This is a genomic window from Aeromonas lacus (assembly GCF_000764665.1).
In the GTDB taxonomy this organism is placed as follows: domain Bacteria; phylum Pseudomonadota; class Gammaproteobacteria; order Enterobacterales; family Aeromonadaceae; genus Aeromonas; species Aeromonas lacus.
Window position 1 is genome coordinate 1 of record NZ_JRGM01000013.1, and the last position, 56,865, is coordinate 56,865.

At 61.1% G+C, this 56,865-nt stretch carries 53 protein-coding genes (1 of these 53 only partly in view); 33 read left to right on the plus strand and 20 right to left on the minus strand.

Annotated features, from left to right (window positions below; genetic code table 11):
* The first annotated feature begins 146 nt into the window (after positions 1-146).
* The 7 genes from LG31_RS0101555 (at position 147) to LG31_RS0101585 (ending at position 9,014) form a co-directional block, all read left to right on the plus strand.
* On the plus strand, positions 147-653 hold the full coding sequence (locus LG31_RS0101555; RefSeq protein WP_033112756.1) for an NUDIX domain-containing protein: 507 nt from the start codon (positions 147-149) through the stop codon (positions 651-653).
* Between the two features lie 132 nt (positions 654-785).
* Positions 786-2,948 (plus strand): AsmA family protein, encoded by a 2,163-nt coding sequence (locus LG31_RS0101560; protein WP_033112757.1) that lies wholly within the window; start codon positions 786-788, stop codon positions 2,946-2,948.
* A 145-nt stretch (positions 2,949-3,093) separates the two neighbouring features.
* Positions 3,094-4,476, plus strand: coding sequence for an ATP-binding protein (locus LG31_RS0101565; protein WP_033112758.1), 1,383 nt, complete (start codon positions 3,094-3,096; stop codon positions 4,474-4,476).
* Positions 4,473-5,120 (plus strand): response regulator transcription factor, encoded by a 648-nt coding sequence (locus tag LG31_RS0101570; protein ID WP_033112759.1) that lies wholly within the window; start codon positions 4,473-4,475, stop codon positions 5,118-5,120. The genes LG31_RS0101565 and LG31_RS0101570 overlap by 4 nt, the downstream gene beginning before the upstream one ends.
* A 65-nt stretch (positions 5,121-5,185) precedes the next feature.
* Positions 5,186-5,950: a DUF2861 family protein gene (locus LG31_RS0101575; protein ID WP_238567459.1), complete on the plus strand. Its 765-nt coding sequence runs from the start codon at positions 5,186-5,188 to the stop codon at positions 5,948-5,950.
* Positions 5,951-6,186: 236 nt separating this feature from the next.
* Positions 6,187-8,388: a glycoside hydrolase gene (locus LG31_RS0101580; RefSeq protein WP_033112761.1), complete on the plus strand. Its 2,202-nt coding sequence runs from the start codon at positions 6,187-6,189 to the stop codon at positions 8,386-8,388.
* Between the two features lie 95 nt (positions 8,389-8,483).
* On the plus strand, positions 8,484-9,014 hold the full coding sequence (locus LG31_RS0101585) for a GNAT family N-acetyltransferase (protein ID WP_033112762.1): 531 nt from the start codon (positions 8,484-8,486) through the stop codon (positions 9,012-9,014).
* 76 nt (positions 9,015-9,090) lie between these two features.
* Here LG31_RS0101585 and glnE read toward each other — a convergent pair whose 3' ends face one another.
* The 3 genes from glnE to LG31_RS0101600 all read right to left on the minus strand — a co-directional run bounded on the left by glnE (position 9,091) and on the right by LG31_RS0101600 (position 13,871).
* Entirely contained in the window at positions 9,091-11,964 is a 2,874-nt protein-coding gene (gene glnE / locus LG31_RS0101590) for a bifunctional [glutamate--ammonia ligase]-adenylyl-L-tyrosine phosphorylase/[glutamate--ammonia-ligase] adenylyltransferase (RefSeq protein WP_033112763.1), read from the minus strand.
* 130 nt (positions 11,965-12,094) lie between these two features.
* A complete protein-coding gene (locus LG31_RS0101595; RefSeq protein WP_033112764.1) occupies positions 12,095-12,541 on the minus strand; it encodes a GNAT family N-acetyltransferase in 447 nt (148 codons plus the stop codon).
* A gap of 79 nt (positions 12,542-12,620) precedes the next feature.
* On the minus strand, positions 12,621-13,871 hold the full coding sequence (locus LG31_RS0101600; protein ID WP_033112765.1) for a methyl-accepting chemotaxis protein: 1,251 nt from the start codon (positions 13,869-13,871) through the stop codon (positions 12,621-12,623).
* Between the two features lie 32 nt (positions 13,872-13,903).
* Here LG31_RS0101600 and LG31_RS0101605 point away from each other — a divergent pair, with 32 nt between their 5' ends.
* From LG31_RS0101605 to LG31_RS0101660, 11 genes are all read left to right on the plus strand, one after another.
* Positions 13,904-14,722, plus strand: a complete 819-nt coding sequence (locus LG31_RS0101605; RefSeq protein ID WP_033112766.1) for a potassium channel family protein — start codon at positions 13,904-13,906, stop codon at positions 14,720-14,722.
* 152 nt (positions 14,723-14,874) lie between these two features.
* Complete coding sequence (locus LG31_RS0101610; RefSeq protein WP_033112767.1) at positions 14,875-15,480, plus strand: TIGR04211 family SH3 domain-containing protein; 606 nt, start codon at positions 14,875-14,877, stop codon at positions 15,478-15,480.
* Positions 15,481-15,813: 333 nt separating this feature from the next.
* On the plus strand, positions 15,814-18,978 hold the full coding sequence (gene putA, locus LG31_RS0101615) for a bifunctional proline dehydrogenase/L-glutamate gamma-semialdehyde dehydrogenase PutA (protein ID WP_033112768.1): 3,165 nt from the start codon (positions 15,814-15,816) through the stop codon (positions 18,976-18,978).
* 245 nt (positions 18,979-19,223) lie between these two features.
* A complete protein-coding gene (gene nudC / locus LG31_RS0101625; RefSeq protein WP_033112770.1) occupies positions 19,224-20,003 on the plus strand; it encodes an NAD(+) diphosphatase in 780 nt (259 codons plus the stop codon).
* Positions 20,004-20,172: 169 nt separating this feature from the next.
* Positions 20,173-21,240 (plus strand): uroporphyrinogen decarboxylase, encoded by a 1,068-nt coding sequence (gene hemE / locus LG31_RS0101630; protein ID WP_033112771.1) that lies wholly within the window; start codon positions 20,173-20,175, stop codon positions 21,238-21,240.
* Positions 21,241-21,351: 111 nt separating this feature from the next.
* Positions 21,352-22,281, plus strand: a complete 930-nt coding sequence (locus LG31_RS0101635) for an ROK family protein (protein WP_033112772.1) — start codon at positions 21,352-21,354, stop codon at positions 22,279-22,281.
* Between the two features lie 82 nt (positions 22,282-22,363).
* Positions 22,364-23,374, plus strand: a complete 1,011-nt coding sequence (epd, locus tag LG31_RS0101640; RefSeq protein ID WP_033112773.1) for an erythrose-4-phosphate dehydrogenase — start codon at positions 22,364-22,366, stop codon at positions 23,372-23,374.
* Positions 23,375-23,435: 61 nt separating this feature from the next.
* Positions 23,436-24,599, plus strand: a complete 1,164-nt coding sequence (locus LG31_RS0101645; RefSeq protein ID WP_033112774.1) for a phosphoglycerate kinase — start codon at positions 23,436-23,438, stop codon at positions 24,597-24,599.
* Between the two features lie 115 nt (positions 24,600-24,714).
* Positions 24,715-25,794, plus strand: coding sequence for a class II fructose-bisphosphate aldolase (fbaA, locus tag LG31_RS0101650; RefSeq protein WP_033112775.1), 1,080 nt, complete (start codon positions 24,715-24,717; stop codon positions 25,792-25,794).
* 158 nt (positions 25,795-25,952) lie between these two features.
* Positions 25,953-27,257 (plus strand): NAD(P)/FAD-dependent oxidoreductase, encoded by a 1,305-nt coding sequence (locus tag LG31_RS0101655; protein WP_033112776.1) that lies wholly within the window; start codon positions 25,953-25,955, stop codon positions 27,255-27,257.
* Positions 27,258-27,646: 389 nt separating this feature from the next.
* Entirely contained in the window at positions 27,647-28,042 is a 396-nt protein-coding gene (locus LG31_RS0101660; protein WP_238567460.1) for a hypothetical protein, read from the plus strand.
* A 62-nt stretch (positions 28,043-28,104) separates the two neighbouring features.
* On the opposite strand, the gene LG31_RS0101665 is transcribed toward LG31_RS0101660, so the two are convergent.
* The 4 genes from LG31_RS0101665 to cutA all read right to left on the minus strand — a co-directional run bounded on the left by LG31_RS0101665 (position 28,105) and on the right by cutA (position 31,177).
* Positions 28,105-28,518, minus strand: a complete 414-nt coding sequence (locus tag LG31_RS0101665; protein ID WP_033112778.1) for a hypothetical protein — start codon at positions 28,516-28,518, stop codon at positions 28,105-28,107.
* A 79-nt stretch (positions 28,519-28,597) separates the two neighbouring features.
* On the minus strand, positions 28,598-29,089 hold the full coding sequence (locus LG31_RS0101670; RefSeq protein ID WP_033112779.1) for a GNAT family N-acetyltransferase: 492 nt from the start codon (positions 29,087-29,089) through the stop codon (positions 28,598-28,600).
* On the minus strand, positions 29,079-30,863 hold the full coding sequence (locus tag LG31_RS0101675; protein WP_033112780.1) for a protein-disulfide reductase DsbD: 1,785 nt from the start codon (positions 30,861-30,863) through the stop codon (positions 29,079-29,081). Before LG31_RS0101675 ends, LG31_RS0101670 begins: the two co-directional genes overlap by 11 nt.
* Entirely contained in the window at positions 30,860-31,177 is a 318-nt protein-coding gene (gene cutA, locus LG31_RS0101680) for a divalent-cation tolerance protein CutA (RefSeq protein WP_033112781.1), read from the minus strand. The genes LG31_RS0101675 and cutA overlap by 4 nt, the downstream gene beginning before the upstream one ends.
* Before the next feature lie 218 nt (positions 31,178-31,395).
* On the opposite strand from cutA, the gene LG31_RS0101685 reads away from it, so the two are divergent.
* The gene (locus LG31_RS0101685) at positions 31,396-31,746 is read left to right on the plus strand and encodes a hypothetical protein (RefSeq protein WP_033112782.1); all 351 of its coding nucleotides are present in this window, start codon (positions 31,396-31,398) and stop codon (positions 31,744-31,746) included.
* A gap of 106 nt (positions 31,747-31,852) precedes the next feature.
* Here LG31_RS0101685 and LG31_RS0101690 read toward each other — a convergent pair whose 3' ends face one another.
* Positions 31,853-32,302: a PACE efflux transporter gene (locus LG31_RS0101690; RefSeq protein ID WP_033112783.1), complete on the minus strand. Its 450-nt coding sequence runs from the start codon at positions 32,300-32,302 to the stop codon at positions 31,853-31,855.
* 135 nt (positions 32,303-32,437) lie between these two features.
* Here LG31_RS0101690 and LG31_RS0101695 point away from each other — a divergent pair, with 135 nt between their 5' ends.
* Positions 32,438-33,319 carry a LysR family transcriptional regulator gene (locus LG31_RS0101695; RefSeq protein ID WP_033112784.1) on the plus strand — a complete coding sequence of 294 codons (882 nt, stop codon included), beginning with the start codon at positions 32,438-32,440 and terminating at the stop codon, positions 33,317-33,319.
* A gap of 6 nt (positions 33,320-33,325) precedes the next feature.
* Here LG31_RS0101695 and ygfZ read toward each other — a convergent pair whose 3' ends face one another.
* Positions 33,326-34,234 (minus strand): tRNA-modifying protein YgfZ, encoded by a 909-nt coding sequence (ygfZ, locus tag LG31_RS0101700; protein ID WP_033112785.1) that lies wholly within the window; start codon positions 34,232-34,234, stop codon positions 33,326-33,328.
* 111 nt (positions 34,235-34,345) lie between these two features.
* Here ygfZ and LG31_RS0101705 point away from each other — a divergent pair, with 111 nt between their 5' ends.
* A complete protein-coding gene (locus tag LG31_RS0101705) occupies positions 34,346-34,615 on the plus strand; it encodes an FAD assembly factor SdhE (RefSeq protein WP_033112786.1) in 270 nt (89 codons plus the stop codon).
* A 19-nt stretch (positions 34,616-34,634) separates the two neighbouring features.
* Complete coding sequence (locus LG31_RS0101710; RefSeq protein WP_033112814.1) at positions 34,635-35,012, plus strand: protein YgfX; 378 nt, start codon at positions 34,635-34,637, stop codon at positions 35,010-35,012.
* Between the two features lie 123 nt (positions 35,013-35,135).
* Here the strand turns inward: LG31_RS0101710 and nadB are convergent, their stop codons facing one another.
* Positions 35,136-36,743, minus strand: coding sequence for an L-aspartate oxidase (gene nadB / locus LG31_RS0101715; protein WP_033112787.1), 1,608 nt, complete (start codon positions 36,741-36,743; stop codon positions 35,136-35,138).
* 182 nt (positions 36,744-36,925) lie between these two features.
* Here nadB and rpoE point away from each other — a divergent pair, with 182 nt between their 5' ends.
* The 10 genes from rpoE to pdxJ all read left to right on the plus strand — a co-directional run bounded on the left by rpoE (position 36,926) and on the right by pdxJ (position 45,793).
* Positions 36,926-37,507 carry an RNA polymerase sigma factor RpoE gene (gene rpoE / locus LG31_RS0101720; protein ID WP_033112788.1) on the plus strand — a complete coding sequence of 194 codons (582 nt, stop codon included), beginning with the start codon at positions 36,926-36,928 and terminating at the stop codon, positions 37,505-37,507.
* A gap of 22 nt (positions 37,508-37,529) precedes the next feature.
* Positions 37,530-38,132 carry an RseA family anti-sigma factor gene (locus LG31_RS0101725; RefSeq protein WP_033112789.1) on the plus strand — a complete coding sequence of 201 codons (603 nt, stop codon included), beginning with the start codon at positions 37,530-37,532 and terminating at the stop codon, positions 38,130-38,132.
* A gap of 21 nt (positions 38,133-38,153) precedes the next feature.
* Complete coding sequence (locus LG31_RS0101730) at positions 38,154-39,134, plus strand: MucB/RseB C-terminal domain-containing protein (protein ID WP_033112790.1); 981 nt, start codon at positions 38,154-38,156, stop codon at positions 39,132-39,134.
* A 100-nt stretch (positions 39,135-39,234) separates the two neighbouring features.
* Positions 39,235-39,696, plus strand: a complete 462-nt coding sequence (locus LG31_RS0101735) for a SoxR reducing system RseC family protein (protein ID WP_033112791.1) — start codon at positions 39,235-39,237, stop codon at positions 39,694-39,696.
* A gap of 117 nt (positions 39,697-39,813) precedes the next feature.
* Entirely contained in the window at positions 39,814-41,607 is a 1,794-nt protein-coding gene (gene lepA, locus LG31_RS0101740) for a translation elongation factor 4 (RefSeq protein ID WP_033112792.1), read from the plus strand.
* Between the two features lie 3 nt (positions 41,608-41,610).
* Positions 41,611-42,534, plus strand: coding sequence for a signal peptidase I (gene lepB, locus LG31_RS0101745; RefSeq protein ID WP_033112793.1), 924 nt, complete (start codon positions 41,611-41,613; stop codon positions 42,532-42,534).
* Positions 42,535-43,206 carry a ribonuclease III gene (gene rnc, locus LG31_RS0101750; RefSeq protein WP_033112794.1) on the plus strand — a complete coding sequence of 224 codons (672 nt, stop codon included), beginning with the start codon at positions 42,535-42,537 and terminating at the stop codon, positions 43,204-43,206.
* Positions 43,203-44,102 (plus strand): GTPase Era, encoded by a 900-nt coding sequence (gene era / locus LG31_RS0101755; protein WP_033112795.1) that lies wholly within the window; start codon positions 43,203-43,205, stop codon positions 44,100-44,102. The genes rnc and era overlap by 4 nt, the downstream gene beginning before the upstream one ends.
* Positions 44,103-44,260: 158 nt before the next feature.
* Complete coding sequence (gene recO / locus LG31_RS0101760; RefSeq protein WP_033112796.1) at positions 44,261-44,965, plus strand: DNA repair protein RecO; 705 nt, start codon at positions 44,261-44,263, stop codon at positions 44,963-44,965.
* A gap of 90 nt (positions 44,966-45,055) precedes the next feature.
* Entirely contained in the window at positions 45,056-45,793 is a 738-nt protein-coding gene (gene pdxJ / locus LG31_RS0101765; protein WP_033112797.1) for a pyridoxine 5'-phosphate synthase, read from the plus strand.
* Positions 45,794-45,886: 93 nt separating this feature from the next.
* On the opposite strand, the gene LG31_RS0101770 is transcribed toward pdxJ, so the two are convergent.
* From LG31_RS0101770 to kbaZ, 10 genes are all read right to left on the minus strand, one after another.
* The gene (locus LG31_RS0101770; RefSeq protein WP_084059511.1) at positions 45,887-47,131 is read right to left on the minus strand and encodes a MalY/PatB family protein; all 1,245 of its coding nucleotides are present in this window, start codon (positions 47,129-47,131) and stop codon (positions 45,887-45,889) included.
* Positions 47,118-48,587 carry a maltose/glucose-specific PTS transporter subunit IIBC gene (gene malX, locus LG31_RS0101775; protein WP_238567461.1) on the minus strand — a complete coding sequence of 490 codons (1,470 nt, stop codon included), beginning with the start codon at positions 48,585-48,587 and terminating at the stop codon, positions 47,118-47,120. Before malX ends, LG31_RS0101770 begins: the two co-directional genes overlap by 14 nt.
* Positions 48,588-48,691: 104 nt before the next feature.
* Positions 48,692-49,546 carry a tagatose bisphosphate family class II aldolase gene (locus LG31_RS0101780; protein ID WP_033112799.1) on the minus strand — a complete coding sequence of 285 codons (855 nt, stop codon included), beginning with the start codon at positions 49,544-49,546 and terminating at the stop codon, positions 48,692-48,694.
* Positions 49,537-50,736, minus strand: a complete 1,200-nt coding sequence (gene nagA / locus LG31_RS0101785) for an N-acetylglucosamine-6-phosphate deacetylase (protein WP_033112800.1) — start codon at positions 50,734-50,736, stop codon at positions 49,537-49,539. Before nagA ends, LG31_RS0101780 begins: the two co-directional genes overlap by 10 nt.
* Positions 50,736-51,176 (minus strand): PTS galactosamine/N-acetylgalactosamine transporter subunit IIA, encoded by a 441-nt coding sequence (gene agaF, locus LG31_RS0101790; protein ID WP_033112801.1) that lies wholly within the window; start codon positions 51,174-51,176, stop codon positions 50,736-50,738. Before agaF ends, nagA begins: the two co-directional genes overlap by 1 nt.
* Positions 51,177-51,224: 48 nt before the next feature.
* Positions 51,225-52,103, minus strand: a complete 879-nt coding sequence (gene agaE / locus LG31_RS0101795) for a PTS N-acetylgalactosamine transporter subunit IID (protein ID WP_033112802.1) — start codon at positions 52,101-52,103, stop codon at positions 51,225-51,227.
* On the minus strand, positions 52,093-52,866 hold the full coding sequence (gene agaW, locus LG31_RS0101800; protein ID WP_005354369.1) for a PTS N-acetylgalactosamine transporter subunit IIC: 774 nt from the start codon (positions 52,864-52,866) through the stop codon (positions 52,093-52,095). Before agaW ends, agaE begins: the two co-directional genes overlap by 11 nt.
* A gap of 15 nt (positions 52,867-52,881) precedes the next feature.
* Complete coding sequence (gene agaV / locus LG31_RS0101805; protein WP_033112803.1) at positions 52,882-53,355, minus strand: PTS N-acetylgalactosamine transporter subunit IIB; 474 nt, start codon at positions 53,353-53,355, stop codon at positions 52,882-52,884.
* On the minus strand, positions 53,355-54,524 hold the full coding sequence (locus LG31_RS0101810; protein ID WP_033112804.1) for an SIS domain-containing protein: 1,170 nt from the start codon (positions 54,522-54,524) through the stop codon (positions 53,355-53,357). The genes agaV and LG31_RS0101810 overlap by 1 nt, the downstream gene beginning before the upstream one ends.
* Positions 54,525-54,536: 12 nt before the next feature.
* Complete coding sequence (gene kbaZ / locus LG31_RS0101815; RefSeq protein ID WP_033112805.1) at positions 54,537-55,850, minus strand: tagatose-bisphosphate aldolase subunit KbaZ; 1,314 nt, start codon at positions 55,848-55,850, stop codon at positions 54,537-54,539.
* Between the two features lie 274 nt (positions 55,851-56,124).
* On the opposite strand from kbaZ, the gene LG31_RS0101820 reads away from it, so the two are divergent.
* On the plus strand, positions 56,125-56,865 hold the 5' portion of the coding sequence (locus LG31_RS0101820; protein WP_033112806.1) for a DeoR family transcriptional regulator. It continues 120 nt past the right edge of the window; 741 of the gene's 861 nt are visible here — the first part of the coding sequence; it begins with the start codon at positions 56,125-56,127; its stop codon lies beyond the right edge, outside the window.

The following is a 56,865-nucleotide window of genomic DNA, read 5'->3' on the forward strand; positions in this document are numbered from 1 at the left end:
TTTATTGCCTGAAAATCAGAAAATCGCCCGATAATTGCCCTGCTTTATTCCTCTCCCTTTGAATTCCTAGTCCTCCCCGTCTGTTTTACTCATAAAAAACGGTCTCAACAGCGTAAAATGGCGCTTTATCTCGTCGGAGATAGCCCATGTTTTGTCCAAAATGCGGCGGTCAAACCCTGCAGAGCGTCAGTCCCAAAGAGTTTCGCTGTGGCTGTGGCTTTCATTTTTTCCAGAATGTGGCGACTGCGGTAATGGTGGCGCTTTGCTGGCAGGATGAGGTGCTGGTTGCGGTGCGTGCCTGCAATCCGGGCAAGGGGTTGCTGGATCTGCCGGGCGGATTTGTCGATCCCGGCGAGTCTCTGGAGGGGGCGCTGGTGCGCGAGTTGCAGGAGGAGCTGGGACTCGATGTCAGCGCTCATCCTTGCACCTATCTTGGCTCATTCCCCAATATCTATCCCTACGATGGCATCACCTATCACACCTGTGACACCTTTTTCGCCATCAGGCTGAGTGAAAAACCGGTCATCCAGCCGGCTGACTATGTGGCCGCCTGTCAGTGGCTGAAGATCAGCGATATCCCCTTGTCCCGCTTTGCTTTCGAATCGACGCGCACCGCGATGGCGAGGCTGCAACAATCCCCTTTGCAAGCCTGATCCCTGCTGATGACGATGGGGATTGGCAGCGACCATCCCTGTCTCATCCTTGTCCGCTTTTGTCCCGCAGACGCCATTCGTCAGACGGTGAGTGGTATAGTCAGCAGTGGATCCGGATTCAAGGAGCATATTGTGAAGAAGATAGTTCTCATCTTGCTCGGCATCGCCGTGGCGGCCTTGCTGGCCATAGTGACGTTGATAAGCCTTATCGACCCCAATCAATTCAAGCCCCAACTGGCTGAACAGGTGCGCAAGAGCACTGGCCGGGAACTGGTGATGGCGGGGGAGATTGACTGGCGTTTCTGGCCGAGTCTTGGCCTCTCGCTTGAGAAGGTGGCTCTGCGCAATCCGGCCGGTTTTGCCGAGCCGGATCTGGTTCGTTTCGAACAGGGCGAGGCCTCGGTGGCCCTGTTGCCGCTGCTCTCCCATCGTCTGGAGATCGGCAAGGTGACCCTGAGTGGCGCCCATCTCTTTATCCAGACCAAGGCGGATGGCAGCTCCAATCTGAGCGGACTGATCAAAGATGCCACTGCTGATGCAAGCGAACCGGTCGTCCCCGCAACCCCTGCGCCAACCGCTGATAGCAAGCCTTGGCAGATCAGCTTGCAGGGTGTCGCGCTCTCCCAGGCCAGTGCGCTGGTACAGGATGATCGCAGTGGCACGTCGCTGCGACTGGATCGCCTCGATCTCGACATGGGGCAGCTGGCCACCGGTCAGTGGGTACCCGTGACGCTGGCCGCCAAGGGGAGTGCCGACAAGCTCGCTTTCGATGTTAAAGGGCAGACCCATATCAAGCTGGCGCAGGAGGTGATGGCCAGTGAACTGAAAGACTTGAGCCTCAGTGGCAGCCTGAGTGATCCGTCCCTGCGACTCGACAGTTTCTCCATCAAGGGAGACCGATTGGCCCTTGGTGAGTGGAGCAACCTCACGTTGGCGCTGAAAGGAGCCAAGGTAGAGGGGCAGCAAGCTTTACTGGCTGGCTCGCTGGAAGGAACGCTCAAGGGACGGCTCGATAAAGAGATGAAGCTTGCCGAGCTTTCCGATGTGCTGCTGACGGCAGCGCTGGAAGGTGATGCGCTGCCACGCCCGCAGATGAAGCTGAAACTGGCCGGGTTTGCCCGTGCCGAGCTCGACAAGCAGTTGATTACCCTGAGCAAGCTGGTGATGAGTGCCGATGAGGCGCTGCTGAGTGGTGATGGAACCGTGCAGCTTGGCGCTGTTCCCGCAATCAGCTTCGATCTCAAGGGGGAGAAGCTGGATCTCGACAAATGGCTCGCCAAATCGGTACCGACCACACCTGCGCAGGCGAAAGAGAACAAACCGGCGGCCGGTGTTGCCAATACCGCTGCAAGTGGCAATAAAGCGGTAACCGGCAAAAGCGAAGCTCTCTCCGCGGTCGAACCGGATCTGGGCGCGCTCAAAGGGGTGGATCTGGATGGTCGGTTGCAACTCGGCAGCCTGCGTCTGAAAGGGCTGGATCTTGGCGCAGTCGATCTGCAGGTGGCTCTGGCCAAGGGACTGCTGACGCTCAAACAGTTCAGCGCGACCGTGGCAGGCGGTCAGGTAAACGCGAACGGGGTACTCGACGCACGCCAGCAGCCCGCCACCTACAAGGTGCACAAGCAGGTGGCCGGAGTGAACATTCGTCCCTTGTTGCAGACTCTGGCTCAGAGTGATCTGCTGGAGGGCAAAGGCGATCTCGATGTGCAGGTGCAAGGACGTGGTCTCTCTGAGTTGGCACTGCGCAACGGGATGCAGGGTAAGGTTACCTTGAAGCTGAGCGATGGGGCCCTGCACGGCATCAACCTGCCGGAGATGATCCGCGAGGCGCGGGCCACCCTCACCGGCAAGGGGGCCGAACAGGTGAAGGAGGCGCGCAAGACCGACTTCAGCGCCCTGACCGCCAGCTTCCAGATTGCCGACGGCATCGCTCGCAGCAACGACATCCAGCTCTTTGCCCCCGCCTTGCGGGTCAAGGGCGAAGGGCAGACGGCACTGGTGCCGGAGAGCCTCGACTTCCTGTTCCTTACCTCCATCGTCGAGAGCAGCAAGGGGCAGGGAGGCAAGGATGTGGACGAGCTGAAGGAGATCACCATACCGGTACGGATCGGCGGCCACTGGCAGGCGCCCAGCTATCGGCTCGACGTGAAGGCGCTGCTCAGCAACAACAAGTTGCTGGAGGATAAGGCCCGTAAGGAGGCCGAGCGCGGACTCAAGAAGCTGCTGGGGGACAAGGCCGACAACGATGCCGTCAAAGGGGTGGCTGACCAGCTGCTCAAGGGACTGTTCAAATAGGTGACGGTTCATATGGGCTGGCGGGAGCTGCGCCAATGCCGTTAGCGGTTGACCGGATGTCAGCGCCATTTAAAAATGGCGCTGACATTTTTTATGGCGCAGTGCTCTGCTGTGTCTTCATCCGGAGTCATCTCGAGTTGAACCCATGCGCCTGATCCTGCTGCTCTGTTCCCTGATCTGCTACGGCATGGCGTATCCCGCGCTGGCTGGGCCGCTGGCGGATCGTCTGGCTGGCGAGCTGGCCAGACAGGCTCCCGAACATACGCTGCCCCTTGACGAGGTGCAGCGACTCGATCGTCGCCTGATTGCTCCCGACTCCCTTCATCCCGGCTGGCAGCGCTATCCGCTGCGCCAGTTGCAGGCGATCTATCGCTATCAGCAGGAGTGCGGGGCGGATAATGCCTTGCCCGCCGAGTGGCTGCCACTGCTGCGGGCGCTTTGCGGCCAAGGGGCTGCGCCCTCGACCAGCTGGTTTGCCGCTCACCCCGTCTATCCGCTTGGCGGCTCCAGCGCGGCTCGCTGGCAGGCTGGTCATCCGTCCGCCGGGCTCGACGATCTGCTCCATGTGCGGGAGCGGCGCGACCGGTTGGGGCTGATTGGCGAGCTTGATGATGACAACCTCGACGCCCTGCTGCGGGGCGAGCGCTGGCTGCTGCAATCCGGTCAGCTCTGGCTGCTTGCCGGTGGACAGTGGCGTCGCTATGGCGCTGGCCAGTGGCAGCCGCTGGCCGAGCGGCTCGGTGTGGTGCTGGATAGCCGGGTCGATGGATCCTGTCAGGAGCGGGTTGGCGCGCTCTGTATCAACGAGCGCCCCACGCTGCACTGGCAGTGGCTGGCGCTGGCCAGTACGCTTGGCTTCATTCTGTTGCTGGGGTGGGCCAGCTGGCAGCGCTGGCGCCTGTTGCGGGAGCGGCGCGTCGCATTGCAGATGCTGACCCACGAGCTGCGCACCCCCATCATGGCGCTCTCCGGCATCAGCGAGGAGCTGCGCCACGACTTCGATCGGCTGCCCCCTTCCGCCCAGCAGAGCGTGGGTCAGCTGCTGGGCAGTGTCGCCCGCTTGCATCAACTGGCACAGGCCAGTCGCCACTATCTGGCGGCAGAGACCCTCGAGGATGAGCGGGTGGCGGTCAGTCTGGCCGAGTGGCTCACGCTGGCTTGCGAGCGCCACGGCGCCACCTTCTGCCTTGAGCGGGAGATGACTCTGGCGCTCCCCTTCTACTGGCTCGATCTCGCCCTCGACAATTTGCTGCGCAACGCCAGCCTGCATGGCCGCGCGCCTGTTCGGATCTTTGCCAGCTGGCAGGCGGGGCGCTTGATCCTTGCGGTCAGCGATGGCGGCGAGCTGCCGGGTTACCGGCTCGCCACCCTGCTGCGCCGCGGTGCCCGTGCTGATGGCTTGGGGCTGGGGCTTGCCATCGTGCGCCATCTGTTGCGCCGTCTTGGCGGGCGCCTCGCCCTGTCCGGTCCACCGACTACCTTCACCCTGACACTGTCCTGCCAGCTCTGGAGCGACCCCGAATCATGAAGACCATCCTGCTTGTCGAAGACGAGGCGCTGCTGGCGGAGAACCTGCAACGCTATCTGACCCGCGAGGGGTATCGCTGCCTCTGGTGCGACACCCTGACTGCGGCAGAGCTGCAGTGGCTGGCGGCGGATCTGGTGCTGCTGGATCGCACTATGCCGGAGGGGGATGCCCTCGACTGGCTGCCCCAGTGGCTGGCGCGCAAGGCGTTGCCGGTGATCGTGCTGACCGCAAGGGTGGAGGTGAGCGATCGGGTGGCCGGGCTCGATGCGGGGGCGCGCGACTACCTGACCAAGCCCTTCTCCCACGACGAGCTGCTGGCACGGATCCGTGCCCAGCTGCGTCAGCTGGGGGATGGCACTCAGGCGGTGGGCGGCTTGCAGCTTCATCCTGCCCGGATGCAGGCGAGTTGGCAGGATGCGGAGGTGAGCTTCACCCCCACCGAGTTTGCCCTGCTCACCCTGCTGGTGCGGATGGCGGGGCGGGTGCTGAGCCGGGAGGAGATCCTCAATCGGGTGTGGGGCTATCAGGCGTTTCCCTCCACCCGCACTGTCGATACCCATATTCTGCAACTGCGCCAGAAGCTGCCCGGGCTGGCCATCGAGACGGTGCGCGGCATCGGCTACCGGCTGGAGGTGGCACAGTGAAGCACACAACGCTGGCTGCGCTGCGGTTGGTTCTGGGCGTTGGCCTTTTAAACGTAAGCAGCGTGATGGCAACCGAGCACCTCTTGGAAACCAAGCGCCCCGATCCGCTGCAACCGGCTACTCTGGCCTTGCTGCAGGGAGATAACCGGCACGCCTGGCAATCTTTGCAGCAGGCGTGGCCTGCGCTAAACAGCGATGCCGAGCGCCGTAGCTGGCAGGGGATGCTGGCCGCGCTAAGTGCCCAGCACTGCGGCAAGGATTTCCCGCTCACTCTGCCCGATGGGGTGAGCGAGTTGCGCCTTGAGCTGATCCAGCGCGATGCGCCGCTGCTGCGGGACTATCGGGTGCAGCTGACCGGGGAGGGGCCCATCACCGCCGCGGAGCTCATCGATCCCGCTGGCCGCAACCGGCTGGCAGGCGCCCAGTGGGAGGCGGAAGAGAACAGTGGAGTCAGGGTCGTGGGGGCCGATCTGCCGACGCCTTTATCTGCCGGTCTCTATCAGCTGCGGCTGGCGGTAGCGGGCAAGGACTGGCAGGTGGCCCTGCCGCTGCCTGCGGTGCAGGATCTGGACTGGCTCTCCCGCTCGCCGCAGGCGGTGGCCAATCTCCCCGCCAACCCTGCTTCCTGTACGCCGCTCTGGCTCGATCAGGCGGTGCTGGCCCGCCCGCAATACTCCCTGCTCTGGTGGCACCGGATTGCGCCCGATGAGCCGGTTAACTGGCCAACCGCCACTCCTGACAGCTGGCGCACCCTCTCGCTGGTGCAGACCAGCCAGCGCGGCCAGCTGGTGTTGCAACTGAGCCACAGTCAGGCAGGGCCGGTGGAGTGATACCGGGGGATTGAGTCGCTGCTGTCTGTGATGGATGACCAGCTTCGGGCACAGATTGTTTCGTTGGTGCAATAGTTATCATTTTTGCGGATGTTGTTGGTGGTGGCTATTAAACAGGAAATGGCTGAGAAGCCTCTCCGCCTCTGCTCTGTGCTTAATCCTGACATTGGCCTGACAATCGCAGGCTGCCGATCTGCTGAAATGCGATTCCCGTGTGTTATCAGGAATCACAGACCATGACTTTTCTTCCCGTGCTAACGAGCCGGATCCGCCCGCTGTTGTTGTTGGCGCCGCTGTTCTCCCTGCCTGCCGAGGCGCTGACTCTGGCCAACGAGCAGTGGCGTATCGAGCTGGATCCCGCCACTCTGGCAGCCGAAGCAATTCTGCCATCGGGCAATCACTTGGCCATCTCTTCCCCCGGCCCGCGCCAGCCGGTCACCGCCCTGCAGCAGGAGGGTGAGCGCGCCAGCTGGCTGACCCGTGCTGATGGCGAGGTACGGGCGTTGGCTCGCCTTGAGGGCAACCGCCTGATCCTCACCCTGAGCCGCGCGACCACTGGCGAGCTGGTATGGCCGCGGGTGCCGGCAGGGGCACAGGCGCTGATGCTGCCGATCCATGAGGGATTTCGCATTCCTGCTACTCACACTGCGTGGCGCAAGGCGCTGGTGGAGGAGTATCAGGGGATCAACACCACGGATAATCTGACCTTGCCGCTGGTCGGGCTGGATCATGGCGAGCAGCAGTTGGCGATCCTCTTTGCCAACCCTTTCAACAACCGGCTCACCTTTGCTCCTAAGCAAGATGGCATTGCCTTCACCGCGACCCACAGCGTCAATCGCCTTAATCAGGCTGACCCCTATGAGGTGGAGGTGTCGCTGCAGCCGGGCAACGACTGGCTGGCGGCGGCCAAGGCCTATCGCAGCTGGTTGCAGGGGCGGGGCGAGCTGGTCTCGCTTGAGAGCAAGCTGGCGGCGGTGCCGGATGGCAAACGGCTGATCGGTGCCTCTCACCTCTACCTCTGGGGCGAGCGACTGCTGGTGCCACAGGATGTGAAGAGCTGGCCCGCACTGCGCCGCCTGATCCCTGCCGACTGGCTCAAGGGTGAGAGCAAGAGTGCGCTGCAAGCGCCCGATCTGGCCCGCAACCGCTACCTGCAAAATCTGGTGCTGGCTGGGGTAGATCAGGCGCTCGCACTGCGCCATCCGGGTCAGCAACCGGCCGATTTCACCGCCCGGCGCGCGCTGGCGGCAAGGCAACTGGGGGCTGCGCTCAACGAGCCGCAGAGTTGGGGCGATGGCAGCTCAGCCAAGATGATCGCCGCTCTCAAGCAGGCTGGACTACCCAGACTCTGGCTGGGGCTGCCCCAGTGGACCGCCGGTTTTGCCGCGCCAGAGGGGATAGCGCTTGCCAAAGTGGCGGGCTATCTCATCGCCCCTTACGACTCCTACGATACCGCGCTGCCGGAGGGGAATCGCCAGCAGAGCTGGCTTACCGCCCAGATGGGGCAGGATAGCTATCTGCATTGCGGCATCATGCTGGAGAATGGACGGCGCAAGAGCGGCTTTCAAAACAGCGGCGTCTACACCAATCAGGCCTGCGTGCGTCCGGTGATGGAGCAGCGCGTAGCCTGGTTGCAGCAGGCAAGCCACTACAACAGCTGGTTCCTCGATGTGGCGGCGACCGGCATGGTGTTTGACGACTTCGACCCGGCCAAGCCGACCAGTCAGGCGCAGGATGCGCAAAACCGGATGGCCGGGATGGCGTGGATTGCCAGGAGTCAGGGGGTGCTGGTGGGCTCCGAGGAGGGCGGCGCGGTAGCCAACCGCACCGCGGCCTTTGCCCACGGCCCCCAGACCAGCGGCTTTGGCTGGCAGGATCCCGATATGCGCCGCAACAAGCGCTCTCCCTACTATCTGGGAGCCTGGTATCCCGACTATCAGCCCGCGTTCTTCTTTCGCCAGAGCCACCTAAAACCTGAGTATCAGGGGCTCTACTTCGATCCGGCGCTGCGGTTGCCGTTGTTCCAGAGCGTCTTTCACGACAGCATAGTGACCACCCACCACTGGACGATGGATAGCCTCAAATTCAGGGAGAGCCGTCAGGTCACCGAACTGTTGCAGCAGCTCTACAACGTGCCGCCGCTGCTCAACCTCAGTCTGGATAGTGCCAGCGCGCGCATTCCCTATCTCAAGGGGCTAGATGCCTTTTTCCGCCCGCTGCATGAGCGGCTCTACAACCAGCCGCTCACCGGTTTTCGCTGGCTCGATAAAAGAGGTGTGGTGCAGCAGAGCGAGTTTGCCGATGGCACTCGACTGATTGCCAACTTCGGCCCGGCCACCGAGCTGGCAGGGATCAAACTGGCCGCTCAAAGCGTGCTGGCGCTGCTGCCCGATGGCAGCCAGCAGCAGTTTGTCTCGCAACCGGATGGCGCCCGCTAATCTGGCGTTCTGGCTTTTATTTCATCAGAGGATGCTGTGGCAGAACTTTTCATGTATAGATGAACGTTCTGCAAAATAAACGAGAGGTAGTTCTGATGATTGAGAGTGAAGTGATTAGAGAGGTAAACCATCCGGCGTGGCCGCTGGTCTGGCAGATCTATGGCGAGAGTTTTCCCCGCTACGAGCAGCGCCAGTCACAGCATCAGCCACAGAAGATGCGGGATCCTCGCTATCACTGCCAAATCTTTTATCAGGACGGCCTGCTGCTCGGTTTCATCTTCTGGTGGGCGTGTGGCGAGCAGATATATATCGAACATCTGGCCATCAATCCGGCGCTGCGCGGCCGCAACTACGGCAGCCGCCTGCTGGCCGAATTTTGCGAGCGGGCAGGCAAAACCGTCATTCTCGAGATCGATCCGCCAGAGGATGAGATTGCCATTCGCCGTCTGCGCTTCTATCAGGGGCTGGGCTTTTGTCTCAACGATTATGCTCATGTCCACCCACCCTATCATCCTGACTACAAGGGTCATGAACTTCGGGTGTTGAGCTATCCGGGGCTCCTTGAGGAAGAGGCTTATCAGCGTTTCAACAGCATGCTGGTGGAGACGGTGATGGATCACGGCTGAGCAGCCGTAAGGAGATAAGAGAGGGGCCCGCCTGAAGCAATTCAGGCGGGCCCTTTTTCATTGCCGCTGGCTGGAATTACTCCCCCAGCAGGGTTTGCCAGACGGCGAGCACATGGCTGCGCTCACTCTGCAGCTGATCGTCGCTCACCTTGCGGGAGATCTCCGAGAGGTTGAGGCGATGGCCGAGGTTGCGGATCTCCAGATAGGCCTGTTTCAGCCCCTCCGCCTGCTCCAGCGTCAGCACACCCGCCATCACGCACTCGTCGAAGATGCGCACGTTATCGGACCAGCGGGTGAGGGCATCGGGCTCGCCGCAGGCGTGGGCCAGCACCAGATACTGGGCGATAAACTCGATGTCCACCATGCCGCCGGGGGACTGCTTGAGGTCGAACTCGCCGGCACCGGCTTTGAGCAGGTGATCCCGCATCTTGTGGCGCATCTCGCGCACCTCGCGGGCCAGGGTCGGCAGGTCGCGTTCCCTGGCCAGCACATCGCGGCGGATACGGGCAAACTCGGCAACGATGGCGTCATCGCCATAGATGGGGCGGGCCCGCACCAGCGCCTGATGTTCCCAGGTCCACGCCTCGTTTTGCTGATACTGCTCATAGGCCGACAGCGACGAGACCAGCAGGCCGGAGTCGCCGGAGGGGCGCAGCCGCATATCGATCTCGTAGAGGATCCCGGAAGGGGTTCGGGTGCTGAACAGGTGCAGGATCCGCTGCGCCAGACGCAGATAGAACTGGCGGCTGTCGATGGGCTTGCGCCCGTCGGTGTAGCTGTTGGGGTCGCCGCCATGCAGGAACACCAGATCGAGATCCGAGCCGTAACCGAGCTCGATACCGCCCAGCTTGCCATAGGCCACCACCGCAAAGCCGCGCTGGCCGCTGGTTGCCACCTCGGGCGGCACCCCGTAACGCTCGCTCATCTGGGCCCAGGCCTGATTGACCACCTCTTCGGTGATCGCCTCCGCCAGCCAGGTGAGGTGGTCGCTTACCTTCATCAGCGGCAGGGCGCCGGCGATGTCGGCCGCCACGATGCGCAGCAGCTGCACCTGCTTGAACTGACGCAGCGCCTCCATCTGCTGCTCCACATCCTCTTCGGGGATGCGCAGCAGGAACTGGCGCAGCTGGGGTTTGTACTGATCGAGCGGGGTGGGGTGGTAGAGGTGCTGGGGATCGAGCAGCTCGTCCAGCAAAATCGGGTAGCGGGCCAGCTGCTCGCTCACCAGATGGCTGGCGTCGCACAGCCGCACCAGCTGGCGCAGGGCACCCGGGTTCTCTGCCAGCAGTTGCAGATAGGCGCTGCGGGTGAAGATGCGGGTCAGCAGCTCACACACCCGCTCGAACAGGCGGGCGGGCTGCTCGCTGGCCACCACCAGCCGCAGCAGCTCCGGCATCAGCCAGTCCAGCGCGATGCGCCCCTGCGGGCCGACCTGACGGCGTTTGTACTCCTCCTTGAAACGCAGCAGCGCGGCGCAGAGCGGGGCGGGCTCGGCCACCCCCTGCGCGCTCAGCAGTTGCTCCAGCTCGGCGGCGTCGAGCTCGGTGCGCCACAGATCGAGCCAGAGCTGCTCCAGATGGGCGGGTGCCTCTTTCTCTTCCCCCACCACGGCGGCGAACTCCTGATGGACGGCCGCCATCTCCTCATCGAGATGAGCCATAAAGGCGTCCCAGTCAGCAAAACCCAGAGCCGCGATCAGCCGCTGGCGATCCCGCTCCTCGGTGGGCAGGGTCTGGGTCTGCTGATCGCCGATCTCCTGCAATATGTTCTCGACCCGGCGCAGGAAGCGATAGGCATCCAGCAGGCGATCGCAATGGGCAGATTCGAGGGCGCCACATTGGGCGATGGCGGCCAGCGCTTCGGGCAGGTGACGCACCCGCAGCGCCGGTTCACGGCCGCCGCGAATAAGTTGCAGCGCCTGGGCGATAAACTCCACCTCGCGAATGCCGCCAGCCCCCAGCTTGATGTTGCCCTCCAGCCCCTTGCGGCGCACCTCGGCGGCGATCATCGCCTTCATCTGGCGCAGGCCGTCGATAACGCCAAAGTCGATATAGCGGCGAAACACAAAGGGGCGCAGCATTTCGGCGAGCTCCACTGCGTGCTCGCATTGGGGCCCCAGTACCCGCGCCTTGACCATGGCGTAGCGCTCCCAGTTGCGGCCGTGGTGCTGGTAGTAATCCTCCATGGCGGCGAAGGAGATGGCCAGCGGCCCCGCATCGCCAAAGGGGCGCAGTCGCATATCGACCCGGAACACCTGACCATCCTGGGTGGGCTGGTGGAGGGCGTTGATGATGCGCTGGCCCAGCTTGATAAAGAACTGCTGGTTGGCCAGCTCGCGCCGCCCGCCGACCGTGTAGCCGTTCTCGGGGAAGGTGAAGATAAGGTCGATATCCGAGGAGAAGTTGAGCTCGCCACCGCCGAGCTTGCCCATGCCGAGGATCAGCAGCGGCTGCGGGTTACCGTTGCCGTCCATCGGGGTGCCCAGCTCGCCGCACTGTTTGGCGTAGAGCCAGTCGCGGGCCGCGCAGATGAGCGCATCCGCCAGCTTGGTGAGGTGGATAAAGCTCTCTTCTACTGTCGCGTGGCCCAGCAGCTCGCGCCAGGCGATCACCAGCATGCGGCTGCGGCGGAACTGGCGCAGGATGCGCTTGAGCGTCTCTTCATCGCTTACTTCGGCGAGCAGGGAGGTGAGGTCACTCTGATAGGCGGGCCAGCGTTCGACCCGCTCCAGATCCCCGGAGGCGAGCAGCTCGGTCAGCAACTCCGGCTGTTTGAAGAGAGAGTCGGCGACAAAATCGGAGAGGCCGAGCAGGGTCAGCAGGGTCTGGCGCACCTGCTCGGGCTGGTTGCCATAGTCGGGGGCCAGTTCAGTCAGCCGTTGCCACTGGCGCTGGGCCAGATCCTGCAGCAGGGGGGAGAAGGCGGAGAAAGAGGGAGAGTGCTGGGCCACGGTTGCCGTCCTTGTGGTTAACGAAACTGCCGGATAAAAAGCTGGCTGCCAATCTAGCACTGTCAGGCCCCCGCGTCACAGCGCAGGGGCGAGAAGCATGATCCGGCGGGAATTATCGGCAGCCAGTCATTCAGGTGCGCTGGTAGATGGCGGGATCGTAGATCTCCATCAGGCTGCCCGGGTTGGCCGGTGGGGCAAAGCCGAAACCGGCGTAGAGGCCATGGGCATCCGAGGTGGCGAGGGAGAGGCGGCGCAGCCCCTGCAACTCGGGATGGTCGACAATAGCGGCCACCAGCGCCTTGCTGTAACCGCGGCCGCGGTACTCCGGCAGCACAAACACGTCCGCCAGATAGCCGAAGGTGGCCTTGTCGGTGATAACCCGGGCGAAGGCAACCTGCTGACCATTGACATAGCCGCCAACGCAGAGGGAGTGGTTGATGGCCCGCACCACAGTGCTGTGGGGAATACCGCGACACCAGTAGGCTTCTTCAGACAAGAAGCGGTGGATAAGCGGCAGATCGAGCCGCCCCTTGTCGTCACTGATCTCGATGGGTGAGTGCGTCGTGCTCTGCTGCATGTTGGCTCCTTGCCGTGGGTCAGAAATGAGAAAGGCCCCTCGCGGGGCCTTCCAGTCTAACCGGATTGGAACGGGAAAGTCAGGCGAGCTTGAAGGACTGGATCTGGCCATCCAGCTCCTGGCTGTGCTGCTCCACCAGTACCGAGGCCTCCTGCAATTCGCGCAGCACCACCACGGAGCCTTCGGCGATCTGCTTGACCTGCTCCAGATTGCCGCGCATCTCCTCGGCCACCGAGCTCTGCTGATCGGAAGCGGCGGCGATGTGGCGGTTCATGTCGGCCACGCCCTGTACCCGCTCCACTATGGTGGCGAGCTGATCGCCCGCCTGGGTCACCTGGGCAACCCCCTTGTCGGCCTGTTGCACACTCTGGGCCATCAGCTCGCCAGCCTGACGTGCATTGCCCTGCAACTGCTCGATCATCTTCTGGATCTCGACGGTGGCGGCCTGGGCCCGGTTGGCCAGCTCGCGCACTTCGGAGGCCACCACGGCAAAACCGCGGCCCGCTTCACCGGCGCGGGCGGCCTCGATGGCGGCGTTGAGCGCCAGCAGGTTGGTCTGTTCCGAGATGCCGCGAATTGTGTCGACGACCGAGCCAATCCGCTCGACCCCGTGCTCCACCTCGTTGACCACGCTGGCGGAGCGCTGGATGTTGCCGGAGAGGGTGTCGATGGTGTTGACGGTCTCGGCGACGCAGCGGCTCCCCTCTTCCGCCAGCTGGCTGGTCTCGGCAGTGGCCCGGGAGGCCTGATCGGCGTGAGAGGCCACCTCGCGAATGGCGCCGACCATCTGGCTCATGGCGCTGGCCAGCTGCTCAATCTGGGCGAACTCTTCGCTGATCGCCTCGTTGGCCTCCTCCATGCAGAGGGTCACCTGGGAGGCGATGTCGTTGAGCTCCTTGCAGGCGGCGCGCTGGCTGCCAAACACCTCTTTGAGGTTCTCCTGCGAGTGGGAGACCGCCTTGGCGATGTCACCGAACTCGTCGCGGGAGCGGAGCAGTACCTTGTGGCTGAGGTCCCGCTTGGCGAAACGCTCCAGCAGATCGACCAGATAGTGTACCTGCTTGACCATCAGACGGGAGCCGGTCATCAGCAGGATCACGAACAGCAGACCCATGATGGTGGTCTCCATCAGGCCGCTCCAGAGCAGGCGGTCGGCAATGGCGTTGGCTTTCTCCGGATCCAGCCCCTCGGTGAGCAGGGTGGCCTCCAGATTGTTGGCATCAAACCAGAGTTTGGTCAGTAGCAAAATGGTACTGATCACCATCAGCAACACCACTTTCGGCACCAGCCGAATGTTGCTCATCCGCTTCTCCAGCAGGTTCAACTGCATCGTAAAATCTCCTTTGAAAATCGCTTTTTCCTTTGCCCTCAAGGCTATCGGCATTATCTTCTCTTTTATTAATTTGCACTGTGTTTAAAGTTGGAAAATGTATGCGGCATCACTTAACTCACTTGCGGGCGATGGATTTGCTGATGGCATTTCTGTCGATAGTCTCGGTGTTACTGGTAACGGCCCGCTGGTGGGGTCATGCGAGCATCACCCCGCAGACCCTGCAGCTCTTCTATGACCTCGACAGTCTGATCTGCTACTTCTTCCTCGCTCACTTCGCCTATGGCTGGCTCAGGGCGCCCGATCGCAAGGCATTTTTCATGGCCAACTGGATCTATCTGCCGGGCAGTCTGCCGATGGTGGAGCAGCTGCGCTGGGCCCGTCTGCTCCAGCTGTGGCGGGTCTATCAACTGTTCAAGGAGCACCCGGATCTCTGGGCCATGTTCCGCCGCGAGCGCAACGAGACCACCCTCTCCGGCATTCTGTTCCTCTTCTTCCTGTTGCTGGGGGTGGGCTCCGGCGTGATGTACTGGATCGAGTCGGGCCAGCCCGGCAGCGAGATCCAGACCCCCTACGATGCTTTCTGGTGGACGCTGGTGACCCTGTCGACCGTGGGCTACGGCGATCTGGTGCCGCGGACGGAGGAGGGGCGCTTTGTCGCCAGCCTGTTGATCCTGTTCGGGGTTGGCCTGTTTGGCGCCATCAGCGGTTTCATGGCCAGCATCTTTTTGCAGCCGGCCAAGGAGAGCGAAACCGACAAGTGGCGTCACCACTACAACAACCAGCAGGAGCAGCTGCTGCGCGAGTTGCGGGCGCTGCGTGACGAGGTGCGCGAGCTCAAGAAGAAGTAAGGTTGTCGCACGGGAGCGCAAGTTGCGAGCCAGCTCCCAGCTATCGGTTGTGGCAGAGCAGGGGAGGTGCTTTTTCTTTGCTTGTCCTTTAACCTGCTGGCGGCTTAACATTCAACCTCTTGTCCAAACCTGAAAAAGAGAATCGATCAACCATGCGCGCCCTTCTCGGGATTCTTATCTGCTTGTGTGCCCAACAGGCACTGGCCGATACCCGTTATGTTTCAGACAACATCTTTACCTTTATCCACAATGGTCCGGGGACCCAGTACCGGATCCTCGGTAGCGTCAAGGCTGGTGAACCGCTGGAGGTGAAGGCGGTGAACGGCGAGGCCGGTTTCACTCAGGTGGTGGACGGTCGCGGCCGTGATGGATGGATCAAAAGCAGCGAACTGCAGAGCCAGATCAGCCTGCGCGAGCAACTGCCGCAGGTAGAAAAAGAGCGTGACGAGCTCAAGGCCCGCCTGCAAAACCTCAACGGCGACAACGAGAAACGCTTCGCCGAGAAGGATGGTCAGATCGCTGCCCAGAGCAAGGAGATTGCCGCCCTCAAGGCCCAGCTGGTCAGCCAGGCTGAAGAGATGAACAATCTCAAAGAGCAGAACGACGCCCTGACCCAGAGCTACGATAACCAGGAGCACGACATGCAGATGGACTGGTTCATCCGTGGTGGTGCCATGGTCGGTGCCGGTATCCTGCTTGGCATCCTGTTGCCCATGCTGCCTCGCCGTCGCAGCCGTAGCGATCGCTGGATGAACTGACAGCATCTGGCTGAATGAATTGATGAGAAGGGTCGCCGTGGCGGCCCTTCTTTTTTTGGGCGCATTGAGCGAGATCCGGTATTGGGCGGGATGCATGGCTGCTTTGCGACAGGCGGGTGGTGGAAGATCGTATACAAAATGAAGTCAGATGACCCTCATGTTTATTGGCGGGCTGGCTTCAAAAGGGAATGAATAGGGTGAATTAGCGATCTTTGTTAAAGAGTGGCAACAAATTCATTTCATATAGGGGAGGATATTGTATACATTGTCGGCGTTTCGGCGGCGCGACCGCCTTTGTCGATATCAGCCTTAGGGCGTACAGGAAGACCCCATATGTTCAAAGCTACTCAAGTGCTTGCCGCTGACTATATCCCCTCCGATCTGGCCGCCCTGCGCGAAGCCATCACCCAAAACTACGTGGTGGATGAAAATGCCTATCTGGCCGAACTGTCGGCCATGCTGCCGGGGGATGGCGCCTCGCTGGAGCAGGTGACCCAGCGCGCCCGTACTCTGGTGACCAAGGTGCGCAAGGAGAGCGGCTCCGGTGACGGTATCGACGCCTTCCTGCAGGAGTACAGCCTGGATACCCAGGAGGGGATCATCCTGATGTGTCTGGCCGAGGCGCTGCTGCGCATTCCCGATGCCGAGACCGCCGACGCCCTGATCAAGGACAAGCTCTCCGGCGCCAACTGGTCTTCCCACTTCCGCAAGAGTGACTCCACCCTGGTCAACGCCTCCACCTGGGGGCTGATGCTGACCGGCAAGATCATCAAGCTCGACAAGAAGCTCGACGGCAACCCGGCCAACCTGCTGGGGCGCATGGTCAACAAGCTGGGAGAGCCGGTGGTGCGCTCCGCCATGTACGCCGCCATGAAGATCATGGGCAAGCAGTTCGTGCTGGGGCGCGACATGAAAGAGGCGCTCAAGGCGAGCCGCAAATCCCGCGAGCTGGGCTACACCCACACCTACGACATGCTGGGTGAGTCGGCGCTGACCATGCAGGATGCCGACAAGTATCTGACCGATTATCGCAACGCCATCGAGGCGGTGGGCCACGAGCGGATCAGCGACGGCGGCCCGGCCCCGTCCATCTCCATCAAGCTCTCGGCGCTCCATCCGCGCTATGACGTGGCCAACCGCGAACGGGTACTTGGCGAGATGTGCGAGCGGCTGGTGGGACTGGTGCGTCTGGCACGCGACAAGGATGTGGCCATCAGCATCGATGCCGAGGAGATGGACAGACTCGAGCTGTCGCTGGATCTGTTCGAACAGCTCTACCGCTCCGACGCCAACCGTGGCTGGGGCAAACTCGGCATGGTGGTGCAGGCCTACTCCAAACGCGCCCTGCCGGTACTCTGCTGGCTTACCGCGCTGGCCCGCGAGCAGGGTGACCTCATTCCGGTGCGACTGGTAAAAGGCGCCTACTGGGACAGCGAACTGAAATATGCCCAGCAGGCGGGTCTGCCCGGCTACCCGCTCTTTACCCGCAAGGCGGGCACCGACATCTCCTACCTAGCCTGCGCCCGCTACCTGCTGAGCGAGCCGACCCGCGGCTTTATCGCTCCCCAGTTCGCCACCCACAACGCCAATACCGTGGTCAGCATTCTGGAGATGGCGGGTGATCGCCAGTTTGAATTCCAGCGTCTGCACGGCATGGGCGAGGAGCTGCACAACGCTGTGCTGAGCGACAATCCCGGCCTGCACTGCCGCATCTACGCGCCGGTCGGCGCCCACAAGGACTTGCTGCCCTATCTGGTGCGCCGCCTGCTGGAAAACGGGGCCAACACCTCCTTCGTTCACAAGCTGGTGGATCCCAATACCCCGGTGGATTCGCTGGCCGAGCACCCGCTGCGCACCCTCAAGCGCTACTCAGGCTTTGCCAACGACCGCATTCCGCAGCCGGTGAACCTCTTCAGCGACCGCAAGAACTCCAGCGGCGTCAACATGAACATCCTTTCCATCCAGCGCCCCTTCTTCGCCCGCTTGAAAGAGCTGGAGAGCAAGCAGTGGCTGGCAGGCCCCATCGTCGATGGCGAGCCCCTCAAGCGCAGCGAGGCACGTACCGTGCTGAGCCCGCAGGATGTGAGTCTCACCGTCGGCAAGATCCACTGGGCCGACGAGCAGGCGGTGGAGCAGGCCTTGGCCTCCGCCCACGCTGCCTTCCCGCGCTGGCGTGAAACCCCGGTGAGAGAGCGTGCCGCCGCGCTGGAGAAGCTGGCGGATCTGCTGGAAGCGAACCGCGAGCAGTTCGTCTCCTTGTGTACCCGCGAGGCGGGCAAGCTGCTGCAAGATGGCATCGACGAGGTACGCGAGGCGGTCGATTTCTGCCGCTACTACGCGGTGCAGGCCCGCAGCCTGATGGGGCTGGCGACCCTGTTGCCCGGTTACACCGGCGAGCAGAACGAGCTGTTCCTGCAGGGGCGCGGCGTCTTTGTCTGCATCAGCCCGTGGAACTTCCCGCTGGCGATTTTCCTCGGCCAAATCGCTGCGGCGCTGGCCACCGGCAATACCGTCATCGCCAAACCGGCGGAGCAGACCGGCCTTATCGCCCATCTGGCGGTGACTCTGGCCCATCAGGCAGGTATTCCGGGCGACGTGCTGCAACTGCTGCCCGGTGACGGCGCCACCGTCGGCGCCAAGCTGACGGCGGATCCGCGCATCGGCGGCGTCTGCTTTACCGGCTCCACCGAGACCGCCAAGCTCATCAACATGACCCTGGCCCAGCGCGATGGCGCCATCCTGCCGCTTATCGCCGAGACCGGCGGCCAGAACGCCATGATCGTCGACTCCACCGCCCTGCCGGAGCAGGTGGTGCGCGACGTGGTGAGCGCCGCCTTCCAGAGCGCCGGTCAGCGCTGCTCGGCCCTGCGGGTGCTCTACCTGCAGGAGGAGATCGCCGAGCGGGTACTGGAGATCCTCACCGGCGCCATGCAGGAGCTGAAAGTGGGCAACCCGGCCGAGCACAACACCGACGTCGGTCCGGTGATCGATGCCGATGCCAAGGCCGGTCTCGATGCTCACCTCGCCTACATGGTGCCCCGCGCTCGCCTGATTGCGCAGGCGCCGATGCCGGCCGCGACCATGGAAGGGCACTTTGTCCAGCCGACCGCGCTGGAGATCGGCTCCATCCGCGAGCTGGCCAAGGAGCAGTTCGGCCCCATCCTGCACGTGGTGCGCTACGCCACCCGGGATCTGGACAAGGTGATCAGCGACATCAACGGCACTGGCTACGGCTTGACGCTCGGGATCCACAGCCGCAACGAATCCCACGCCGAGGAGCTGGCGAGCCGCATCAACGTGGGCAACGTCTACATCAACCGCAACCAGATCGGCGCCATGGTCGGGGTGCAGCCGTTCGGCGGCCAGGGGCTCTCCGGCACCGGCCCCAAGGCGGGCGGCCCCCACTATCTGAGTCGTTTTGTGACCGAGAAGACCCGCACCATCAACACCACGGCGGTGGGCGGCAACGCCTCCCTGCTGGCGATGGGCGATGCTTGATCGACACAGCGAGAGAACGATTGACAGCAGGCCGCCTTCGGGCGGCCTCTTTGTTGGTGTTCTCCTCTTGCTCGCCGGTTTTTGCCTGGGCGGGGCGAAGATCGGAGGCAATTTTGTTGTGGTGGCGGGGTCGTCAGCGACCTGTGCTGGCCGTAAGATGGGGCCCATTCGCGCTATTTTGCCCCTGCTGCAGCCTGCTGTGACCGTGGCGTTGTTTAATCTGACTTAACGAGAGTGTTTATCCGATGTCATTAACTGAACAAGCCCGCTGGTTTGTCGTGGCGGGTGACCATCAAATCCTGCTCGATGAGGCGGGTCAGGTGCCGAGCGGCGTGAAGGCGTGCCTGCCCGCAGCGCTGGCAGGTGCCCGTTTCGAGCGTTTTGATGAGTGGCAGGGGCTGCCCTGTTATCTGCTGGATCTGGGGGCTGAGGCCGACACGACTATGATGGCCCCTCTGCGCCAGTTGATGGTGGCGGGGGACGAAGAGAGCTTTCGTCTCGCGGGCCGCGCCTGGCAGCTCGCCACCTTCCGCCGCACCCACCGTTTCTGCGGCGAGTGCGGCGCCCCCATGACCCCGAAGGCGGGGGAGTGGGCACAGGTGTGCCAGCACGGCCACACGGTTTATCCGCGCATTTCACCCTGCATTATCGTGGCGGTGCGCAAGGGGCCGGAGATCCTCTTGGCGGCCCATCGCCGTCACTATCAGGCGGACGATCCCATGTATACCGTGCTGGCCGGCTTTGTGGAGGCGGGAGAGAACCTCGAGCAGTGCGTGGCGCGGGAGGTGTTCGAGGAGAGCGGCATCCGGGTAACCAATGTGCGCTATGTGGCGAGCCAGCCCTGGCCCTTCCCCCACAGTCTGATGATGGGTTTTACCGCCGACTACGAGAGCGGCGAGATCAGGGTGCAGGATGACGAACTGGTCGCCGCCGCTTTCTTTGCCGCCGACCGGCTGCCGCGCTTGCCACCCCATGGCACCATTGCCCGGCGGCTGATCGAGTTGTCGCTGGCTGGCGAGGGGTAACTGGCGTTCATCTTTTCGCCGATCTTTTCGGGAATGGGGCGGTCAGGCTTGCGCCCCTTCACATCTTTGCAACCGATCACCCATTTGCCACGTTTTGGGCAGTCCGCTCCGGTGGGCAAAGTGGTATTATGACCGCCATTTTATGCGTGATATGAATTCAGGAACTGGGATGAAAGAGCTGAAGAACGATCGATACCTGCGCGCTCTGCTGCGTCAGGATGTAGACATGACGCCGGTATGGATGATGCGCCAGGCTGGCCGTTATCTGCCGGAATACAAGGCGACTCGCGCCCAGGCGGGGGATTTCATGTCCCTGTGCCGCAATGCCGAGCTGGCCTGTGAAGTCACCCTGCAGCCGCTGCGCCGCTACCCGCTCGATGCAGCCATCCTCTTCTCCGACATCCTTACCGTGCCCGATGCCATGGGGCTGGGTCTCTACTTCGAGCAGGGTGAAGGCCCGCGCTTCGAGCGCCCGATCACCTCCATGGCCGACGTGCAGGTGCTGCCCATTCCGGATCCGGAAGATGAGCTTGGCTACGTGATGAATGCGGTACGCACTATTCGCCGCGAGCTGAAAGGCGAAGTGCCGCTCATCGGTTTTTCCGGCAGCCCCTGGACTCTGGCCACCTACATGGTGGAGGGGGGCAGCTCCAAGGCATTCACCAAGATCAAGCAGATGATGTACGCAGAGCCCATGACCCTGCATCTGCTGCTCGACAAGCTGGCCGACAGCGTGATTGCCTATCTCAACGCCCAGATCAAGGCGGGGGCGCAGGCGGTCATGGTGTTCGACACCTGGGGCGGCGTGCTCACCCCGCGCGATTACCGCGATTTCTCCCTGCAGTACATGCACAAGATCGTCGATGGCCTGATCCGCGAGCACGACGGTCGCCGCGTGCCGGTCACCCTGTTTACCAAGAACGGCGGTCAGTGGCTGGAGCAGATCGCCGCCACCGGTTGCGATGCACTGGGTCTGGACTGGACCACCGACATTGCCGACGCCAAGCGCCGGGTCGGCGACAAGGTGGCGCTGCAGGGCAACATGGATCCCTCCATGCTCTACGCTACCCCGGCTCGCATCCGTGAAGAGGTCGCCTCCATTCTGGCCGGTTTCGGTCACGGTAATGGTCACGTCTTCAACCTCGGTCACGGCATCCATCAGGATGTGAACCCGGAACATGCCGGCGTGTTCGTCAACGCGGTGCACGAGCTCTCCGCTCAGTACCACGGCCGCTAAGGCCGGGGCGAGAAAAGAAGAGTTTGTTTGATATCCGGGGCCGCAAGGCCCCGTTTTACATTTAAAAAGGCGCCGCGACGACGAGAGTGTGGCGCCCGTGCAGGAGGCAAGATGAGCAGCAAGTCACTGGATTGGGGTATCGATCTTGGTGGTACCAAGTGTGAATGTGTGGTGCTGGATGGTGACGAGGTGCTGCTGCGCCATCGCATCCCCACTGAGCGGGCGGGCGGTTATGACCATATGATCGGCCAGATCGCCAAGCTGGTTGCAGAGTGCGCCGAGAAGATTGGCCAGCGCCCCGCCGTTATTGGCATGGGCACGCCGGGGGCGCGGGATCCACAGACCGGCCTGATGAAGAACTGCAACACCACCGAGCTCAACGGCAAGCCGTTCAAGGAAGATCTGGAGCGCAAGCTGGGCGTGCCGGTGCTGATCGCCAACGATGCCAATTGCTTCGCGCTGGCAGAAACTCACCTCGGTGCGGTGCGCCAGCACCATCCCGATGCGAAAGTGGTGTTCGGCATCATCATGGGCACCGGGGTCGGCTCCGGCATCGTCATCAACGGCCGCATTCTCAACGGTCATCACGGTATCGCCGGAGAGTGGGGCCACAATGTGCTCTCTCCCGACGGCCCCGAGTGCTACTGCGGCAAGCACGGCTGCGTCGAGACCCTGATCAGCGGCCCGGCGCTGGAGGCCTGGTACGAGGCCAAGGCCAAACGTCGGCTGTCGCTCGCCCAGATTGTGGCAGCGACCGCCCACGATCATGTGGCCAAGCTCACTATCGACCGGTTGCACCTGCTGTTTGGTCAGGCGTTGGCCAACGTGGTCAACATTCTCGACCCGGATGTGATCGTTATCGGCGGCGGGGTGGGCAACGTGCAGAGCCTGTACAGTGTGGGACGGGAGACTATTTTGCCCTTCCTCTTTAATCCCCATTTCAGTGCCCCCATTATTGCTCCTGCCCTTGGTGACAGTGCCGGGGTATTCGGGGCCGCACTGCTGGCCCGCGGTGAATTCAAGGAGGCCCTGCTGTCGTAGCCGGGGCTCCCGGGCGGCCGGTCGGCTGCTCTTTTCTCTAGCCCATGCGCTAGCAAATCTGTGGTAAGGAACTGGCTGCCAGATGATCAAGATTGCCATCAACGGTTACGGACGGATCGGCCGCAATGTACTGCGTGCCCTCTACGAGAGCGGGCGCGACAAGACCATCAAGATCGTCGCCATCAACGAGCTGGCGGCTCCCGAAGCCATGGTGCACCTGACCCGCTTCGATACCAGCCACGGCCGTTTTCACTATCCGGTGCAGCTGGCCGGCAACAGCATGCTGGTGGGGGAGGATCTCATCTCCCTGTTTGCCGAGCGGGATCCGGCGAACTTGCCGTGGCGGGCGCTGGGGGTGGATGTGGTGCTGGATTGCACCGGGGTATTCGGCTCGCGGGCCGATGCCGAGCTGCATCTGGCGGCGGGGGCGGGCAAGGTATTGTTCTCTCATCCGGCCGAAGCAGATGTGGACGCAACCATCGTCTACGGGGTCAATCATCAGGTGCTGACAGGGCGCGAGCGGATCGTCTCCAACGCCTCCTGTACCACCAACTGCGTGGTGCCGGTGATTGAAACATTGCATCGAGAATTCGAGATAAATTGTGGTACTATTACGACAATTCATTCGGCCATGCATGATCAGCAAGTCATCGATGCCTACCACAGTGACTTGCGCCGAACCCGCGCTGCCAGTCAGTCCATCATTCCGGTGGATACCAAGCTGGCAAAGGGGCTGGAGCGTATCCTGCCCCACTTCGCCGGCAAGTTCGAGGCGATCGCGGTGCGGGTGCCGACCATCAATGTAACAGCGATGGATCTGAGTATTACTGTTCGTAAAAAAGTGACAGTTAGTGACGTAAATCAAGCCCTGCAACGGGCATCCAGAGGTACATTACACGGTATTCTGGATTACACGGAAGAACCGCTGGTCTCCGTAGACTTCAATCATGATGCGCACTCATGCATCATTGATGGTACCCAGACCCGGGTGAGCGATGCCAACCTCGTCAAGATGTTGATGTGGTGCGATAACGAATGGGGCTTCGCAAACCGGATGCTGGATACCACCCGGGCCATGATGGTTGCAGGCTGAGCCTGCCCCGGGCGAAAGGTTACTGTTTTTAACATTACCTGGAAAATATAGAGGACTGAATATGTCTGTTATCAAGATGACTGACCTGGATCTGGCGGGCAAACGCGTTCTGATCCGTGCTGACCTGAACGTGCCGGTAAAAGACGGCAAGGTCACCTCCGATGCACGTATCGTCGCTACCTTGCCGACCATCAAGCTGGCTCTGGAAAAGGGCGCCAAGCTGATGATCACCTCCCACCTGGGTCGTCCGACCGAAGGCGAGTACAACGAAGAGTTCTCTCTGCTGCCGGTTGTCAACTATCTGAAAGACGCTCTGTCCTGCCCGGTTCGCCTGGCCAAGGATTACCTGGATGGCGTAGAAGTCGCTGCCGGTGAGCTGGTTGTGCTGGAAAACTGCCGTTTCAACAAAGGCGAGAAGAAGAACACCGAAGAGCTGGCCAAAAAATACGCCGCCCTGTGTGACGTCTTTGTAATGGATGCGTTCGGTACTGCTCACCGCGCCGAAGGCTCCACCTACGGTGTGGCCCAGTTCGCTCCGGTAGCTTGTGCCGGCCCGCTGCTGGCTGGTGAACTGGAAGCTCTGGGCAAAGCCATGCTGAAGCCCGAGCGCCCGATGGTTGCCATTGTTGGCGGCTCCAAGGTCTCCACCAAGCTGACCGTTCTGGAATCCCTCTCCAAAATCGCTGACCAGCTGGTTGTCGGTGGTGGCATCGCCAACACCTTCATCGCTGCTGCCGGTCACAACGTCGGCAAGTCCCTGTGCGAGCACGACCTGATCGACACTGCCAAGAAACTGGCTGCCGAGACCAACATTCCTGTGACCACCGACGTGGTTGTTGGTGCCGAGTTCTCCGAGTCCACTCCGGCGACCATCAAGTCTGTAAGCGATGTGACCGACGGCGACATGATCTTCGACATCGGCCCTGACTCTGCCAAGGCTCTGGCTGACATCATCATGAACGCCAAGACCATCCTGTGGAACGGCCCGGTTGGCGTGTTCGAGTTCGACCAGTTCGCTGAAGGCACCAAGATCATCGCCGAAGCCATCGCTGCTTCTCCGGCCTTCTCCATCGCTGGCGGTGGCGACACCCTGGCTGCCATCGACAAGTTCGGCATCGCTGACAAAGTCTCCTACATCTCCACTGGCGGCGGCGCCTTCCTGGAGTTCGTAGAAGGCAAGGTTCTGCCGGCTGTTGAGATTCTGGAACAGCGCGCCAAAGCCTAATTGACCCGGAACGGGGGGCAAAAGCCTCCCGTTTCGTTTATCATGTGCCCGCTGTGCCGGTTCATGATGAACCCCCCATTTTTTATTAACGGCATACGAGACAGGACGATTAAACATGTCTAAGAAAATTTTCGACTTCGTAAAACCCGGCGTGATCACTGGTGATGACGTTCAGAAAGTGTTCGCCATCGCTAAAGAGAACGGCTTCGCTCTGCCGGCCGTAAACTGCGTTGGTACCGACTCCGTGAACGCCGTACTGGAAGCTGCCGCCAAGGTTAAAGCGCCGGTTATCGTTCAGTTCTCCAACGGTGGTGCCGTGTTCACCGCCGGTAAGGGTCTGAAGCTGGAAGGTCAGAAAGCTGCCATCCTGGGTGCCATCTCCGGTGCCAAGCACGTTCACGCTGTTGCCGAAGCTTACGGCGTGCCGGTAATCCTGCACACCGACCACGCTGCCAAGAAGCTGCTGCCGTGGATCGACGGTCTGCTGGAAGCGGGCGAGAAGCACTTTGCTGAAACCGGCAAGCCGCTGTTCTCCTCCCACATGCTGGATCTGTCCGAAGAGTCTCTGGAAGAGAACATCGACATCTGCTGCGAGTACCTGACCCGCATGGCCAAGATGAACATGACTCTGGAGCTGGAACTGGGTTGCACCGGTGGCGAAGAAGACGGCGTCGACAACAGCCACATGGATCAGTCCGCTCTGTACACCCAGCCGGAAGATGTTGCTTACGCTTACGAGCGTCTGTCCAAGATCAGCCCGCGTTTCACCATCGCTGCCTCCTTCGGCAACGTACACGGTGTATACAAGCCGGGTAACGTCAAACTGACCCCGTCCATCCTGGACGCTTCCCAGAAGTACGTTTCCGAGAAGTTCGGCATCCCTGCCAAGTCTCTGGACTTCGTATTCCACGGTGGTTCAGGTTCCACTCTGGAAGAGATCCGCGAGTCCATCTCCTACGGCGTAGTGAAGATGAACATCGACACCGACACCCAGTGGGCTACCTGGGAAGGTCTGCTGCACTTCTACAAGAAGAACGAAGCTTACCTGCAAGGTCAGCTGGGCAACCCGGAAGGTGCCGACAAGCCGAACAAGAAGTACTACGACCCGCGCGTATGGCTGCGTGAAGGTCAGACTTCCATGATCGCTCGTCTGGAGAAAGCATTCTCCGACCTGAACGCCATCAACGTACTGTAATTCGTTACAGCACCTTGATTGCATGAAAAGGCGCCCTTCGGGGCGCCTTTTGCATTTCTGTGATCCGTGGTAGCTGGTTTGCCGTGCCGTAGCTGGGTATTATCGAAACAAGTTTGCTTATTTTATTAAACAATTTGCAACAAGGCAGGATGCTGAACATGCAGGCAGGAAAGCACATCGGATATCAGGAGCACGCGGCCTCCTACTACGCCGCGACCCGCAACGATCCGCAGCAGTGGCCGGAACTCGAGGCCGAGCTGAAAGCGGATGTCTGCATCATCGGCGGCGGTTTTACCGGTCTCAACACCGCCATCAACCTGGCTGATGTAGGCTACAAGGTGGTGCTGTTGGAGGCCAACCGCATCGGCTGGGGCGCCTCCGGGCGTAACGGCGGCCAGCTTATTCGCGGTATCGGCCACGATACCAGCCAGTTCGCCCGCTGGATTGGTGAGGAAGGGGTACGCGAGCTCGACCTGATGGGGCTGGAGGCGGTGCAGCTGGTACGCGAGCGGGTTGAGCGTTTCAATATCGAGTGTGACCTCACCTGGGGTTACTGCGATCTGGCCACCCGTCAGCGCCATCTGGCCGGCTTCGAGGAGGATCTCGACCATCTGGCGAGTCTGGGGTATGAGCGCGAACTCAAACTGGTGCCGCGGGAAGATATCCATAGCGTGGTGGGGTCGGATCGCTATATCGGCGGCCTCATCGACATGGGCTCCGGCCATCTCCATCCCCTCAATCTGGCGCTCGGCGAGGCGCGCGCCGCAGCCAGCCTCGGGGTTTCCCTGTTTGAACACTCCAGAGTGACCCATATCGATTACGGCAAGCAGGTTGAAGTGACCACCGCCCACGGCCGGGTCACTGCCGACTATCTGGTGATCGGCTGCAACGCCTACCTCAACGACCTCAATCCGGAGCTGGGAGGGCGGGTGCTGCCGGCCGGCTCCTACATTCTCGCCACCGAGGTGCTGGATCGCCGCTTGCGCCAGCGCTTGCTGCCGCAAAACATGGCTGTGTGCGATCAGAACGTGGCGCTCGACTACTACCGCCTCTCCGCCGACGGTCGCCTGCTGTTTGGCGGGGCCTGCAACTACTCGGGAAGGGATCCCCGCGACATCAAGGCCTTCATGTTGCCCAAGATGCTGCGAGTCTTCCCCGAGCTGGCTGGCACCGCCATCGAGTTTCAGTGGGGCGGGATGATCGGGATTGGCGCCAACCGGCTGCCGCAGATTGGCCGCTTGAAGGCTCACCCCAACGTGCTCTATGCCCAGGCCTACTCGGGGCACGGCCTCAATGCCACCCATATGGCGGGCAAGCTGGTGGCCGAGGCGATCCGCGGCGAGAGCCGGGGTTTCGATCTCTTCGCCAGCGTGCCCCATATCACTTTCCCGGGGGGCCCGGCGCTGCGTTCTCCGCTGCTGGCGTTGGGGATGCTGTGGCACCGTTTCAAGGATATCTTCTGAGTCACTGGCGGGGCATTGTGCCCCGCCAGCCCTTGTTTATAGCGGCACTGCACTAGCGCACAGCCTGATAGACCAAAACATGCGTTAGCGCTAATCCCTTCCGGTTGGCGCTATCTTTTAGGTGTGAGAGTGATGCCGGGTCAGGCGAACAAGAGCGGGTTCGCTGACTGAAAAAGATGTGAAGGAGGGCCGAGATGGAGATGAATGTGGTCGCGTCAGGCGGGCCCCGCCCGCTGGTGCAACGGCAGGGATCTTCTATCGCGCAGCCATTGGAGAGGGCGACGCTGTCGTCACCAACTGGCAGTGACAGCCGGATGGTGCGCGACCTTGGCTCTGTACTCGATAATCTCGGGCTGTCGCCGAAAGGAGAAGGGGGCAGCGGAAGCCATATGTCAATCAAGGACTCGCTGGAGGCGTTCATCAATACCATGATGGGAGCCCTGCAACAGCAGCAGGAGCAACAGCTGGCGTTGCAGCAACAACAGCGGCAAGAACAGGAACAACGAAAGATTGCGCTCGCCGACAACAGCGAGAGCCCGCTGAAACGGGATCTGGCTCGTCTGCTGGAGACGCTGGATCAACAAGGCGGGAAGGACAAAGAGAGCAGCCAAGGGGGGCAGAACGACGCGACTGACCCCTTGCAGAGCCAGCTGACCAGGCTGCTGGAGAGCAGCGGTGCGGCAGATAGCGGGATCACCCTCAAGGATGTGCTGTCGGGGTTGGCCAGCAAGCTGCCGGGTGAATCCGCCGGGCGAAAAGGGTATCGGGTCGATACCCAGGTCTGAGCTGGTCGGTAACGGCAGAGCTGCCGGTTCGAGGTTGCAGAGAGTAAGGGGCGGGCAGCCCTTTATTGCGCCGGTTCAGCCAGTCGCCACCCCTGTTCGCTTTTCATCATCCACACCTCCGCCTCTTGCGGCAGTACCTGACCCGCTTCGAACTCGCCATATTTGCGCTCGAGCTCCATCAGTCCCATCTCCTGCTGGAAGGGGCCGACACGGTCATAAATCAGATCTTCGTCGTGCAGCACCTGCAGCTGATCCAGTCCCTGCTTGAAGTGGAGCTGGTAGCTCACCTTGACCAGATAGACCCCCTCCATCCGCTCCTCCTTGCCGAGGATGGTGAAGTCGCTGATATCGAACAGGTTGGCATCCGTTTCGGCCAGCAACTTGGCGGTAACCTGCTGGCGGATAACATCTTCTCCGGGCCCTGCACTACAACCAAACAGCCAGAGGGCCAGCAGGGGGATGAACCACTTTTTCATCAAAACTCCGAACAGGTGCAAAAAGAGCAAAACGGGAGGGCAGATTGTGCCACGCGAACGGGCGGTGGCAAACCTCGGCTCACGGTTCCAGTGCGCGTTCCTGCACGATGGCCTCGGCCCGATAGCCAGCCAGCTCGCGACGATAGCACTCGGTGAACCCTCTGCGCTGCCAAAAAGAGAGTGCGGGTTCATTGTTGGCAATGACTGACAGGCGAAGTCGGGTGGCTCCCCATGAGCGCGCCAGCGAGCAGGCGTGGCGATAGAGCGCCTGACCACGACCAGCACCTTGCCAGGGTTCCCCTACCAGCAACAGCCCCAGATAGGCGGTGGTCGGGTCGGGATAGCCGCGCAGCAGATCGATGACGGCGGTTAGCTCCCCCTCTTCCCAGCGACCGATGAGATGCTTGGCAGAGAGCGGCAGGCCGGGTGGGCAGGCTACAAGCTCCTCTTCTGCAGCATCCGGGGAGAGGGGCTCATCGCTCACCGCCGCCTGATAGGCAGGGGCCAGTTCAAGCAGACGCTGCAAGGCCGGCGCATCGCTTGCCTGCAGTCGCCGCAGCTCACTTGGCATTGCTGACCCTGTCGAGGTGATCGAGGAACTCCGCCGGCCCCATAAAGCCGGTGACCCGCTGGCCTGTCAGCGCCTTGCCCTCACGGTCGAAGAAGATGAGGGTCGGCAGCCCGAGTACATTGAGGGTGTTGAGCAGCTCGACATCGGCATCGTCGTTGGCCGTGACATCCGCCTGCAGCAGTACCATCTGGCCGAAACGCTCGCGCACTGCCGGGTCGCTGAAGGTCTTGTGTTCGAACTCCTTGCAGGCGACGCACCAGTCGGCATAGAGGTCGAGCAGCACCGGCTTGCCGCGGGCGGCAGCCAGCTGCACCTTGAGATCAGCCAGGGTCTTGATGCGGACAAACTGCGGGGCGCTCTGGTTGGTGCCCGTCGTGACAGCGCCGGTAGCGGGCGGTTGCAGCAGATCCTTGCCCACCACTACGGCGCTGATCATCGCCAGCAGCAGCACGAAGCCGCGCAGGCTCTTGGCCACCGAGTGGGGCTGGTGCTGGTTGTGGTGATAGAGATAGCCGCACAGCAGCAGTCCCCAGCCAAGCCAGGCCAGGGTGGTGATCTGATCGCTCCAGAGCCTTGAGAGCAGCAGGATCGGTACCGCCAGCAGGGCGAAGCCAAACAGCTGCTTGATCACATCCATCCAGGCGCCCGCCTTGGGCAGCAGCTTGCCGCCCGAGGTGCCGAGCAGCAGCAGCGGCAGCCCCATTCCGAGCGAGAGGGCATAGAGCGCCGCAGCGCCAAGCCAGAGATCGCCGCTCTGGGCCACATAGATAAGGGCTCCCGAAAGCGGGGCCGTGGTGCAGGGGGAGCAGACCAGCCCGGAGATCATCCCCATGATGGCGACCCCGGCCACCGAGCCGCCCTGCTGGCGGTTGGAGAGGCCGGAAAGCCGGGTTTGCAAGCTGCTCGGCAACTGCAGGGTGTAGAGCCCGAACATGGAGAGGGCGAGCAGCACGAACATCAGCGAGAGGCCGATCAGCACATAGGGGTGTTGCAGTGCAGCCTGGAACTTCAGCCCTGCCGAGGCAACCACCAGTCCGAGCAAGGTGTAGGTGACCGCCATCCCCTGCACATAGACCATGGAGAGCAGGAAGGCGCGGCCGGTGGAGAGGCGATGGCCGGCACCGGCAATGATGCCGGTCAGAATGGGGTACATGGGGAAGACGCAAGGGGTAAAGGCGAGCCCCAGCCCCAGAGCGAAGAAGGCGGCGACACTGAGCCAGAAGCCCTGGCTGCCGAGGGCGGCGGCCAGCTGATCCTGCTGACTGAGCGACGGGTTGGCTGCCTGCAGGTTATCCGTGCCAGACGCGGCGAGCGGGGCAACCTCGATCAGCTTGTCGGTCGGCGGGTAGCAGAGACCGTCGGTGCAGCCTTGATAGGTGAGGCGCAGGGTTGCGTGCTCCCCCACCTCTCGCAGCGGCACGGCTATGGTCACCTGTTGGTAGTAGACCCGGGTCTTGCCGAAGAAGTCATCCTCATGCTCGCTCCCCTCCGGCAGTGCCGAGTCGCTGAAGGTGAGGTTGGTTCCCTTGAAGCGCAGGCTGTGGCGATAGAGGTAGTAGTCGTCAGCGATGTTGAGGGTCAGCAGCAGCTGATCACCCCGCTGTTCGCTCTCGAGGCGAAATGCCTCATCCACCTTGAGGAACGTCGGTTTGGCGTTCGCCGCAAGGCCGAGGGAGCCGAGAATATCGGTGCCGCTGGCCCGGGCTGGCACGAGTCCGGCCGTGGCCAGTGTCAGCAGTACCAGCAGGAGGGTGAACAGGCGACTGCGCATCATGGGGTCTCCTCCTTGAGCCAGTCGAGGTAGGCGGGCAGGCCGGCGCTCACCGGCAGCGCCAGCAGCTCGGGCACCTCATAGGGGTGATGGGCCAGAATGCACGCCTGCAGTTCGGCAAAGAGCGGCTGGCGGGATTTGATGACGAGCTGGATCTCGGTCGCCCGCTCCACCTTGCCTTGCCAGCGGTAGACGGAGGTGACCCCCGGCAGCTGATTGATGCAGGCGGCCAGCTGGCGGTTAAGCAACTGTTCGCAGACAAGGTCGGCACTGGTTTGGTCGGGGCAGGTGCAGAGCACCACAATGGCATCGGTCATAACGGAGAAGTTCGCCTCGATGAATAAGCTGGCGGGACACCCTTTTGCTGCAGAAATATCCCGAAAATCAGCGGCTACTATACCCCAGAGCCGGAGCAAATAGCATCTGGCGCCATTTGTGAGCGAACGCCGAAAATTAGTGGGGGGCATGAGATAGACGCTGTCTCGGGGACAGGGCAGAATGAGCGGGATTGTTCCCTATCGACGTAAGGAAATGTATGACCCAACAGAATGAGCAGCAGAGAAACCGCATGTTGAGCCTGCTGCGCGAAGGTGAGCGCCGCATGTTGGTTCAATTGGCCGGGCTGCTGCGCACGACCGCCGATGAAATCAATGCCGAGCTGGAGAAAGAGGAGTTGATGGGAACCCTTGAGCAGCCCATCACGGTGGAGTATCTCAACGGCGTGGTGCAGCACCATCTGTTCGAGCGCAAGCACAAGGGTGACATGGCAGTGGCCCAGCAGATCCTGAGCGACTACCAGAACGAACTGGAAGCCCTGCAGGCCGCCCAGGCTCAACAGGAGAGCGAAGAGGCCGAGAACAGCGAAGCCGCCAAGGCTCAGGCCTGACCCTCTGCCGCTGACCGCCCGGTCAGCGCGTCCCGACCTCCTCTCCGGCACCATCATTACGTTTCATGATGGTGCCCTGTTTTTACCTTTTGTTGCCGGTCTCTCTTCAACCCAGCGCATTCTGCTGCAGGTGCGGCATCGATTCGCCCGGGATCGGGAATACCTTGTCGTAAACCCAGTTGTAGACAAAGGCGTAGACCAGATAGAAGGCGACGAAGCCCAGATCCAGCACCAGTGCCTCCAGCATGCTGACGTTGAGCCACCAGGCCATGGCCGGCAGGGCCACGGTCAGGAGACCCCCTTCGAAGCCGATGGCGTGCACCACCCGCTGCCAGACACTCTTGTAGGTGTGGCCCTGATATTTGAGCAGCAGCTTGTCGACGCCGATGTTGTAGACGTAGTTCCAGAGGGTCGCCATCACCGAGAAGAAGAGCGCCAGTGGCCCCATGTGGCTGAGGTGAATGCCGGTCGCCCAGCTGGCCAGCGGGGCGGCAATCAGCAGGCCAATCACTTCAAAGCCGATGGCTTGGCGGATGCGGTCGTTACGGGTACGCATAAATCACTCTCTTGAACAGTTACGTTGAAAACATGGGGGCAATCTATCGCCAAATTGCGATGGTTTCATGTTGGTATCTATCGCTAAAATAGATAGATGACTGGCCTGTCGGGATCCAAAAAGAGGAGCAGAAGAGTGAATCCATCGCTGGAACAACTGAAAATCTTGCTGGCCGCTGCCGAGAGCGGCTCCTTCTCCGCCGCTGCCCGCAAGCTTGGCAAGGCACAGTCGGTGGTAAGCAGCGCCATCGCCAATCTGGAGATCGATCTGGGGCTAACCCTGTTTGACCGCAGCGGTCGCTATCCGCAGCTGACTGAGGCGGGGGCGCGCATGGTGCAGGAGGCGGGTATCCTGCTGGCGCAGAGTGAGCGGTTGCAGTCCATTGCCGGCGAACTGGCTGCCGGTGTGGAGTCACGCCTCACTCTGGCCATCGATGATGACTCTCACCTCCCCTGGCTCGGCACCCTGCTGGAGGAGTTCGCCACCCGCTACCCGACCGTGGAGCTGGAGCTGCTCTTCCCGCTGATGGAGGATGTGACCGAGATGCTGGTGACTGGCCGGGCCCAGCTCGGCATCAGCTACCAGAAGGTGCATCCCCAGCGGGAGATCGTCGCCCGTTCGCTGGGGGAGGTGACCATGCCGCTGGTGGTGTCGCCGGATCATCCATTGGCGCGCAAGCAGCCGCTGCGGGAGGTCGATCTGCAGGGGGCACGCCAGCTGATGGTCACCGGACGACGGGAAGGGAGCGAGCGCCAGCGGTTTCGCATCTCTGCTCAGGTGTGGTGGGTCGAGGGGGATCTCGGGGTGCTGGAGCTGGTCAAGCGGGGCCTTGGCTGGTCCGCGATTCCGGAATTTCTGCTGCATCAGCCGCTGAAGCGGGGCGAAGTGGTGGTGCTGGAGCCCGACTTTATCGCCAGCCATGCGTTGGCGCTGGAGCTGCAGTGGCATCGCGCCCGCCCGCTGGGGCAGGCGGGGCGCTGGCTGAAGGAGGCCCTGCTGGCGCGGGTGCCTCGCTAGCCGACTTTACTCGGTTAGTTCGTAGGGGAGGGGTTGCAGGGTGAGCTGCGAGCTCTCCTCCTGCTTGAGGCGAAAACGGGCGTCAGCCTCGGTGTCTTTCGGCAGTACGGCGGTGAGCCACACCTGACCCTGATGTTGCCAGGCGTTGAGCACCATGCCGCTGCGACGCCAGTTGTCACCGAGCTGGATCTCCAGGGTATCGCCCGCATTGACCGGCTCACTGGCACTGCCTGCCAGCAGGAACAGGGCGCGGTTGTTGGCGCCGCGATATTTGGCGCGGGCTACCGTCTCCTGCCCCATGTAGCAGCCCTTGTTGAAGCAGATGCCGTCGAGCGCCTGCAGGTTGAGCATCTGCGGGATGAACTCGCCCTGATGCACCGCCTCCATGTGCGGCAGACCGGCCTTGATCTCGAGACCCCACCAGAGGGATTCATCACCCGCCGGCAGCGCATCGGCTTGCTCACTGCTCACCAGCAGCCAGCGATCCTGTTCGATCTGCACCGCCATGCCGCCAGCGATAAGGCCGCTCTGCTCCAGACCAAACTGCGCGGCGATCCACGCATCTGTGCCCTTGCCAGCCAGACCGGTGGCATGGCGCTCGTCGGCGGCAATCTCCACCTTGGCGAAGACGGCAAATTTTTTCAGCTCCGGCAGCTGGCGCTCCAGTACCGATGGGGTGGTCAGCAGCAGCAGGCTCTCTTCAAGGCAGAGCAGGCGAAAATCGCTCCACAGCTTGCCCTTGGGATCACAGTGACCACCCAGCGTGCTCTGCCCCGGTTGCAGGGCGTTGACGTCGCAGGTGACCTGACCTTGCAGATATTTGACGCGATCCTGACCACTCAGTCGGGTGATGGCTATCTTGGTCAGGGCGAAGCGGGTCGGCTCGGCAGGAAAAACAGGGGGTTGCAGGCTCACGATGGTATTCCAGAGAGAAAGTATGTGACCTGCATGGTAAAGACGTAACTAATGTTTGTCAGCCGGAAAATCCAGCTGGTACCATCCCCGGGTCTTTGTAAGGAGAGTTCCATGTTGAGCCCAGTTGAAAAATCCCGCCTGAAGTGGGCCTGCCGCCGTGGCATGCTCGAGCTGGATGTCGTTTTTATGCCCTTTTTCGAACACGAGTTCGACTCCCTGAGCGAAGCCGATCAGCAGACCTTTATCCGCCTGCTGGAGAGCGATGATCCGGACCTGTTCCGCTGGACCATGGGTCACGCAGTACCGGCCGATCCCGCCTTCAGCGCCATGATCAAGATGATCCTGGAGCGCAATCAGGCCCGTCACGACCGTCAGGCCTGATGCCGTGGAGCGGGTGATCATCCCTGTTCACCCCTCCCGCCATCAGCGCAATTGGCTGGTAGCCCTCTCTCTGTTGCTGCTCTGGCCGGTCAGCGCCCTTGTTACTGGCTGGCAGTGGGCGCTGTTTGCTCCCGTCTGGTTGCTGGCGTTCGCCCTGAGCTGGCGTGCGTTGCCCCATACCCCGTTCGAGCTGGAGTGGGATGGCCAGTGGCTGCGCTGGCAGAGCGTATCCTATCGGCTCGGTAACAAGAGCCGCATTCTACCCGGCGTGCTGCGCCTTGAGCTGCATCCGGAGCAGGGGCGCGCTTGCATGCTCTGGCTCTTCGCCGATGCGCTGGCCCCCGATCACTACCGCCTGCTGGCCCGGGCAATCAACTTTCCTGCCGACCGGCGCTGAACGATCTCATATCTTCCCGAGTTACCTCTTTGCAGGAGCAAGGAACTGGGTAGCGCTTTGTCCGGATGGCCCTAAAAAAATGACCCCGCCGAAGCGGGGTCATGGGTATGGCAGGAGAGGGGATCAATCCCGCTCCGGGGTCAGTACGGTCGGTTTCGAGTCCGGCAGCATCTCTGGATAATCGAGGTTGTAGTGCAGGCCGCGCGACTCCTTGCGCTGCAGGGCGCAGTTGACGATAAGCTCGGCCACCTGCAACAGGTTGCGCAGCTCCAGCAGGTTATTGGAGACCCGGAAGTGGGCGTAGTACTCCTGTACCTCCTGCTTGAGCAGATCGATGCGGCGCTTGGCCCGGGCGAGGCGCTTGTTGGTGCGCACGATTCCCACGTAGTCCCACATCATCAGGCGCAGTTCGTGCCAGTTGTGCTGAATGACCACCAGTTCGTCAGAATCCTCTACCTGGCTTTCGTCCCAGGCGGGCAGGCGCGGCGGTTCGGCGCTCATCGGCAGCTTGGCCAGAATGTCGGCCCCCGCCTGATGGGCGTAGACCACGCATTCGAGCAGGGAGTTGGAGGCCATTCGGTTGGCACCGTGCAGCCCGGTGTAGGTCACTTCACCGATGGCGTAGAGGCCGGGGATGTCGGTCTGGCCGTTGTTATCGATCATCACACCGCCACAGGTGTAGTGGGCGGCCGGGACGATGGGCATCGCCTCCTTGGTGATGTCGATGCCGACCGCGAGGCAGCGCTCATAAATAGTCGGGAAGTGCTTGATGATGAAATCGGCCGGTTTGTGGCTGATGTCCAGATACATGCAGTCGGCACCGAGTCGCTTCATCTCGTGGTCGATGGCGCGGGCGACGATATCGCGCGGTGCCAGCTCGGCCCGCTCGTCAAACTCCGGCATAAAGCGGCTGCCGTCCGGGCGGCGCAGATAGGCACCCTCGCCACGCAGCGCTTCGGTCAGCAGGAAGTTGGGGTCGTCCGGGTGGAACAGGCTGGTGGGGTGGAACTGGTTGAACTCCAGATTCGCCACCCGGCAGCCGGCCCGCCACGCCATGGCGATGCCATCACCAGAACTCACATCGGGGTTGGAGGTGTACTGGTAGACCTTGGATGCGCCACCGGTAGCCAGCGCCACGAAGCGGGCGCGAACCACCTCGACCTGTTCGGCATTGCGGTTCCAGACATAGGCGCCCAGCACCTTGTTGCCCGGCAGACCGAGCTTGCGGGTGGTGATGAGGTCGACCGCGTTGAAGCGTTCCATCAGCTGGATGTTGGGGTGGGCGCGCACCTGATCGATCAGGGTGAGTTGCACCGCCTTGCCGGTGGCATCCGCCGCGTGGAAGATGCGGCGATGGCTGTGGCCCCCTTCCCGGGTGAGGTGGTATTGGGATTCGCCCTCGGCGTTCTCCTCCTGATCGAAGGGAACCCCCTGCTGAATGAGCCACTGGATCGACTCGCGGGCGTGGCGGGCGGTGAACTCGACCACGGCCGGGTCACACAACCCGGCCCCGGCGTTGAGCGTGTCGCTCACGTGGGATTCGATGCTGTCGGTCTCGTCGAACACGGCAGCGATGCCTCCTTGCGCATAGAAAGTGGCCCCTTCACTGATGGGCCCCTTGCTCAGAACCAGGACTTTGGCCTGGTCTGCCAATCGCAATGCGAGAGTCAGACCAGCGGCACCGCTGCCAATGATCAGTACGTCGCAAAGGTATTCAACACTTGCTTTCATAAGTATCATTGGCCTGGATTAAGAACTGGCACCATGGTAGCCCAAGCGGTGGCGAGGATGCAGCCTGCATCACATTTTTTTAAACAGATTCGAACTTTCTCTGATTCTCCCTGTCTGAACTTGTGCGCTTAGGAAGGGCCGGAAAAGAAGAACGATAACCTGATGGGGGTTTTACGGCTCTGATGAGCGACCAGAATCTACTGGACGAACAGCTGGTTGAACGGGTCCAGCGCGGCGACAAAGCAGCTTTCAACCTGTTGGTAAAAAAATACCAGCATAAGGTGGTCAACCTGATTGCCCGGTATGTCAACAACCCCGGCGACGTGCCCGATGTGGCGCAAGAGGCGTTTATCAAAGCCTACCGGGCATTGCCGACATTCCGCGGCGAGAGTGCTTTTTACACCTGGTTGTACCGAATTGCCGTGAACACGGCGAAAAACTATCTGACCTCCCAGGGGCGCAGGCCCCCGAGCAGTGATGTGGAGGCTGACGAAGCGGAGTCTTATGGCGGCGGTGAAGCCTTGCAAGAGGTCTCAACCCCGGAAAACCTGGCGCTGACTGACGAGATCAAACGCACCGTGTTTTCAGCCATTGAGGCATTGCCGGAAGACCTGAGGACAGCGATCACCCTTCGTGAACTGGAAGGGCTGAGCTATGAAGAGATTGCCGAAATCATGGATTGCCCAGTGGGTACGGTCAGATCCCGTATCTTCCGGGCGAGGGAAGCAATCGACAAAAAGCTGCAACCTCTGATCGAGAATTAACTGGGGAAAGACGGGTTAACTTATGGCAAACAAAGAGCAAATCTCTGCCCTGATGGATGGTGAGCTGAGTGACGCAGAGGTACTGAACGAGCTAGAGATGGACTCCGGCTTGCAAGATACCTGGGGTCGTTACCACCTGATTGGCGATGCCATGCGGGGTGACCTGCCGGTCAATCTGCAACTGGATCTCAGTGACAGCATCATGGCTGCGCTGGAGGATGAGCCGACCATACTGGCACCCAAGCCGGTCGAGGCCGCGCCGGTGGCGCAACCGGTCGTTGCACCGGTCAAAACAGATTCCAATGTGGTGCCCCTGTTTCGTCGGGTTGGCCAGCAGCTGGGGCAATATGCCATCGCAGCGTCTGTGGCTGCAGCCGTCATATTCGGGGTGCAGCAGTATCAGGGTCAGGACGGCGTGCCGAACAACCCTGTGCTCAACACCATCCCCATCGGTGGCAGTGCCGCGCCAGTGAGCGTCCACTATCCGCAAGAGGGCAACCGCGTTCGGCCGCAACAGGGAATGACCGAACAGCAGATGCAGGAGCAACGCGAACGCATCAATGCCTTCCTGCGTGATCACCAGTTACAGCAGCGCCTGTTGCAAGACAGACAGATCCAACAATAACGAGTTGTCAGGGATACAAACGTGCGCCAGTCCAGCCGTATTTTGCTGGCCTCTCTCCTGCTAATCAGTGCCAAGGCCTCGGCCGACGACAAGTCGGCCGAGGCCTTGTTGCAGCAGATGCAGAGTGCCGTGCATCAACAGAATTTCGAGTTGTCCATGGTCAAGGCCCGTCAGGGGCGTCTTGAACCGATCCGCATCAGCCACGCCGTGATCAATGGCAAAGAAGTGGCGCATCTCAGTTACCTCGACGGCAAGGCGATCGAGTATCTGCAGCGCGAGAACGAATACACCTTCTTTGAAAACAGCCATGATCCCTACACCCTGAAGGATGCCCGCTTCCCCGGCATCTGGTCGAGTCTGGTCAGCATGCCGCTCTCCCGGGTATTGCAAAGCTATGATCCCGTGCTGGCCGGTCGTAGCCGGGTGGCGGGTGTGGTAGCACAGGTGGTGAGGCTGGTGCCCAAGGAGGCCGACAAGTACGGCTTCATGCTCTGGGTTGACGAGCAGAGCCATCTGCTGCTGCGTGTCGACATGGTGGAGCGGGAAGGCAATCTGGTCGAGCAGCTGCTGGGGGTGGATCTGGAGCTGCAGAACAAGCCGGCCCCCTGGCTGGTGACCTTGGCCAACAGCAAGTTGCCCCCGGCGCTGGCGCTGGAAGATGCCTATCCGGCTCCGCAGCAGCAGTTGAACTGGCAGGTGACCTGGCTGCCCGATGGCTTCAAGGTGCTGTCGCAGGACAGGCACCAGCTGGTGACCACCAGTATGCCGGTGGATTACATGATGCTCTCCGACGGGCTGGTGGATCTCTCGGTCTATGTCTCCCGGGTCGATCCCAAGCAGGCGGTGCGCCAGCAGCTTATCCGCCAGGGCGCCACCTCGCTGGTGAGCTTCGTCAACGAGGTGGGGGTTGAGATCACCGTGGTCGGGGAAGTCCCTGCCGAAACCGCCAAACGGATTGCCGAGTCGGTGCAACCGCTGGCCCGCAACGAGGCCGTGCAGTGAGTCCATGCTCTGGGCTCACAGTGGTGCTCTGCTTGCCGTTGGCGGTGAGTCGTGTTCAGATCCTGCCATTGCATGAGCACGAGGTATTGCCGTGAACGAGATGAGTGAAGAGCTGGCGACCGTAGTAGCCATTGAGGGTGATCATGCCTGGGTGGAGTGCGAACGGCGCTCTGCCTGCAACGGCTGCCAGCAGCAATCCGGTTGCGGTACCGGCACTGTCGCCAAGGCGTTTCCCCTGAAAGCCCCACGATTGCGGGTTCGCCTTACCGCCGAGGTGAGCGTTGGCCAGCAGATTCGGCTCGGCATCCCGCAAGAGAGCCTGCTGCGCGGGGCTGCGCTGGTCTATGTGCTGCCGCTGTTCTGCCTGTTGGCGAGTGCTCTGCTTGGGCAACTCTGGTTGGCACCGCTGCTCTCGGGGGGGGAGGGGATCACCATTCTGGCCTCTCTGCTGGGGGGGGCTGGCGGCTTTTTACTGGTTCGTTACTTTTCCGGCCGGCTCGATGAGGGGCGTTATGGCCCCCGCATGCTCGGCGTTGTGGTTCCCGTCCGTACCCTCTCCTGACTGAACAGGCGCTATTTCACTGGCGTTGGCGACTAAAGAATGGCCGTCAGCCGGGTTATCCAGTAAAATCGCGCCTCCATAACCGACCTTAAACCAATTTTGAGTGACTCTTGCTCGATGAAACACATTCGTAACTTTTCGATTATTGCGCACATCGACCACGGTAAATCGACCCTGTCGGACCGTCTGATCCAGACTTGCGGTGGCTTGTCCGACCGCGAGATGCAGGCTCAGGTGCTTGACTCCATGGATCTGGAGCGCGAGCGCGGCATTACCATCAAGGCGCAGAGTGTGACCCTGAACTACCAGGCACAAGACGGTAACACCTACCAGCTGAACTTTATCGACACCCCGGGCCACGTGGATTTCTCCTACGAGGTCTCCCGCTCTTTGGCGGCCTGTGAAGGGGCGCTGCTGGTGGTAGATGCCGGCCAGGGGGTTGAGGCACAGACTCTGGCCAACTGCTACACCGCCATGGAGATGGATCTGGAAGTGGTGCCGGTACTGAACAAGATCGACTTGCCGGCTGCAGAACCCGAGCGGGTTGCCGAGGAGATCGAAGACATCGTCGGTATCGACGCGGTCGATGCGGTGCGCTGCTCCGCCAAGACCGGCCTCGGTGTCGATCTGGTACTGGAAGAGATCGTGGCCAAGATCCCGGCACCGGAAGGTGATCCGGATGCGCCGCTGCAGGCGCTGATCATCGACTCCTGGTTCGACTCCTATCTGGGTGTTGTCTCTCTGGTGCGGATCAAGAACGGTTCCCTGAAGAAGAACGACAAGATCAAGGTGATGAGCACCGGTCAGGTGTGGGGTGTCGATCGTATCGGTATCTTCACGCCCAAGCAGGTGGACACCGACGGGCTGGGTTGCGGCGAGGTAGGTTGGGTTGTCTGCGGTATCAAGGACATCCACGGCGCGCCGGTGGGTGATACCCTGACTCAGGCCAAGAATGGTGCCGACAAGGCGCTGGCCGGTTTCAAGAAGGTGAAGCCGCAGGTTTATGCGGGTCTGTTCCCCATCTCCAGCGATGACTACGAGTCGTTCCGTGACGCCCTCGACAAGCTCTCCCTGAACGATGCCTCCCTGTTCTTCGAACCGGAGAGCTCCACTGCGCTGGGCTTCGGCTTCCGTTGCGGCTTCCTTGGCATGCTGCACATGGAGATCATTCAGGAGCGTCTGGAGCGTGAATACGATCTGGATCTGATCACCACGGCGCCGACCGTAGTGTACGAGATCGAGCTGACCGACGGCTCCACCATCCACATCGACAGCCCGGCCCAGATGCCCGCCATCACCAGCATCAAGGAGATGCGCGAGCCGATCGCCGAGTGTCACATCCTGCTGCCGCAGGAGTACATGGGCAACGTCATCACCCTTTGTATCGAGAAGCGTGGCGTACAGACCAACATGGTCTACCACGGCAAGCAGGTGGCGCTGACCTATGAAATCCCGATGGCGGAAGTGGTGCTCGACTTCTTCGACCGCCTGAAGTCAACCAGCCGCGGCTACGCCTCGCTGGACTACGGCTTCAAGCGTTTCGAAACCTCCGACATGGTGCGTCTGGACATCATGATCAACGGTGAGCGGGTCGACGCGCTGGCCATCATCACCCACAAGGACAATGCCCAGTATCGCGGTCGTCAGGTGGTGGAGAAGATGCGCGAGCTGATCCCGCGTCAGATGTTTGATATCGCGATTCAGGCGGCCATCGGCAACCAGATCATCGCTCGCAGCACCGTCAAGGCACTGCGCAAGGACGTAACTGCCAAGTGTTACGGTGGTGACGTGAGTCGTAAGAAGAAGCTGCTGAACAAGCAGAAAGAAGGTAAGAAGCGGATGAAGTCCCTCGGCCGTGTCGACGTGCCGCAGGAAGCCTTCCTCGCGATTCTCCACGTCGGAAAGGATTAATAGATGGCAAGCACGTTTTCCCTGATCCTGGTGGTGGTCTGCGCGATCACCGGTGTTATCTGGTGTCTGGACAAGATGATCTGGTCCAAACAGCGAGCCGCCAAAATTGCCGTGGCCCGTGCCCATGGCGGCGCTCATCTGGATGACAAAACCCTGGCCAAGGTGGCCCCCGTCCCGGTCTGGATTGAACAGACCGCCGGGGTCTTCCCGGTCATCACCTTTGTGCTGATCCTGCGTTCGTTCATCTTTGAACCGTTCCAGATCCCGTCAGGTTCCATGATGCCCACTCTGCTGGTGGGCGATTTCATCCTGGTGGAGAAGTTTGCCTATGGTCTGCGGGACCCGGTGACCAACACCAAGTTCCTCGAGACCGGTGAGCCCAAGCGCGGCGATGTGGTGGTGTTCAAATACCCGCTCGAACCGCGGGTGGACTACATCAAGCGGGTGGTCGGCATGCCGGGGGATCGGGTCATCTATCGCAACAAGGAGCTGATGATCCGGCCCAAGTGCGAGGAGCAGGAGGGGAAAACGTGCCCGGGCTTCCAGAAGCTCGATGTCAAGTTTGAACAAAGAGGCGAATTTACCCAGATGGGGATCCCCCTTGACCGCTATACCGAGCAGCTGGGCGATGTCTCCCACGAGACCCTGCGCAACCCGCTGATGCCTGATATGGTTGGCCGTTACTATCGCCAGCCCGGCACCTATCCTGATGAGTGGGTAGTACCGGAGGGGCAATATTTCGTGATGGGCGACAACCGTGACAACAGTACCGACAGCCGTTTCTGGGGCTTTGTGCCCGAGCAGAATCTGGTCGGCAAGGCGGTCGCTATCTGGATAAGTTTTGAATTCGAGCGCGAAGAGGGCTCCCTGCTGCCAAGCTGGGTACCGACAGGGGTGCGCTTCAACCGCATTGGCGGAATCAAGTAAATGAATATCAAGATGAACAGACTGCAGTCCCGTCTCGGACACGTCTTTCAGGATCTGGAACTGCTGACCCGGGCGCTGACTCACCGCAGCGCCGGCTCCCGTCACAATGAGCGACTGGAGTTTTTGGGTGACTCGATTTTGAGTCTGGTGATTGCCGACGATCTCTTCCACCGCTTCCCGCAAGCGGCGGAAGGGGATCTCAGCCGGATGCGCGCCACTCTGGTGCGCGAAAAGACCCTGGCCGAGCTGGGCCGTGAGTTTGACCTCGGGGATCACCTGATCCTGGGGCCGGGCGAGCTGAAAAGCGGTGGTTTTCGCCGTGAATCCATCCTGGCTGATACGGTCGAGGCGGTGATTGGCGCCGTCTATCTGGATAGTGATCTCGAGACAGTACGCACTCTGCTGCTGGGCTGGTACACCAGCCGTCTGGAGGAGATCAAGCCGGGCATCGAGCAGAAGGATCCCAAGACCCGTCTGCAAGAAATTCTGCAGGGAAGCCGCAAATCCCTGCCGACCTATACAGTGACCAACGTCAAGGGCGAAGCCCACAACCAGGAGTTCACCGTCCAGTGTGACGTGGAAGGTCTGGATGGTCCGATCAAAGGGGTCGGCACCAGCCGCCGCAAGGCCGAACAGGCCGCTGCGCAGCAAGCATTGGAAAAACTGTCATGACAGATACAACCTACTGCGGCTTTGTCGCCATCGTGGGCCGCCCCAACGTGGGCAAGTCCACCCTGCTCAACAAGCTGCTTGGCCAGAAGGTCAGCATCACCTCGAAAAAACCCCAGACCACCCGTCACCGGATTTTGGGGATCGACACCGAGGATAACTACCAGACCATCTATGTCGATACCCCGGGTCTGCACATCGAAGAGAAACGGGCCATCAACCGCCTGATGAACCGCGCCGCCACCAGTTCGCTGGGGGACGTGGCCATGGTGGTATTCATGGTGGACGGCACTCACTGGACCAAAGATGACGAGATGGTGCTGGGCAAGTTGCGCAATCTCAAGTGCCCGGTGGTGCTGGCGGTCAACAAGATCGACAACGTCAAGGAGAAGGAGGAGCTGCTTCCTCACCTCGAGTGGCTGGGCCAGCAGATGAACTTCGCCCATATCCTGCCCATCAGTGCCCAGAAGGGCACCAACGTGGAGAAGATCCGCGAGTGGGCCAAGCCGTTGCTGCCGGAAAACGTCCACTTCTTCCCGGAAGATTACGTGACCGATCGCTCCTCCCGTTTCATGGCCTCCGAGATCATCCGCGAGAAGCTGATGCGCTTCACCGGTGAAGAGCTGCCCTACTCGGTGACGGTGGAGATCGAGCGCTTCAAGGTGGAAGAGAGCGGTATCTATCACATCCACGGCCTCATTCTGGTCGAGCGCGATGGCCAGAAGAAGATGGTCATCGGCAACAAGGGCGAGAAGATCAAGACCATCGGTACCGAAGCGCGCCTCGACATGGAACGGCTGTTCCAGAACAAGGTGCACCTCGAGCTGTGGGTCAAGGTCAAGTCAGGCTGGGCCGATGACGAGCGCGCCCTGCGTAGTCTTGGTTACGGCGATGATTAAGAACCTGTGCACGCGCTTACTGCGAGGCCATGATCAAGGCTCATGTGCTGCTCGGAATCCTTATGTATTCACATACACTCCGGTTCCTGCGCTGCTCTTTACCTTGCTGACGGCCTCTCGTGACAGTGCGTGGACAGGTTTTGAGAGGTAATGGCGGATTGCTGACCCCGGCTTTCGTCATCCATAGTCGGCCCTATCGTGAGACCAGCCAGCTGGTCGAGGTATTCACCCAGGATAGTGGCCGCTTTACCCTAGTGGCTCGCGGTTCTCGCGGGCCACGCTCCCCTCTCAAGGGGCTGCTGCAACCCTTTACCCTGCTGACCATCGCCTGGCGCGGCAAGGGGGATCTCAAGAACCTCACCCAGGTCGAATGCCCCGACCACTCCCTGCGACTCGGTGGCGATCGCCTCTTCTACGGCCTCTATCTCAACGAGCTGGTCTACTACCTGCTGGAAGCGCACACCCCGTTCCCCGAGGTGTTCGACGCCTATGCCCGTGCCATCATGGCGCTGGCCGATGGCGAGACGCCCGAGCTGCCGCTGCGCCGCTTCGAGTTCCTGCTACTGCAGGCACTCGGTTATGCGGTGGATTTCGAATACACGGCGGACGACGAGTCGCCCATCGAGCCGACCCTGCTCTATGGCTTCGAGCGTGAATTGGGCTTTGTTGCTTGCGAGCGGGCGCCGGATCCCCGTACCCTGTTTCTCGGTGCCCACCTGCTCGCCTTTGCCGAGGGACGTTTCGATACCCCTCCCTTGCTGCAGGCGGCCAAACGTTTCAGCCGGCTGGCGCTGCAACCCTATCTGGGCAAGCGCCAGTTAAAGAGCCGGGAGCTGTTTTTAAAACGCAAAGCCAGCATGTAAGGCTGACACAGATTACAGACATACGGATATCGGCGCGGCGATATTTCGCTGACCGCGCAGCCTACAGATGAAGAGTTTCAAGGAGTTCTCATGAGTGAAATCTATCTGGGTGTGAACATCGACCATATCGCCACCCTGCGCAACGCCCGGGGCACCCAGTATCCTGATCCGGTACAGGCCGCCTTCGTGGCCGAACAGGCCGGGGCCGACGGCATCACCGTGCATCTGCGAGAAGATCGCCGCCACATCACCGACCGCGATGTGGAGATCCTGCGCCAGACCATCCAGACCAGAATGAACCTGGAGATGGCGGTGACCGAAGAGATGATCGGTATCGCCTGCCGTATCAAGCCCCACTTCGTCTGTCTGGTGCCGGAGAAGCGCACCGAGGTGACCACCGAGGGCGGTCTGGACGTGGCTGGCCAGCTGGCCAAGGTGACTGACGCCGTGGCCCGTCTCTCCGCGGTGGGGGCGCAGGTATCCCTCTTTATCGATGCCGACCCAATCCAGATCGATGCAGCAGCCCAGAGTGGTGCCCCCTTTATCGAGATCCACACCGGCCGCTACGCCGACGCTACCACAGATGCCGAGCGCAACGCCGAGTTCAAGCGCATCGCCGCTGGTGCCTCCTATGCTGCTGGCAAAGGCTTGAAGGTCAATGCTGGCCACGGCCTGCACTACCACAACGTCAAGGCCATCGCCGCCATCCCCGAGCTCTATGAGCTCAACATCGGCCACGCCATCATCGGCCGCGCCGCCTTCGACGGTCTGGCCAAGGCTGTGAGCGATATGCGCCTGCTTATGCAGGAAGCCCGTCAGGGGATCTGACTCTTCGGTCACTGGCAATAGTGGCTACGTAAAACAAAAGGGACGCTGTGGCGTCCCTTTTGTTGTTTTTGCCGATGTGAATATCGACAGCCGTCAGGCCTGCTGCTGCGCCCATCTTCCCAGACGTTGCAGCGCCTCGCCGAGCAGTTGGCGGGAGGTGCCTATGTTGATCCGCACATACTCTTCACCGTCGCTGACGTAGTGGGAGCCATCTTCGATGATGACACCCGCTTCGACTGCCCACCTGCGGGTCACCTCACTTGCGCTCATACCGCTCCCTCTGGTGCTGACCCAGACCAGATAGGAGGCATCCATCGGCATGACTTGGAAGTCGGGCAGATTCTCCCTGAAGTAGCGCGCCAGCAGGGCGTAGTTCTCTCTCAGATAGAGATTCAAGTCAGCCAGCCACTCATCGCACTCGTTATAGGCGGTGATAATGCCCCAGAGCCCGAATACATTGGGAGAGGTGATGGAGTTCTGCTCAAGGCGCGATCTGAAGCGGCTTCTGATCTGCGGATTTGGAATGATGCTGTAGGAGGTTTTCAATCCGCCCAGATTGAATGCCTTGTTGGGCGAGCTCATCAGCATCATGTTGTTGCGGTAACGCTCCTCCAGCGCCAGAAAGGAGACGAATTCACCATGGATGATGTGCTCGGCATGCACTTCATCGACCATCATCAACACCTGATGGCGCAGGCAGATGTCGGCAACGGCTTCCAGTTCGGCCTGACTCCATATCCTGCCCGACGGGTTGTGGGGCGAGCAGAGGAAGTAGATTTTTGGCTTGTGGCCAATGATTTGCTCCTCCAGCTTCGCCAGATCGATCCGGTATCGCCCTTTGCTCAGGGCTAACGGGTTGGCGACAACCTTGACCCCCTGCCTTTCGGCCGCCTTGGCAAAGGGATCGTAGACCGGGGTGTTCATGATGATGCTGTCACCCGGCTGGCAGAATGCCTGCACCGTGTAGTGCAGGGTGGAGACGGTGCCATAGGAGAGGGTGATCCACTCCCGCTCCACCGCGACCTTGTGGTGGCGAGCCTGGAAGTTGATGACCGCCTCGTAGAAATCATCGATGCAGTGGGTGTAGCTGAAGGTGCCCCAGCTGATGATTTCACTGAACTTGCGAGCTACAGCCGGCGGTGATTTGAAATCCATATCGGCAATCCACATGGGAATGCTGTCTGTGGGAACGGGGCCAAAGCGGCTCTCGATCACTTTCATATCCCACTTGCGACATTTGTCGCTGATGCGATCTGCCAGCTCGTCGAAACGGGAGGGGTGCAAGTCGGTGGAGGGGTTGGGGAGGCGCAGGGCCTCCCGATCTTTACAGGAGAGCATCGAGATTATCCTTCACGGTTTGAACCTGAGCGCCAATGATGACCTGCACGCTGTGTTCGTCGATCTTGACGACGGAGAGGGCGCCAGTCTGTTTCAGGATCTTCTCCTGCAGCTTGCCCATGTCGTGTACCACCAGTCTCAGCCGTGTGACGCAGTTGTCCAGGCTGACGATATTCTCCTTGCCACCGAGGGCACTCAGGATCACGGCCGGGTCGTGCTTCGTAATCTGCATATCATCGACCTCATCCCTGCCGGGGGTCTTGATGTCATATTTCTTGATGTACCAGTAGAAGACGGTGAAATAGATGGCAGACCAGATGAGGCCGATGGGAATAATCAGATACCACTTGGTTTGCCAGCCCTGCATGATGCCGAAAATAAGCAGGTCTAGCGCGCTGCCATCGGTATTGCCGATGGTGACACCACACATGGCCACCACAAAGAGCGCGGCGCCGGTCATAAAGACATGGAACAGATAGAGTACCGGCGCGACAAAGAGAAACAGGAATTCGATGGGCTCGGAAATACCTGTCACGATAGAGACCAGTACCCCGGAGATAATCAGGCTCTTGATTCTGGTTCTATTGCCGGGCGTGGCTGCCATATACATGGCTAACGCTGCGGCAGGCAGACCGAATATAAAGGTCGGCATAAATCCTTGCGACAGGAAGGCGGTTGCTGCAGGGCTGATGGGCTCACCCGCTTTCAACTGGGCGAAGAAGATATTGAGAGCACCGGAAATGGTCTCGCCATTGACCAGCTCGGTGCCGCCTGCCGGGGTGAAGCGCACCATGGCCAGCATGATGTGGTGCAGACCGAGCGGTTTGAGCAGGTTGATGGCCACCCCGTAGAGGAAGGCACCAAAAGAGCCGGCAGAGATGATCATGTTGCCGACCGCAGTAATACCGAGCGCCACATAGTGCCAGAAGAGCGGCATCGCCAGACCGATCAGCGACATGACCAGCACAGTGATGATGGGCACGGAGCGCAAGCCGCTGAAAAACGAGAAGGCGTCGTGCAGTTTGAGGTTATAGAAACGGCGATGGATGAAGTAGGTCACGATCCCCGACACTATGCCACCCAGAACGCCCATGGAGAGGGTCTGAACCCCCATCACCATGGCTTGTCCCGCCAGTTTGATATTTTCCGGCGAAGCCAGTTGATTGGTACTGGCGAGATAGAAGTTGATCCCGATATTCATCGCCATATAGCCGACGAAACCGGAATAGGCCGCGACACCCTTGTTCTTTTCGGTCAATCCCATCGGAATACCGATGGCAAACATGATGGGCAGATAGGTAAAGCCGAAGCTGCCTACGGTTGCCACCAGATTGAAGACGAGCTGGGTATATTCTCCACCAAGAAAAGGAAAATTATCTATGGTGGAGGGGCTGGTAATAGATGACCCCACCCCCAGCAGTAATCCCATGAATGCCATCAGAGAGACGGGAAACATGAATGTTTTCCCCAAACTCTGGGCAAATTCCCATACCTTATTTCGCAAGGATGCGCGAGCCATCATTATTATCTCCCAGACCTGTTACCGTAATTTTATTGTTATCAAATCTTGTTATTACTCATGCACATACGGATTTTCGCCTCGACCACTTCCTCCATGGCGGCCATGGCGGGCACCAGATACTGACGCGGGTCGCTGGCATCCGGATGAGAGCCAAGGAAGGCTTTCATGGCATCGGCGAAGGCGATCTTCAGTTCGGTCGCAACGTTGACCTTGCAGATCCCGAGTTCGATGCAGCGGCGCACATCGGCTTCCGGTACGCCGGAGGCACCGTGCAGAACCAGCGGAATATCCACCTGCTCACGGATCGCCGCGAGGCGGGCGAAGTCGAGGCGGGGTTCCTCCTTGTAGAGGCCGTGGGCGGTACCGATGGCCACGGCCAGCGAGTCGATACCGGTGCGGCGGACAAACTCGGCCGCCTTGAGCGGGTCGGTAAATTTGGCATGAGTGGCATCGACGATGAGGTCATCCTCCTGACCGCCCAGCTGGCCCAGCTCCGCTTCAACGCTGGCACCCATGCGGTGGCAGAAGGTCACTACGCTGCGCACTTTCTCTATGTTCTCTTCAAACGGAAAGTGCGAGGCATCGATCATGGCGGAGCGAATGCCCGCTTCGACCTTGCTATGGATGTCCTGCTCGTCTTCGTGGTGATCCAGATGCAGCACCAGCGGGATGCGGTACTCATGGGCGGCGGCCTGACAGATGGAGACCAGATACTCGACCCCGGCATGGCGATAGGTACCCGGGGTGCCAGCCAAGATCACCGGAGAGCGCATGCGGGCGGCGGTGCGGGCTACCACCTGCACGGTTTCCAGGTTGTGGATGTTGAAAGCAGGCACGGCGTAACCGCGGCGCTGGGCATCTTTGAGCATTTCATGGGAAGAGATCAGATACATAGTGACTCCTGTACGTCCTGATTGACGCGAGATCCTGAGAAAAGGGAGGAGAGCTGAGTCGGGTTTATCTCCCGGCCTGCCACCCAGATGTGTTGTTGATTGAGTTCGGTGGTGAGGGCGAGCAGGTTGGCCTGTTTGCCAACCGCCAGCGAGCCGAGACGATCGGCAATGCCGAGCATCTTTGCTGGTGCCATCGAGGCCATTGCGATGGCTTCATCGAGCGGCACATCCGCCAGCTGCACCATGTTGCGTACGGCGCCAAGCAGGGTGAGGGTGCTGCCCGCCAGACCGCCGTTTTCGGTGCGTACCACGCCGTTTTGCATCTCGACCCGATAGTTGCCGAGCAGATAGTGACCGTCGGGCATACCGGCGGCGCGCATCGCATCGGTGACCAGCAGCAGGCGCTCACCGGAGCAGCAGTGACAGAGCTTGAGCACGCTTGGGTGGAGATGATGGCCATCGGCGATCAGCTCCAGCCAGGCATCGGGATGGACCAGACCCGCGCCCACCATGCCGGGCTCGCGGTGGTGCAGGCCGCGCATGCCGTTGAAGCAGTGCACCAGCCCGGAAGCGCCCGCCGCCAGCGCCGCCATGGCTGTGTCGTGGTCGGCCGCCGAGTGGCCCAGCATCACCCGTATGCCGTTTGCAGCAAGATGGTGAATGGCCGCGATGGCGTTGGGCTTTTCCGGTGCCAGCGCGATCACCTTCAGGGTGCCGCGCGCCAGCAGTTGCAGATGGTTCAGCTCGGCAATCTCCAGCTCCCGAAACAGCGCCTGATCGTGGGCGCCCTTGTTGTCCGGAGTGAAGTAGGGGCCTTCCAGATAGCAGCCGAGCAGCTCGGCGCCCGGCATGCCGCGGGCAACGCCATCGGCAATGCGGGCAAGGGCTTGCTCTATCTCGGGGAGTGGGGCAGTGACCGTGGTGGCAAGAAAAGCGCCAACCCCTTCTGCCGCCTTGGCCATCGACAAGGTAGCCAAGGCATTGCTATCGCTATCCATGACATCGACGCCTGCACCGCCGTGGACATGACCATCGATCAGAGCAGGCACCAGCAGCTCGACATCTCGCGCCGGATCGCCATCCGTGATGGGTGCGATGGCGGTGATGATGCCCCCTTCATGGGTCAGCTCCTGATGTTCCAGCCAACCCTGTTCGGTCAGCATGCGACGGGCACGGATCCTTGAGGCCATCAGATGCCCTCCTCGACGAGAGCGGCATCTGCCTGACGCTCTTTGCTCATCTCATCCGCCAGCGAGGTGAGGCCCCGGTGGCCGCAATCGAGCGCCTGCTGGCGGAATTCACGGGCGCTGAGGCCATCGCGCTCCAGCACCATCTCCAGCAGCAGCTGCAAGTTGGTACCGGTAACGACTTCCCGATTGGTTTGGCGTAATGCCAGGGTAGAGGCGACCCGAAACGGGGTGCCACCGAGCAGGTCGGTCAGGAAGACCACGCCATCCCCCTTGTCGACCTCAGTCAGTGCCGCTTCGCACTGTGCCTGCAGCAGGGCGGTGGTGGAGCTCTCGGGAAAGTCGATGGCGATAACCGCGTCCTGTTCGCCGAGGATCTGCAGCATGGCGCGCTCCAGACCGCTGGCGAAACCGCCGTGACCACAAATGATGATGCCCAACATAGTCTGTTCCTTTACTGCAAAGGGGGCCGGCTTGCTGCCGGCTCCGGATTAGAGGAAACCGGCGAACTTGCCGACGATACCGAGTACCACTGTGATGACGATGAGGCGCAGCGGGCTCCAGCCTTTGCGGATCAGGGCGTACATCGCCAGGGTGTAAAGCAGCGGCAGGAAGGCGGGCATCAGCTTGTCGAGCACATCCGCCTGCAGTTTGACGACCGCATCACCGGCAGTGATCTCCAGCGTGGTGCCAAGGCGAACATAGGTGGCAACCAAAGCCCCGATCACCGTCATACCGACGATGGAGGCGGCATGGCCCACCTTGCGGGTATTGGCCTTGATGACCGGAATGGCCGCCACCCCCATCCGGTAGGCGTAGTGCGCCAGACCAAAACGCAGGCCGAAGTGGACCACGTTGAACAGCAGGAAGAAGACCACGGCACCCATGATGGAGCCTTGCAGCGCCAGATCTGCCCCGATACCGCCACAGATGGGGAGCAGGGTGAGCCAGAACATGGCATCTCCAATCCCGCCGAGCGGTGCGCCGACGGCGATCTTGGTGCTCTGGATGCTGTTGACGTTCTGCTTGGAGCGCTCCATCGCCAGCACGATCCCCATTACGAAGGTGACCAGGAAGGGGTGGGTGTTGAAGAAACCCATGTGCCCTTTCATGGCCCGGGAGAGATCCCGCGGATTGGTGTGGATCTTCTGCAGTGCTGGCAGCAACCCATAGAGCCAGCCGGAGGCCTGCATCCGCTCATAGTTGAAGGAGGCCTGCAGCAGCAGGGAGCGCCAGGCAAAGCGGTTGATATCCTGCTTGGTCAGTTCGGCGCCAAGTTGCTGATCTTCATAGGCGTCGTCGGATTGTGGCCGGGTATTGTGCGGTTCGGCGCTGGAGATGATCCGCGCAGCTGTATTGTTAGATGCCATCTTCGGTTTCCTCCTGAACAGGACGAGCTTGCGGGGTGGTGGTGCGCATGAAGTCGATCAGGGCCATGGCCAGCGCGGCGGCGGCGATGGCCAGCACCGGCAACTGGAGCCAGGCGGCAGCGACGAAACCGAGGATGAAGTAGGGGATATAGACGTTCTTCATCATGATCTTGAGCAGCACGGCAAAACCGATGGCGGGCATGATGCCGCCAGCAACGCCGAGGCCGTCAATCAAGCGGGCTGGCAGCACGTCGATGGCCGCCTTGGCATGCTCGGCCCCGAAGTAGGTGGGCAGGAAGGCACAGAGGAAGTAGAAGGTGCCCAGAGCCAGCAGCGCCAGGTAGTTGACCCGCTCGATACCGCGCACGTCAGCCGCTTCGGCCATGCGATCGCAGCGGGACATCACCCCCGACATCACCGAGAAGAGGAAGGTGATCCCCATCTGCACGGCCACGGCGAAGGGAACGGCAACGCCGACTGCCACATCCGGTTTGACCCCGGTGGTGATGGCGAAGGTGGCGCCGACTATGGTGCCGATAATGACGTTGGGCGGTTGCGCCCCCGCCAGCGGAGCCAGTCCCATCCAGACCAGCTCCAGGGTGCCGCCCACCAGAATACCGGTGGGCAGGTCGCCGAGGATGAGGCCAACCAGCGGCCCCAGCACCACGGGACGGTGGAAGTGGGTCAGACCGTTGAACAGGTCGAGTCCGGCGAAAAACGCCAGGATGCCAAGCAGCAGACCTTGTAACAAACTGATTTCCATCACAATTGTCCTTAATCAGAGCAAATTGAAAATGTCCTGTGCCGGTTCGGTCGGCACGCCCTGGACATAGCACTCGACACGGGCGTCCCGCAGGGCGCGAAATGCGGTGATGTCCTGTTCATCCACGGATACGGTCTTGTGGATTTGACGCTTGCCGTCGGCGTAATGCATGTTGCCGACGTTGATCCGGGAGATGGGGACACCCCCCTGAACCAGGGTGTTGAAATCGGTAGGGTTTTTGCAGACCAGCAGGATCTTCTGGCGATCCACTGCTTTGTGGATGTTGTCGATCACCTTCTGGAGCGGCCAGAACCGCACCGCAATGCCTTCGGCCAGCACCATCTCCATCAGGTTCTGCTGGATGGGGTCCTCTGCTACTTCGTCGTTGGCGACCAGCACCAGATTGGCACCGGCAAAGCCGACCCACTGGACACCGACCTGACCGTGGATCAGGCGCTCATCGATCCGGCTCAATACGATATTGGGCATCACAGCACTCCTTCTTGGTGAAACGGATAGATATTGACCCCCTGTACGACCCGGTTGACCTGACCTGTGGGGCAGGGATTGTCCGGGCTGATACCCAGTCCCAGCGAGGTATGGAAGGCGTAGAACTGGGCATAGAGCAGGTAGCAGAAGGCGAGCTGGGCATCGTCGCCATACAGGGTGGCGGGCAGATAGATGTGTTCACCCTCCTCGATGGCGGGATGGCGCTGGTCGGCGATGGCAACCACCCGGGCGGCCTTGCCATCGCTTCGCAGCTCGCGCAGCAGATCCAGATCGTATTGCCGGGTGTAAGGGTCGTTGGAGATGAGCAGCGCGATGAGCGTCTGTTCGTTGACGACCGATTTCGGGCCGTGGCGAAAGCCGGTGGGGGAGTCAAACATAGCGACCAGACGGCCGGCGGTCAGCTCCAGCAGCTTGAGTGCCGCCTCCTGCGCCACCCCTTGCAGACTGCCGCTGCCAAGATAGATGACCCGCTCGGGCAACGGTTCGTTCCAGGCCGGTACGCGCTGCATGACCTGCTCCAGAATGGCGTCGCAGGTGGTGACCAGCGGCTCGCAGCGCTGGCGGTTGAACTGCTCTGGCAGAAAGAGAGCCAGACAGCTCAGCATCATGCTGGTGAGGCTGCTGGTCATGGCGAAGCTGCGATCATTGGTCTGGGGTGGCATCAGCAGGGCCAGAGAGTGGGCATCTTGCTGGCAGCGGCGATAGAGCGCTCCTTCACCGTTGCAGGTCAGCACCAGATGGTGGCAGTGGCTGAGCAGCTGACTGGCCAGTTCGACCGCCGCCACGCTCTCTGGGCTGTTGCCGGAGCGGGCAAAGGAGATAAGCAGGGTCGGGCAATCTTCGGCCAGATACTCGGCCGGATCGGTGACGATATCCGTGGTGGCGATCGCCTCGACCCGGGCATGCAGGTGGGCCGAGAGATAGGGGGCGAGCGCCCGGCCGGCAAAGGCGGAGGTACCTGCCCCAGTCAGGATGATGCGCAGATCTTGCCGGGCGAGCAGGGGGGTCAGAAAACGGGTCAATACTGGACGGCACTCCTCGACCATGGCGAGGGTCTCGCGCCAGGTGGCGGGTTGCTGGCGAATTTCACGGGCAGTCGCCAGGCCATTGGCACTGCGCAACATCTCTTCTGGATAACCAAGGATCATGTCTGCAACTCCTTATACAACGGGGTCGAGCTGGGAATGGCGGCGAGAGGCCGCAGTGCAGGCGCTGGCGTAGTGCCGCAGCACCTCCTGCACCTGATCGAGAATGAGGTCATGGGGATTGGCCGAGAGCGAGCCCTGACGCACCTTGCGATACTGCAGGGGCAGATGTTGGCTCAGCAGAGGGAGCGGGATGGGCTCCGCCGCCAGATTGGCCAGCAATCTGGCGTAGCACTCATCGACCCGGCTATCGGGCCAGTAGTAGCGAATGCGATCCGAATAGCTGTAGCCACGGGCCAGTCGGCACTCGTTGGCACTGCCCTGATAGTGGCTACGCCAGAAGTCGGGGCGCTCCAGCATGGTCTCTTCCATCACCTTGCGCAGACCTGAACAGGCCTTGGCAACCACCAGTTCCTCCTCAATGGCGGCAAGGGCAAACAGCGCTTCGCGCAGGGCGAAGGTGAGGGCCGGGCCGACTTTGAGAATGGCAAAGTGGTCGCGTACCAGCTGACGATAGGCTTCAGGAGTCTGGTAATCGGTGGAGTGAGCCTCGAACACCATATGGGGATAGGCTTCGATCATCCGGCTAAGGGGAGCCGCTTTTTCGGGGCGATAATCGATGACGCGGGTATGGTCAAACTCGACGCCGGGTTGCACCACCAGACCGATCACCCTCGGCCAGATATGGGCCAGCCCAGCCTTGTTGAAGGCCTGTTGATGGGCCTCGAGGGTATGGCGCGCCGCCTCCGGCGTGGTGACTGCCAGCTCGGCCAGATCTTCATGGGCACCGCCCGGCACCGGTACCTCGGTGCCAATCACATAGACCAGATCGCTCTCGCCAAAGGTGGCCAGACAGGTTTGCTCGGCGATCTGCGCCAGCCGGGCCGCTCGCTCTGCGACCAGCTCATCGGTCAGGGGAACGGGATCGCCCTGACAGGACATGCTGCAGTCGAGGTGGATCTTCTTGAACCCGGCAGCGACATAGCTGGCGATGAGATCTTCGGCATGGGCCATGGCCTGCTCGGCAGGCTCACCTTGCCAGCGGTTGGGACCCAGATGGTCGCCCCCCAGAATGAGGCGCTGCGCCGGAAAGTGACACTGTGCCGCCAGCTTGTAGAGGCGATCGCGAAAGTCGGCGGGGGTCATGCCGGTATAGCCGCCAAACTGATCCACCTGATTGGAGGTGGCCTCGACCAGCAGCAGCTCATCCCCTTCGGCGGCCAGCCGCAGCGCGGCCTCCAGCACCAGCGGGTGAGCGGAGCAGACGGCGTAGATCCCGATCTGTTCTCCCTGTTTATGTCTTTCGACCAGTGCCAGCATGGATTTCATTTTGATGTTCCTTGGTTGCTGCTTATGGAAAGGTTCTTTCGATTTCTTTTCTTTACGGTAGTGGTGAGGAAACGAAAACGAAACAAAAGAGTCATCAGATCTTGAAAGGGATCACAAAAAGAAAGGTATCGAAAGATTTTGAATGGTGGGGAAAGATAGGGAGTGTGGTGATAAAGCGTAATGAAGGCTTGATTTGGCACCTTCGCTGAGCGTTAATATGCAAACGTAACGAAGTGAAAGCGATCTTTCACTACAGCATTCCGGCAGAAGAACTATGCAAACAAGCGAAAAAGGTGCGCTCGGAACCAGCGAGCGGCGGGAGCGGATTATTCAGCAGCTGCGCAGCAATGGCAGCGTTCAGGTCAACGAGCTGGCGACTCATTATCAGGTATCTACCGTGACCATCCGCAACGATCTGGCCTTTCTGGAGAAGCAGGGGGTGGCCGTGCGTGCCTACGGTGGCGCCCTGTTGTGCGAGCCGGGTCAGACGGTGCCGGAGCGCACCATTGCCGACAAGAGCGTGCTCAATACCCCGGTGAAACAGCGGATCGGTGCGCTGGCTGCGACCCTGGTGCCCTCCGGTTGCCGCCTTATCCTCGATTCGGGGACGACAACGCTGGAGGTGGCGCGCCATCTGAAGGGTCATCAGGAGATCCTGGTGATGACCAATGGCATGAATGTGGCGAATGAACTGCTCGAAGCAGAAGGGGTGGATCTGCTGATGACGGGCGGACATTTGCGCCGCAAGTCGCTCTCCTTCTACGGTGCGCAAGCGGAGCAGTCCCTGCAAAACTACCACTTTGACATGCTGTTTCTCGGGGTGGATGGCATCGACCTCGAGCGCGGCGTTAGCACCCATCATGAGGACGAGGCGCGCCTCAACCGCTGCATGTGTCAGGTGGCCGAGCGGATTGTGGTGATCACCGACTCCAGCAAGTTTGGCCGGCGCAGCCTGCACAAGATCATCGATACCCTGCGTATTCACACCCTGATCACCGACGATGCCGTGCCTGCC

Excerpts from the sequence above, each read along its gene's own strand:
- nudC (WP_033112770.1), top strand. The coding sequence starts at position 19,224 with ATGTCATTAACTGAACAAGCCCGCTGGTTTGTCGTGGCGGGTGACCAT.
- kbaZ (WP_033112805.1), bottom strand. The coding sequence starts at position 55,850 with ATGAAATCCATGCTGGCACTGGTCGAAAGACATAAACAGGGAGAACAG.
- hemE (WP_033112771.1), top strand. The coding sequence starts at position 20,173 with ATGAAAGAGCTGAAGAACGATCGATACCTGCGCGCTCTGCTGCGTCAG.
- LG31_RS0101690 (WP_033112783.1), bottom strand. The coding sequence starts at position 32,302 with ATGCGTACCCGTAACGACCGCATCCGCCAAGCCATCGGCTTTGAAGTG.
- agaV (WP_033112803.1), bottom strand. The coding sequence starts at position 53,355 with ATGCCCAATATCGTATTGAGCCGGATCGATGAGCGCCTGATCCACGGT.
- LG31_RS0101645 (WP_033112774.1), top strand. The coding sequence starts at position 23,436 with ATGTCTGTTATCAAGATGACTGACCTGGATCTGGCGGGCAAACGCGTT.
- era (WP_033112795.1), top strand. The coding sequence starts at position 43,203 with ATGACAGATACAACCTACTGCGGCTTTGTCGCCATCGTGGGCCGCCCC.
- epd (WP_033112773.1), top strand. The coding sequence starts at position 22,364 with ATGATCAAGATTGCCATCAACGGTTACGGACGGATCGGCCGCAATGTA.
- LG31_RS0101555 (WP_033112756.1), top strand. The coding sequence starts at position 147 with ATGTTTTGTCCAAAATGCGGCGGTCAAACCCTGCAGAGCGTCAGTCCC.
- LG31_RS0101735 (WP_033112791.1), top strand. The coding sequence starts at position 39,235 with ATGAGTGAAGAGCTGGCGACCGTAGTAGCCATTGAGGGTGATCATGCC.
- LG31_RS0101660 (WP_238567460.1), top strand. The coding sequence starts at position 27,647 with ATGTCAATCAAGGACTCGCTGGAGGCGTTCATCAATACCATGATGGGA.
- malX (WP_238567461.1), bottom strand. The coding sequence starts at position 48,587 with ATGTTTCCCGTCTCTCTGATGGCATTCATGGGATTACTGCTGGGGGTG.
- LG31_RS0101570 (WP_033112759.1), top strand. The coding sequence starts at position 4,473 with ATGAAGACCATCCTGCTTGTCGAAGACGAGGCGCTGCTGGCGGAGAAC.
- pdxJ (WP_033112797.1), top strand. The coding sequence starts at position 45,056 with ATGAGTGAAATCTATCTGGGTGTGAACATCGACCATATCGCCACCCTG.
- LG31_RS0101655 (WP_033112776.1), top strand. The coding sequence starts at position 25,953 with ATGCAGGCAGGAAAGCACATCGGATATCAGGAGCACGCGGCCTCCTAC.
- agaE (WP_033112802.1), bottom strand. The coding sequence starts at position 52,103 with ATGGCATCTAACAATACAGCTGCGCGGATCATCTCCAGCGCCGAACCG.
- LG31_RS0101810 (WP_033112804.1), bottom strand. The coding sequence starts at position 54,524 with ATGATCCTTGGTTATCCAGAAGAGATGTTGCGCAGTGCCAATGGCCTG.
- LG31_RS0101575 (WP_238567459.1), top strand. The coding sequence starts at position 5,186 with ATGGCAACCGAGCACCTCTTGGAAACCAAGCGCCCCGATCCGCTGCAA.
- lepB (WP_033112793.1), top strand. The coding sequence starts at position 41,611 with ATGGCAAGCACGTTTTCCCTGATCCTGGTGGTGGTCTGCGCGATCACC.
- cutA (WP_033112781.1), bottom strand. The coding sequence starts at position 31,177 with ATGACCGATGCCATTGTGGTGCTCTGCACCTGCCCCGACCAAACCAGT.
- LG31_RS0101780 (WP_033112799.1), bottom strand. The coding sequence starts at position 49,546 with ATGTATCTGATCTCTTCCCATGAAATGCTCAAAGATGCCCAGCGCCGC.
- putA (WP_033112768.1), top strand. The coding sequence starts at position 15,814 with ATGTTCAAAGCTACTCAAGTGCTTGCCGCTGACTATATCCCCTCCGAT.
- LG31_RS0101635 (WP_033112772.1), top strand. The coding sequence starts at position 21,352 with ATGAGCAGCAAGTCACTGGATTGGGGTATCGATCTTGGTGGTACCAAG.
- fbaA (WP_033112775.1), top strand. The coding sequence starts at position 24,715 with ATGTCTAAGAAAATTTTCGACTTCGTAAAACCCGGCGTGATCACTGGT.
- nagA (WP_033112800.1), bottom strand. The coding sequence starts at position 50,736 with ATGGCCTCAAGGATCCGTGCCCGTCGCATGCTGACCGAACAGGGTTGG.
- LG31_RS0101585 (WP_033112762.1), top strand. The coding sequence starts at position 8,484 with ATGATTGAGAGTGAAGTGATTAGAGAGGTAAACCATCCGGCGTGGCCG.
- rnc (WP_033112794.1), top strand. The coding sequence starts at position 42,535 with ATGAATATCAAGATGAACAGACTGCAGTCCCGTCTCGGACACGTCTTT.
- LG31_RS0101610 (WP_033112767.1), top strand. The coding sequence starts at position 14,875 with ATGCGCGCCCTTCTCGGGATTCTTATCTGCTTGTGTGCCCAACAGGCA.
- LG31_RS0101675 (WP_033112780.1), bottom strand. The coding sequence starts at position 30,863 with ATGATGCGCAGTCGCCTGTTCACCCTCCTGCTGGTACTGCTGACACTG.
- LG31_RS0101580 (WP_033112761.1), top strand. The coding sequence starts at position 6,187 with ATGACTTTTCTTCCCGTGCTAACGAGCCGGATCCGCCCGCTGTTGTTG.
- LG31_RS0101595 (WP_033112764.1), bottom strand. The coding sequence starts at position 12,541 with ATGCAGCAGAGCACGACGCACTCACCCATCGAGATCAGTGACGACAAG.
- LG31_RS0101725 (WP_033112789.1), top strand. The coding sequence starts at position 37,530 with ATGGCAAACAAAGAGCAAATCTCTGCCCTGATGGATGGTGAGCTGAGT.
- LG31_RS0101665 (WP_033112778.1), bottom strand. The coding sequence starts at position 28,518 with ATGAAAAAGTGGTTCATCCCCCTGCTGGCCCTCTGGCTGTTTGGTTGT.
- LG31_RS0101600 (WP_033112765.1), bottom strand. The coding sequence starts at position 13,871 with ATGCAGTTGAACCTGCTGGAGAAGCGGATGAGCAACATTCGGCTGGTG.
- LG31_RS0101770 (WP_084059511.1), bottom strand. The coding sequence starts at position 47,131 with ATGCTCTCCTGTAAAGATCGGGAGGCCCTGCGCCTCCCCAACCCCTCC.
- agaF (WP_033112801.1), bottom strand. The coding sequence starts at position 51,176 with ATGTTGGGCATCATCATTTGTGGTCACGGCGGTTTCGCCAGCGGTCTG.
- lepA (WP_033112792.1), top strand. The coding sequence starts at position 39,814 with ATGAAACACATTCGTAACTTTTCGATTATTGCGCACATCGACCACGGT.
- LG31_RS0101565 (WP_033112758.1), top strand. The coding sequence starts at position 3,094 with ATGCGCCTGATCCTGCTGCTCTGTTCCCTGATCTGCTACGGCATGGCG.
- LG31_RS0101705 (WP_033112786.1), top strand. The coding sequence starts at position 34,346 with ATGTTGAGCCCAGTTGAAAAATCCCGCCTGAAGTGGGCCTGCCGCCGT.
- rpoE (WP_033112788.1), top strand. The coding sequence starts at position 36,926 with ATGAGCGACCAGAATCTACTGGACGAACAGCTGGTTGAACGGGTCCAG.
- LG31_RS0101670 (WP_033112779.1), bottom strand. The coding sequence starts at position 29,089 with ATGCCAAGTGAGCTGCGGCGACTGCAGGCAAGCGATGCGCCGGCCTTG.
- LG31_RS0101685 (WP_033112782.1), top strand. The coding sequence starts at position 31,396 with ATGACCCAACAGAATGAGCAGCAGAGAAACCGCATGTTGAGCCTGCTG.
- nadB (WP_033112787.1), bottom strand. The coding sequence starts at position 36,743 with ATGAAAGCAAGTGTTGAATACCTTTGCGACGTACTGATCATTGGCAGC.
- agaW (WP_005354369.1), bottom strand. The coding sequence starts at position 52,866 with ATGGAAATCAGTTTGTTACAAGGTCTGCTGCTTGGCATCCTGGCGTTT.